The sequence below is a fragment of the Adhaeribacter aerolatus genome (assembly GCF_007991635.1).
GTDB lineage: Bacteria > Bacteroidota > Bacteroidia > Cytophagales > Hymenobacteraceae > Adhaeribacter > Adhaeribacter aerolatus.
Map to the genome: position 1 here is coordinate 1 of NZ_BJYS01000051.1, position 50770 is coordinate 50770.

Consider the following 50770-nt stretch of genomic DNA (forward strand, 5'->3'; position numbering starts at 1 on the left):
TCCTGATTAGGAAATATTATGTTTCTAGCTTTTTATAAGTTCTTAACTGAATAATTATATCTTTTTATTTAGGCTTATCCTAATCTGAATTAATTCTCATTTATTGAAAGCATTATATCATTTTAAATTTCATTAGGCTGAAAACAGCAGAAATGAATTTATGGGCATGTTTAAAGTTTAGCTGCTTCGGGTTTTTCGGGATATTGGCCCTGATCGTTGGTTTGCTTTATCCAATTTTCCAGAATGCCCCGCATTTTCTTCAAGGTTGCCTGATGTTTGGCTGATGCCGCCAGATTATTTAGTTCGTAAGGGTCGTTTACAATGTCGTAAAGCTCTTCGGCGGGCTTGGTGGGCGCTGCAAACAACGCCTGAGCCGGGGTAAGTTTACCCTGCGCGTGCAATTCTTTCAGCAAATTCCACATGGGGTACTGGGTTTCTTTGTATTTATTGGGTTGCATGTACGGCCGCTCGGGATAATAATTTTTAATGTACTTAAATTGCTTATCGCGCACTGCCCGCATTTTATCCACGGTTTCGTCCATGCGGTCGCGGGCGCCAATTACAAAAGCACGTTTTTTAGCTTCCGGACCCAGCATTACCTGGCCTTCCAAATATTTAGGTGGCGTTATGCCGGCCACCCGCAAAATAGTAGCCGAAACATCAATGGCACTAATTAAATCGGTATTGGTTTGTCCAGGTTTTAACTGGCCGGGCCATTTCATAATAAGCGGTATATGCAGGCCGCCATCGTATAAAAATTGCTTGTCGCGGATGTGGCAGCGGCCGTTATCGCCGGAAAATATCACCAGCGTATTCTCTGCAATGCCTTCGTCTTGCAGGCGCTGCAACACCTTGCCTACAAAAGAATCTACTAGCTGAATAGATTCCAGGTACGTAGCCCAATCTTCGCGGGCTACCGGGTGGTTCGGATAAAAAGGGGGCAAAACTACTTTTGCCGGATCAATCTGGGGTGGGTGCTGTTGTACGGTGGTAGCCCAGGCTTTGCCGCGGTGCGATTCGTCCATGTTCATCTGGGCATAAAAGGGCTGACCCGGCTGGCGCTCTTTCCAATCGTTGCCATCAAAAACCGGATTTACCGGATTGAAATTAAAATCGGTTTTTAAGGGGCTCTGTACGCCCGGCGCCGGATTTTTGGCCAGTACGGTATAATAACCGGCCTGCCGCAAATATTCAGTAATGGGCTTTACCGGTTCGGGCAGTCTATAACCATCTTTGCGGTGGCTCCGGTGGTTGTGTGCGCCAATAGTAGTTTGGTACATGCCGGTAATCAGAGCCGAGCGGCTGGGAGAACAAACCGGCGCTGTGGTAAAGGCATTCGTGTACCGTATACCGTCTTTGGCCATTTTATCGAGGTTGGGCGTTTTAATGACCGGGGTACCGTAACAGGCCAAATCGGTGGAAATATCTTCGGATAAGATCCAGATTATATTTGGCTTTTGCTGATAAATATTTTTTGCCTGCGACCAACCCTGCCTGCTACCGCCGATTAACAAAAACAGAAATAAAGATAAAACCTTTAAAGTAGGAAGAGGCTGGGGCATTAGTTTTGGAATAAAATTGTAAAATTCTGGATAAGTTTTGGCAGTGGTAAAGTGGTGCAGAAATTAAAAATTCCGTATCGGTAACGCTTCACCCGCTGTGTTTAATTAGGCTTCTTCTCAAAATCAGATTCCTGTACCCATCCGGCTTTTACCGCCTCCCCTTTGGTATAACGTTCGTAGAAATTACGCACTTTGGGTTCTGAATACAAATATTTATCAAACACAGAACCTTTGCCGGCCATCCTGGGGTCCTGTTGACTTTTCAGTTCCTGCTCCATTTGAGTATGTAGGCTTTCCTTTATCTGGCTATAATTTTTATCGGCTGCTAAATTGGTCAGGCAGTACGGGTCTTTGGTTATTCTGTAAAGTTCCTCGGCCGGCCTTTTGCCAAAAGCTAAATCCCAGGTCCGGGTGTCACCACCATTTCTTTTGGCTTTCAGAATTTCGGTTTTGGTAGGCCCGCCGTCGGTATCGAGGTAACCAGTTTCGGGGTTACCGGTGGGCCAGCGCTCCGGCTCGTAGTTACGAACGTAATAATAATCGCCTTTCACTATTCCTCTTACCGGGTAGCCTTCGTCGTGGGGACGGCCCACGTCATTCCGTTCCCGGCCCAGCAGCACATGATCCCGACTGGTATCTACCTGACCGGCTTTATTAGAAGCAAAGATGGGCTGCAACGATTTTCCCTGCATGGGCTGCATATTAGCGGCATTGGTTTTCAGGCCGGCTAGTTCTAAAAAAGTAGGGGCAAAATCAACAAAACTCACATAATCCTGAATTTTCCGGCCGGGGTTTTTAATGCCGTTCTTCCACATAATGGCCAAGGGCAAGTGGTTGGCAAATTCATAAATATGCCCTTTTACCCGCGGAAATGGCATGCCGTTATCCGAAGTAACCACCACAATGGTATTTTCCAGTTCACCGCGCTTTTCCAATAATTCCAGCATCTGGCCGATATGCTGGTCGTAATATTCAACCTCGTAAGCATAGTCCAGCACGTCGTTTCTAACGGTTTCATTATCAGGCCAGAAGGCCGGCAGGTTATTTACATCGGATAATTTCTTTTTGCCCAGCGTTATGCCGGTTCCGTAGGCATACGCCCGGTGCGGTTCGTGCCCGCCGTACCAGAAGCAAAAAGGTTGGTCTTTGGGCTTTTTATCCAGAAAGGCGGCAAGGTTAGCCGTATAATTCACCGGCGAAATGGCTTTGGTGGGGGCTGCTATTTTTATTTCGTTGTAAGCCGGACCGGTGAGTTGCCGGGGTTTGCCGTTCACCTGGCCGGGATCGCCGGGCGACCAGCCCTTACCGGTAAATCCCACCTGGTAACCATTTTTACCCAAGGCTTCAACAAAGGAGGTAAATTTGGCTGGCCAGAAGGGCGAATGGTTGCCGGCTTCTTCCAACTGCCACAAATTACGCCCGGTCAGGATCATGGCCCTTGACGGCGCGCATTTGGGGTTAGGCGTATAGGCGTTGGCGAACAACAAACCCTCCCGGGCAATGCGGTCGAAATTCGGGGTTTTTACATAATTGGTCATGCCGTAAGCACTCATGTGCTGCAGCGAAGCATCATCGGCAATACAGAATAAAATATTAGGTCGTTTAGCAACCTGTTTGGCAGGCGTTGTTTGCTGCTTATTTTTTAACTGCCAGGCGGCTAAAACCGGAATAAGTAAAACCAGCCAGAATAATCGCTTATAAAAATATTTGTACCGCATATAATGTTGATTATTAATTCTTTTATCTCCCCTTAAAGCCATTATGGGTGTCTTTCTTTCATAAACAGGCGCAACGTCTGATTCTCATCATGAAGCTAAAAATAATATCCTACTTTAACTGGGCAGTGGCTAAAGTCAGGTGTGCTAAAAAATCTCTTTACCTAAAGCTGGCTGTAGCCTTTTAAAATCGTGCTATAACTTAAGGTCTGCCGGCGTTTACCAGATTTTTTTAGCCAGATTTTATAACCCGACTGATTAGGTTTTTATTAGTGCTTTGTTTGTGTAATATAGCCAACCAAATCCGGTCAAGAACTTGTCCGGTTAGCGGCTTGCAGGAGCATGCTCTACCCAAAAATCCAATATATATTTCTATGACGCAACGACAAAGACGCAGCTTTTTTAAAAAATTAGGATTGGGCCTGGCTACTTTCGTTTTTCCTGGTCCGGGATTTTCAAAAGGTATTTCGGATAGCCTATTTAGAGGGTCGCTTGGCAAATATAACCAGAGCGATTTCCGGGATGATTTTGCCGGCACCAACGACCGGGTTTGGATTGGCGAGAAATATTGGGCTATTCCAATGGAAGACTGGCAGATAAAAGGCGGCCGTCTGGAATTTACCGGTCAGCAAAAAATGGCGCGGGTAAACCTGCTTACTTCGGTTATTCAGAGTGGCACCGGCGAATTTACCTTAACGGTAGAGGCCGGCTTGCTGGCAGAAAAGACCAATTCGGCTAAACCCGGTACGGCCGGCTTCTCGGTGGGCATTACCGACGAACTGGATCCGGATGTTAAAGCCGCCTGCTATTATGGTAAAGGCATCAATGCCGGCGTATCCACCCAAGGCAACCTGTTTATAGGCGAACAAACTACGATCCTACCTAAAAATTTCGATTACGCGGCCTTTACGTTAAACTTAAAAGGCAACCGCTCCGGTAATACAACTAAATTAATCTTATTCTGCCGGGATAAAAGCGGCAAGTCTGCGCAACTCACGGCTACGGAACAGGCGGATATTCCGGGCTTGGTAGCCCTGGTTAATAATTTTGAATCGGGTGGCGGCGCCGGCTTCTGGTTCCGGAACTTAGCGTTAAATGGCTCCAAAATAGGTTCTAAACCGGAAAATAGCTTTGGTCCCATTTTGTGGGCCATGCACACGCTGTCTAAAGGCACCCTGCAACTCACAGCCCAAATGCCGCCCCTGGGCAAGCAGGACAGCCGGGAGGTGGAACTGCATTTACAAAAAAACAGCCAGTGGGAAAAAGTACAGACCCAACCCATAGACGATATGGCTTGCGTAGCCCAGTTTCAAGTTACCGGCTGGGATGCCGCCCGGGAAGTTCCCTACCGGTTGGTTTACAAAAATAAAGGCACCGACTATACTTATGCCGGTATTATCCGGCCGGAACCGCAGAACCGACCTCTAAAATTTGGCGGCTTAACTTGTCAGGAATGGTCGGGCTTTCCCTACAGCCCGGTGGCTAAAAACCTGGAGAAACATAATCCTGATATTCTTTACTTCTCCGGCGACCAGTTGTATGAAGGAAATGGCGGTTACCCAATTAAAAGAAAACCCGAAACGATGGCTATTTTAAGCTATTTAGGAAAATGGTATATGTTTGGTTGGGCCTTCCGAGAGGCTATGCGTGACCGGCCTACCATCTGCACCCCCGATGACCATGATGTATTCCATGGTAATTTGTGGGGAGAGGGCGGAAAATCTATTCCTTTTGAGCGGTGGGAAAATGTAAAGGATGCTTATGGTGGTTATGTACAAACGCCCAATATGGTAAATGTGGTGGCCAGAACCCAATGCGGGCATTTGCCTGCTCCTTATCATCCCGAACCATTGCCTTCAGGTATTACCCCCTGGTACACCGACTTGGTTTACGGCAAGGTCAGCTTTGCTGTAATCAGCGACCGCATGTTTAAATCCGGACCGGACCAAGTTCGGAAAGGAACTGGTCGATTGGATCATTTAAAAGAGCCTTTAACCAACAAAGATCAGTTGGAAGCGCCGCACTTGCAAATGCTCGGCGACCGCCAGATGCATTTTCTGACGAATTGGGTGGAGGACTGGCAGGGCGCCGACATGAAAGTATTACTTTCCCAAACCCTTTTCTGTAATGTTGGCACCCATCATGGTCCGGACAAAATGTTTCTCTACGGCGATATGGATTCCGGGGGCTGGCCCAAGCAAAAGCGCGATGAAGTACTCCGTTTAGTTCGCAAAAGCTATGCATTTCATATTAACGGCGACCAACACCTGCCCTTTATGGTGCAATACAGCTTGGACCAACCGCGCGATGCCGGTTGGACTTTTTGTACCCCGGCCATTTCAACGGGCTATATTCGCTGGGGCGAACCCGACACTGTGAAGGTTCCTTTTACCCAACGGCCCGCGCACGGACTCCCTAACACCGGGCTGTACCCGGATGGCTTTGGCAACCTAAATTATATTTATGCGGTAGGCAATCCAGTAGATAATTTCGCGAATAAAAACCGGTATATCCGGGCGCAGAACAAAGCTTCGGGTTTTGGCCTGATAACTTTCGACACCAGTGCCAGGACCATAAAAATGGAGGCTTTCCGTTTCCTGGCTGATAAAGATAAACCTACCGCTAATGATACATTCCCAGGCTGGCCTTTAACCATCAATCAAACCGACAATGATGGCCGCCAGGCAAAAGCCTTTCTGCCTCGCCTGGAGTTAAACAAACCCAACCAGGTGATTAAGATTTATAAAGACCAGAGTAAAGAACTGGTGAATGTGCTGCGCGTTAAAGAAATCCAATACCAACCAGCGGTCTTCGAGCCCGGGGTGTACACGATAGTAGTAGGAGAAGGAACCGCAATAAAAGAATTTAAAGGAATAAAAGCTTCGGCCAAAACACCGAAAAAAAGTATAAAAGTAACTGTTTAGATATAGTTTAGCAGCTCATAGGAACGTGGCACCAGTAGCTCCTGGATGCCAGTTTCCTATAAGTTGGGCTTTTGCGCACTTCAATTAAACCACTGGCCAAAATATACGACAGCAGTACCAGTTTTTTTTGAGTGTAACCTAGCTGGTCTTAAGCAAACTTTATTAGCTAAAGCCTTAATTTTTGGCTTGCTCCGGCTTGGTAGGCACAAGTTGTTTTTCCCAGTAGTGCAGAAATTCTTCGTCGGAGATGGTTGGACTGAGTCCTTTTTTCTCCATTTCGGTTTTAAACTTGTCTTTCATTAAATCTATGGCATAGCTAACCTCCGTGGGGTATTCCGGGTAAGGACCTTTGTCGGCCGTAGCTATCCACTTATCCAACTGCCCCCGTAGCTCTTTTAATTTCGACTGGTAAGCAGCCTGATCGGCCAGGTTATGCAGCTCATAGGGGTCTTTTTTGAGATCATAGAGTTCTTCGGCCGGACGATTGGGCGCCATAAACCTAGCTTGATCGGGTGTAAGCTTTCCTTGCCGCTGCAGGACTTGCAGCAGGGTAAGTACCGGGTATTCCCACTTTTTATAGGCATTAAACTGGGTGTAGGGCCGCTCCGGGTAAAAATTGCGGATGTACTTAAAGTCTTTGGTTCTTACAGCCCTGATTCGGTCCAAGGTCTCGTCACAACGGTCGCGGGCGGCAAAGGCATACTGCCGGGCCGGCGCTGTTTTGCCTAGAAAGTCTTGTCCCTGCATATAAGCAGGAGTTTTAATATCTGCTAGTTGCAAAGCGGTTGCCGCTAAATCAATATTACTAATCAGCCGATCGCTGGTAGTGCCGGCTGACAGATGCCCAGGCCAGCGGACAATAAGAGGTGTATTAATGCCGCCTTCATAGAGAAATTGCTTTCCCCGCACGTGAGGCCGGCCATGGTCGCCGAAAAAGAAAACGACTGTATTGTCCGCTAGTCCATCCTGCCGAAGTCTTTCCAGAATAGTGCCCACCTGCTGATCTAACAATTGAACCGTTTCCAGGTACAATGCCCAATCCTGCCGGGCTACCGGATGGTTCGGATAATAAGGTGGCAACACTACTTTATTTGCATCTATGGGATGCGCCGGATCGCGTTTAAAAGGCCGGTGGGCGTAAGTCAGATGAACCTGGGCAAAGAAAGGTTGATCCTTACCTCGTTGCCGCCAATCGAAACCCGCATACAGCTTCTTGGGTTCATGTTCAAAATTATAACCAGTATAATGCGGCCCCGACATCTGCACGCCCCCGGTATTGGCCACGAAGTAGCCTGCATGACGGAAATATTCAGTTACCGGTACTACCGGAGCGGGTAAAGTAGTTTTATTTTTGGGAAACTGATTATGGGAATTAATGCTTACAGAATACATGCCCGTAATCAAAGCCGACCGGCTGGGCGAACACACGGCCCCCACCGTAATAAAATTCCGGTACATAACTCCTGCTTTAGCCAGCCGGTCCAGATTAGGGGTATATACCAATTTATTACCGTAGCAACCTAAGTCCGGACTAATATCGTTGGCCACAATCCATAATATATTCGGACGAGTTGCAGGTGCAGGACGAGACTGCCCGGTTACTTCCACAACAGGCAACCAACAGCAAACCCAGAATACCCAAAGCAAAACTATATTTTTCATACCTGGTTTATATAAAAACATATTATTTCAAAGGCGATTTCGGTTTTCGATTAGATGTAAGCTGCCTAATTACATGATTATTTACTTGGGCGGGCACACTTAACTTTGGGTATAGACTTTATTTCTAAAATGCACCAGCCCGGTAGCAGCTTTACTGAATGCTGCTACCGGATTGATGTTGTATGATTCTGATTAATATTTAGGGTTCTGCACGAGTTTGGTGTTGTTTAACTCGGGCAAAGGAATGGGTAATATTTCGTTTTTACCGGCTTCAAATCCCATTGGTGCCAGAACCGTAGCTGCTTTTCCCGTACGTACCAGGTCATACCAGCGGTGGCCTTCAGTTGCTAATTCTAAACGGCGCTCCTGATGAATATTATCCAGGGTGGCTGCTACCGGCTTCAACCCGACGCGTGCCCGCACGGCATTTAACAAGGCGGCGGCCCTGGCCATATCGCCCCCGCCTTCTACCAGCGCTTCTGCTTCCATTAAGTACGTATCGGCTAACCGCATCTCTATATAGTTTTGCGGGTAATTTAACGTAGCCGCACCGGCACCGGTACTCTTAAAGCTTTGCAACGGGGCATATTTCTGTACAAAATGGCCGGTGTTCATGTAACCGGGCACATACGTTGCTTTGCCAATTCTCACCAGGCTATCCACATCGGCAATAGTAGCTTTAAACCGCGGATCGTGGTACAGGGCATTGTATAATTCGGGCGTTATCGGGCACCCGCCCCAGGTCGAATAATACAAAGGGCCATTATAACTTCTGGGGCCAAACATGGTACTGGCAATTAAACCTTCTACTTTAGAAGTATTGCCCCAGTTAGAAGCAGCAATGGCGGTATGCCCGATTTCCAGGATAGACTCGCTGTGAAATTGGTTATCAGGCCGGAAGATGTCGGCAAAATTTGGCAGTAAACGATACCCGTATTTACTCGTTCCGCCCGGGGTCCCGTTTACTTCAGCTAATTGCTGGACGGCTTCTTTCCATTTCTTTTCATAAATATACACTTTACCCAGTAAAGCTTGCGCCGCTCCTTTGGTAATGCGGCCACCTTCGGTGGCCGCCGGAACCGTATTAGGCAGGTTAACTTCGGCAATAGCCTCCTGTAAATCTTTTTCTATCTGGGTGTAAACCGCTTCCGGGGCGGCCTGTTCTACCTGGTATATTTCATCGGTTGATAGGGGCGTGATAATTAAAGGTACGTTCCGGAATAACCGTACTAAATCGAAATAATAGTAAGCCCGTAAAGCCTTTGCTTCGGCGATATACCGCTTTTTGGTCCCTTCATCTAATCCGGAAATATTGCCTTCCAACTTCGAAATGATGGTATTGACCCGCGACACGCCGGTAAAATTCCTTTGCCAGAAGCCCAACTGCGGCCCGTTGGCCGGGTCGAGTAAGTTAAAATTATTCATGGTTTGTAAATACCACACATCCGAAGAACTCCCCCCGCCACCGTAAGCTTCATCGGAGGCGGCTACCAGGCAGGCAAAGTTAGCGTAGCCCGATGCGACATCGCCTTCCCATCCCAAAGGGTCATAGGCGGCCACCAGGCCGTTAAAGACTTCAGCCGCATTTTTAAAATAGTTAGATTCTATTTGGGTGGCGCGTGGATCCACTTCTAAAAAATCTTCCTGGCACGAACTAAGAGCTCCCATGCCCAATATCAGCGCTGCTATATAGCTTATCTGTATCTTTTTCATTTTAATTTGCTGTTGATTTTAGAAACCCACGTTTAATCCTAGTAAGAATGAGCGGGATTGCGGATAAATACCCCGATCGATGCTGTAGTTGTTCATATTATTGCCGCCTATTTCAGGATCGAAGCCGGTATATTTGGTGAATGTGAGCAGGTTGTTGCTGCTTACATATACCCGCAGCCGTTGTAACCCTACTTTACCAATGGTTTCTTTTGTTAAAGAATAGCCCAGCTGCAGGGTTTTAATCCGTAAATAATTTCCGCTTTGTAAGTAAAAAGCAGAAGGATTAGCAAAATTCTTGTTGTCATCTTTGGTTGTAAGCCGGGGGTAAGTATCAGACGTTCCCTCGCCGTTCCAGCGATTTAAAGCATTGGTTTGCCAATTAGCGGTGGGTATATCCAAACGCCGCAATCCCTGGAAAATTTGGTTACCGCCTACTCCCTGCCCAAATGCCAGCAAATCGAAATTTTTGTAGGTAGTATTAAACGTAAAGCCGTACGACCAATTAGGCGTCGGGTCGCCAATAAAAGTGCGATCATCGGCCGTAATCTGGCCGTCCTGGTTCAAATCGGCCCAACGGAAATCGCCCGGTTTTGCTTTGGGTTGAATTTTATTTCCATTTTCGGCGATATAGGCATCTATTTCGCCTTGGTTCTGGAAGATGCCTTGGGTCTGGAAGCCATAAAAAGAACCGATGGCGTGGCCCAAAGCCGTACGGGTAAGCAGGTAACTGCTGTTCTGTAATTTAGCGCCATCTTCCAAAAAAGTTTTGTCTTCTCCCAGGTAAGTTACTTCGTTTTCCAGGTAAGAAACATTTCCCCTAACATCCAGTTTAAGAGCGCCCACTTGTTTGCGATACCCCAGTTCTAACTCTACGCCCCGGTTTTCCATATCGGCCACGTTGCCGTACGGATAGCCGGTTGCGCCGACATAAGCCGGCAGCACCACAGTTTGTAAAATGCCGGTAGTTTTCTTTTTATACCAGTCGAGGGTTAAGGTCCAATCTTGTAAAAGCACGGCATCAACGCCAAAGTTTAGCTGGCTGGTTTCTTCCCAACGCAGATTCGGATTAGCCGGCGCATCGGGGCTGTAACCTATCAGGTAATTATCATTGCCAAAGGTGTAGTTACGGCCCCCTCCTACGGTAGATATATATCTGAAATCACCCAATACGTCGTTACCGGTAATGCCGTAGGAGCCGCGTAATTTTAAAAAGTTCACCTGGTTATTACCCGCCAGGAAATCTTCCTGGCTTAGTACCCAGCCCAAAGAAGCAGAAGGAAAATAGCCGTATTTATTATTTGCGCCAAACCGCGAAGAACCATCCCTGCGAATAATACCCGTAAACAAATATTTCTCTTTCAAATTATAGGTTAAGCGGCTAAACAATGAACTGACCGTATGATGAATGCCCTCAGAGCCGGTAGCATTAATATTATCGGCCGCGGTACTGTAATTCATAGAGGCATCATCAAAATTATCTACCGGTAAATTAAAATAGGTAACCGTAAGGCCGCTGCTGTTGTTATCGAGGTAAGCGCCCTGGCCTAATAAAATAGTAAAATTATGATTCCCTATCGACCGGCTGTAAGAGGCCGTATTTTCCAGGTTCCAGTTAAAAAGCTGGCGGCGGTTCCGGGCAAAAGAAGTTTGAATACTAAACTGGTTGGCGTTGAGGTAATAAAGCGGGGTAAAATTTTCGCTTCCCCAGTAATTAAGCCGGGCGCCTAAAGTAGACCTGATTTTTAAACCTGCCAGTGGTTCGGCTTCTACATACGCATTGCCCACTATATTATCGGCCCAGTCGTAGTTGCCTTTCTGAGTCTGGATATAAGCCAGCGGGTTGGTAACCTGCTGTTGCACCACTTTGGAAATGCCGTAAGGATTGCCTTGGGCATCTCTGACCACGGCTTGGGTAGCATAAGGAACCGCCTTTAATTCTGTCGGATCCGTAACAATAACGGGCGTAAGCGGGTCCAGCATAATGGCGCCGCTCAACGGCCCGCCAAAATCGGTATTACCGCCCACACCCCCATTACTTTTAACCCGCGAATAGCCCAGCGATTGGCCAAACGACAGCCATTTTGCCAGTTTATGGTTTGAATTTAAGCGGATGCTGTACCGGTTAAACTTTGAAATATCGGTGGCTACAATACCTTCCTGGCCAAAATAGCCGAAAGAAGTATAAAAAGTAGATTTTTCACTGCCGCCGCTAATATTTACCTGATGATCCTGAATTCGGGCATTATTATTAAAAATCAGGCTTTGCCAGTCGGTTCCTTTTCCTAAAGATTCGGGGTTTGTGTAAACTGGTTTACCACCGCCATTAACCGATTGTTCGTTAATTAAAGTGGCATATTGGGTAGCATCTAATAAATCCAGCTTTCTGGCCGGCGCCTGGGTACCGTAATAGGCATTATAGTTAACGTTAATGGTGCCGGTTTTTCCTCTTTTAGTTGTAACCAGAATTACCCCAGCCGATGAACGGGCGCCGTAAATAGCCGCTGAAGCCGCATCCTTTAGCACCTCTATCGATTCAATATCGTTAGGATTCAAATAATTAATGCCGCCATCACCTACCACCACACCGTCTACTACATAGAGCGGGTCATTGGCATCATTCAAAGAAGTTGCCCCCCTCACCCTTACCGAGGACGCTGCTCCGGGCGCACCCGAACTGGAAGCAATGGTTAAGCCGGAAGTCCGGCCTTGCAGGGCTTGCTCTACTCTCCCAATCTGTTGATTTTCGAGTTCGGTGGCTTTCACACTGGAAATGGCACCGGTAACTACGCTCTTTTTCTGAACGCCATAGCCCACCACCACTACTTCTTCCAAAGCCTTGGCATCGGGTACCAGGGTAACGTTAATAACCGTTTGCTTATTTACGGCTATTTCTTTCGACATAAATCCAATAAAAGAAAATATGAGCACGGCATCATCGGAAGGCACACTCAAAGTGAAGTTACCGGTCGCGTCGGTGGCAGTACCGGAGCTGGTACCTTTAACCAGAATACTCACCCCGGGCAAAGGGGCGCCGGCTTCATCCACCACTTTACCGCTGATATCAATCGCCGCGACTTGTGCCCTTTTTAAGCCGGTTCTTTCAATGGGCAGGTTTTGGCTGGTCGGTTTTTCCGCATAAATCAGGTAAAAATTATTTTGTAGTTTCTCGTATTTTAATCCAAATGGCCGTAACACCAACTTAAGGGTTTGCTCCAGACTGGTTTTATTAGGGAGCAAGTCGTTTTTTATAAATTTACCTTCGAGTTGGTCGCTGTTATAGTTAAAACTTACTTTGTAAATAGCTTCTAATTCGCCTAAAACTTTGATAATCGATTTAGAATTGGCCGGAGCAATTGTTTTTTCTTGCCTGGTAGCCGTTGCTGCCCCGTTGGAGAAAGCCAGGTGTTGCGCATAAACTCCCATAACTGGAGTACCTTGCAAACCAAGCACCAGCAGCATAAGCCTGCTTTTTTTAGAGTTAAATTTTAGCATAATATTTATTTTGAGTGATTACAAAAGAACTGCTTAAAGCTTTTTGTCTTTATGGGGAGCTATTAGGATGTGGTTCTGACTTTGCGTGATTTGCAGGTCGTAGAGTTTAGATAAAGCCGTAAACAAGAGGTTTAAATTATTGCCCGGAATAGTACCGGTAAAGCGTTGCTCTGCCAGCGTTTTATCTGCAAAAGTTATCTGGTAGCCGTAGTTATCCTCCAGCAATAAGGCTATTTCCTTTAATGTATTTTTATTAAAGGCTAATTCGTTTTTAAGCCAGGATGTATACTGCTGGGTATTCACCGGTTTTTTCATTACCTGGTTAGTAGTACTACTGTAACCCACCAACTCTCCGGGTTTCATAAAAACAGACGGTTGGGAAGTAAGTTCAGGTAAATCAACTTTTACTCTACCAGATTGCAACACTACCTGGGTATTATTTCGGCGGTTATTTACATTAAACTTAGTGCCTAATACCTCAACCGTTAAGTTTTTCGTGTACACTTTAAACTTAGCATAGTCAGTGGTAGCTTTCTTCTTTTTCAGGACACTAAAAAAAGCTTCTCCTTTCAGCCAAACCTGCCGGGGCTCATCCGAATCTTCCCAATCAGAAGCAAACAACAGCGATGAATTGGCATTTAAAATAACTTGGGAGCTATCGGGCAGGGTAATGTTTTTAATTTGGCCGAAGTTGGTAGTATAGGTGATATGATGACTCTTTTGTGGTTTAAAGTAAAATATTCCCACACTAATCATTATAAGGCCAATCAGAACAGCGGCAATCCGTTGATATTGTTTGGCCCAACTATTTGAATGAACGGGTATATCATAACCAGTTAAGGCAGGCTCTTCTTGCTTAATATTTGCCTGAATTTCATTCCAGACAGCTACAAAATCATTGTTCGTTTTAAAATCGGTGGTAAAACCTAATACCTGTATTATTTCTCTGGCCTCGTTTACATCCGATTTTTTAAACGGGTACTTCTCTAACCAATCTTCCCAAAAAGCATTTGTTTCTGCATCCGGTGCTATTACCCACTTCTGAAAAAAAGCATCTGTAACAAAATGCTTTGCGGTATAATTTTGATATTTCATTATATAGAGGTAACCAACTTCGCTTATTTGTTTAAACCCAGACAGCAAACTGCCTTATTTCTCATCTATATTTTTTAATGAATTTTCATTTTAGTTTCCTTTACCAGTTCAGGCCGTAAACCCCAAAGAGCTGTTAAAATATTTTCTTTAGACTTATTGCACCTATTCTGCCCTGCTCACCTGGCAGTTACAGTAATAAACCTTTAATAAATACCCATTAAAATTAACTCTGAAATGTTTAATTAAACCTGAACGATGCGTCTGCTAATGATCAAAAAGAAAATATTAAGACAGGAGTTTTTTTTGCGAAAGCGCCCTTTAGCAGAACGCACTGATAGCAATTATAAGTAGGTTATTTGTGGTGATACTATTTTACCTTTCAGTAATTCAAACAGATTGGATTTGATAGGCTAAAACCTGAAAGTTGATAAAGGCAAGGAAAGCCTGTTTACAACAATCTTAAATTTAGTTAATGCAGAAAATTAATATTTGTAAAACTCATTTATATATTACTGAACAAACAAGATTATTGCACTATTGTATTACATTCCAGCCCTACATTGCACCCAGAAGGCAAAAGTCCGATAAAACAGGAAAACAATATTATATTTTAGTGATAATTTTAGGTGTTTTGCAAAAGGTTAAGAAACTTTGGACATAGTAAAAATTCTATTCTGGTTCTACTTAAAAATGACAATTTAGGGTATCATAAGTATAAAGTGAGCAACAATAACAAATAAGCTTTAGATAAATTTTGCCGAAACTTATTTAGCGCTTTAGACACTAAATTATACACACCTTCTACCGATATTGACATTTTAGAAGCAATATCCTCATTGGGCAAATTTTCATAGAATTTAAGAATGACTGCTTCTTTTTGGCGGTTGGTAAGTTTTCCCAAAGCCTGAATAATGCGTACCTTTTGCTCCTCGACTAATTGGTCGTTTATCAGGATTTGTTCTTCCGAAATTACAGTACCAAAAAAAACGTCTTCTTTCGATTCACCGATAGGTGAAAATTTAGACTGGTAAGAAAAATTGTCAATTAGCTTCCTTTTTAGTGATTTAAACAAATAGTACTTAATGGAGTTAGTCGGACCTAAATTATCACGGTTTTTCCAGATATGTACAAACAAATCCTGAATACAATCCTTCACAATTTCCCGTTCGGGGCAAATTTTTAATCCATAAGTAAACAAAGAAAAAAAATATCGTTGATAAATGAGGGAATAAGAACTAGTGTTCCCGTTTCTAAAGTCATTCCACAACTGCTCTTCCGTTTGGGATACATCATCAGGAGTTGAATAATTATCATCTGAAGAATTACTAGACTTTAGCACCATAAAATAAAGCCGTTCGGCTGAATATTTGTTTGAGTGGTTCTTTAACTTTTATCAAAATATAGCGCTTTTTTTCAATATTAAACAATTATTAGCCCTATTTAAATTATTAAATTAAACATTTATTAAAGCAAGCACTTATTTATTTCATTAATACTAAAGCAATTATCACTTTTTTAAAATATTTTAAATTTAAAAGTTTCAAGAATATATCTCCTAATAGTACCTGCTTTTTAAAATAAATCTCGCGTTGATGAAAATTAGCCTTTTAATTAATAACCAGATTTTAAATAGGTTTAGCTATTTCGTTATTCAATTACAGTTCCGGAACAAAAATATGGCATAATAGAATATAAATATTAATAGCCAGATTATGATATTATTAAATTGATTAGGTACTCTGACTTAGACATTGGCAACAGGCCTTTCCAGAATGGCATACCTTTTCCTGATGCGCTTAATACAAATGGTTCCCGAGTGTTTCCGGGTAAATATTGGACATCCTCAACAATAGCATTTTCAGGGAAGCCTGCTGCATAGCGTATATACCTGGTTCTGCTAATAGGTTTTAATCACTTTTAGTACTGATTATTATCATTTTATTCAGGTATAGAAAATACTAGCTTTCACCTAACAACAATATTTATAAACCCTTTGAATGAGCAAAAAAATGAGTCGGCCAGCAGAACTTTATTTGCTTTATTTTCTCCTCCTGGTGCTGAGTTTAAATGCCCTGGTTGGCGGAGGTGCCTTAATCCTGAAACCCCAAGGCTCATTAATGGGGCTTAAGCCAGATTGGCTGCAAAACACTCCATTTAAAAGCTACCTGATACCGGGCTTGCTGCTGTTTGTCTTTAACGGTTTACTGCTGAAGCCAACTTGGCCCTGGGCTAATGTATTTAATATTTTTACGGATAAATACTGGGCCTGGACTTACTCTCTCTTAACCGGTATTATCCTGATTACCTGGATAACGGTGCAGGAAATACTTATCCAATATTTCTGGTTGCAAACCGTGTTTATTGTAATGGGACTTCTGATTATCATCTGCACGCTCCTGCCCCGGGTGCAAAAGTATTATTCACTGAATCATTAAATTTATTATGCACGCACTCCAGATTAGCCGCCAACTCACCTATATCAGCACGGGGCTGGCGGGTTTGGCCGCGGCCGGCGGACTGGGGTGGCCCGACTTGTACCAGGATAAAGCCCTTTTTAAATTGGCCTGGCTTGGCAACGATATAGTAACCTTAGCGGTAGTTGTTCCACTTTTGCTATTGACTCTATTCTTCGCCCGCCAGGGTTCCCAGCGGGCGCAACTGCTGTGGATGGGGCTGTTAGGTTATATGTTTTATAACTATGCCTTTTACTTGTTCGGGGCCGCTTTTAATGCCTTCTTCCTGCTTTATGTAGCCCTGTTTTCTTTATCGGGCTATGCCTTAATACTGGGACTTTCGGCGTTGGATGTGCGTGGCCTGGGTAAGCAGTTCCGGCCCGAAACACCCCGTAAATGGCTCAGCGGGTATTTACTTTTTATCTCGCTGCCCTTGGGTATTTTTGAGATAACGCAATGCCTTGGCTTTGTTTTTACCGGAAACTTACCCCAGGCCCCCAGCTTAATTTTTGCCCTGGATTTAGCCATTGTGGTGCCGAATACGGCGTTAGCAGCTATACTGCTTTGGAAACAACATCCCTGGGGCTACGTGCTGGGTGCCATCATGCTGGTTAAAGCCTTTACTTACGGATTGGTGTTAACGGTAACCACCACCTTCATTGCCTTTTCTGGCCTGAGTACCGGCTGGGATCCGCTGATGCCTTTTTATGTGTTTGTAATGGTTGGTGGCCTAGTCGGGAGCCTGGTACTACTTAAGAATTTAAAACCCGGCCTTTCAAAAGACTTAAGTCGAACCCAAAAGCAAGTAGTTATGAACATAAATACTTTTTAATTTAACTCCTTGTATTTCAGCTTATAACATATCACTGTTTCCCCAATAAATTCAAAATTTTGCCCATATATTACGTTTAGCAGCATTCCTGTCCGGAATCAATACCCCCTTTCAAAATCTAAACTTTCCTAAAATTATGTTAAGATTTTCCTTTCTACTAATAATGTTTTTACATGGCCTTATCCACTCGCTGGGTTTTATAAGTGCCTTCCGGTTGGCTTCTCTGCCGCAACTTACGGGCAAAACTATATTTCTGCTGCCCACTAACGCCATTAGGCCTCTGGGTTTACTGTGGCTGATAGCAGGTGGTTTGTTTTTGGCATCCGCTCTCCTGTTCTGGCTTAAAAAAGATTGGTGGTGGATGTTTGCTGCGGGCGGGCTGGTGCTTTCGCAAGCCTTAATTATTATGTACTGGCCCGAAGCAAAATTTGGGACAATAGCCAATCTGATTATAGCCGTGGGAATAATACTGGCATACGGTTCCTGGAACTTTAACACCACCGTTTCCCAGGAACTTAAAAAGTTTAGTGACCAGGTTAGTCCAAAGAGAGAAATAATTACCCAGGAAATGCTTTTAGACTTGCCCCCGGTGGTGCAGCAGTGGTTAAATCGCTGCCAAATTATTGGTAAAGAAAATATTCATTCGGTGCACCTGCAACAGCGCGGTGAAATGCGGACCACACCCGAAGGTAAATGGATGTCTGTACAAGCCGATGAATATTTTACCGTTGCGGCACCGGGCTTTATTTGGGTAGCCGATGTACAGGCCACCCCCTTGCTGCACCTGGCCGGAAGAGATAAATACGAAAATGGCCGCGGACATATGCTCATAAAACTACTTTCGCTTTACCCGGTAGCTGATGCCAAAGGAAAAGAAACCGACCAGGGCACGCTGCTGCGGTACCTGGGTGAGATGGTCTGGTTTCCAACGGCAGCCCTCAGTAACTATATTCGCAGGGAACAATTAAGCGAAAACGCCACCAGAGCTACCATGAGCTATGGTGGCGTTACAGCGGCAGGCATTTTCAGATTTAACTCCACCGGCGATGTTACCAGTTTTGAAGCCAAACGTTATTACGACCGGAAAGAAGGCGCTACCCTGGAGAACTGGCTGGTAACCGTTGACCCGAACAGCTACCGGGAATTCAATGGCATTCGGGTGCCCACCAAGTCAGACGTAACCTGGAAACTCAAAACCGGTGATTTTACCTGGTTTAAACTGGAAGTAACGGATGTAATTTTTAACCGGGCGATTAATCAATCCGGAACGCTAAAGCCCCTAATAGCCAAAACTAAACCCTATGAAATGGCCCGGTAAATACGCACGTAAATGGATTTTGGCCTGTGCTTTGGGCGAGTTGCTGGGCATTGGTGCTGCCGGCGCTATTGCTTTCGCCGTAAATCATACACTCGGTGAACCTGTTACGCTGCCGCAAAAGCTAACTGTTTTAGGTTGCATGCTGGCTGCCGGAGCCGTAGAAGGAAGTTTATTGGGTTATATGCAATGGCGGGTTCTGCAAGAGCGAATTCCCCGGCTACCTGCGCTGGAGTGGATGGGCTGGACAGTGGCTGTAGCGGTACTGGGTTGGTTTTTAGGCATGTTACCTTCCCTTTTCTTCCTGGAGGGTACTGCTGATAATTCTCCTCAGTCACCTGCTGTGGCGCTGGAAAATCCTCTGGTTTTATCTTCCATTGCGGTGGGGATGGGCTTGCTGGTGGGCGCTTTGTTTGGGTTGTTTCAATGGTTTTCCTTAAGAAAATATATACCGGCGGCGGGTAAATGGATTCTGGCTAATGCTTTGGGCTGGGGTTTGGGACTAGGCTGGATTTACCTGGCCGCCTCGTGGCCTGACGAAAACACTTCGCTACCGTTAATCATTATTTCAGGCATTTTGGGCGGAATATTGGCTGGTCTTTCCGTGGGTCTTATTACGGGCATTTACCTGCCAAAACTAACCCAACCAAAGAGCCAGGTAGTATATTTTTTAAAGGTAAACTGATTTTGTTCTTACTAATGTGCACCTATGATAAACACCCCAAAACCGTCCTCTCCTTTTGCCGGAAATTCAATTCGGAATATTAAGGCGAAACCGAATAAAGTAAGTACGCCCCTGCGTAACCGGAATAAAAATATTTACCTGAAAGATTTTGTGTATGGGGCCGTTGACGGAGCAGTTACAACTTTTGCCGTGGTGTCGGGAGTAGCCGGAGCAGATTTGCCGCCCAGGATTGTAATTATACTAGGCATGGCCAATTTACTGGCCGATGGGTTTAGCATGGCGGTGAGTAATTATTTGGGCGTTGAAACTCAAAACCAATTACTCCAGAAGACCCGCGATGAGGAATTAAACCAAATCCAGCATAATCCGGAAGTGGAAAAATCGGAGATCAGGCAAATTTACGCACAAAAAGGATTCTCCGGGGACAACCTGGACCAGGCCGTTGAAATAATTACGGCAGATAAAACCCAGTGGACCAACACCGTGCTGCAGGAAGAATTTGGTTTAACCCCAACAGAAACCGTTGCCTGGAAAGCAGCCCTGGCTACCTTTACTGCTTTTCTGGCAGTTGGTTTTATTCCGGTATTTCCATTTTTATGGAATTTCCTTTCCCAACAAAAATTAGATAATCCCTTCTTCTGGAGCAGCATCAGTACTGGTTTAGCATTTTTGGCAATAGGTGCCATTAAAAGCAAATTTGTGAATAAGCCCTGGTATAATTCGGGCCTGGAAACACTTTTACTCGGAGGGGCCGCCGCTGTCCTGGCTTACCTGGTGGGAGATTTACTAAAAGGACTTGGCCTCTAAATGATTACAGGTAAATAATATAAACTTAAATACCTATTTAAAATACTAAAACCAATGGTACCTCTCCTAAGAAAGTAATATTTATCCTTTATAATATTTAACAGTTAATCCTTTTCGGTGAAAGGTTTTATAATAAATTATTCGTATATTTTCTTTATATTATATAATCAAATACTTATCTGATTGAAATTGAACACTCCACTACCCCACCATACTGGCTTTAATTAGAACTACAAGTTTACTGGGTTTTAGTCCTGTATGCACGTTTACATGCCATTTTTTTATTAACCACTCATAAAATTAAGATCATGAAGATTGCTATACCGTACTGTTTCTCATTAATATTTTTAGTTTTAATCGCAAATGCAACAATAGCCCAAAGCTTCTGTACCCAAATTGCGAAAGACGACTTTGTAGGACCAGTTTATTGGAATACAGGTTTAAGTTTTTCATTGGCTAAGTTGCAGGCCAACGATACCGAAAAGCTAGAACTGGCAGACTTTCCCAGTAGATTCCTGTATTACGGCGACTATCGGATTGGGATAGTTGGTTATTCTGAGAAGACTAAAAGTTTCAATATATCCATTATTATTCCAGGTTATATTGGACCGGTATCTTTTACGTACACCTTAAAAAAAGAACCGGAAACCCGCCTGGGGGCTCCCTTCCTCATTAACGGCGAGGAGCACTACTATGAAGTTATTCCGGTAAATGCTCAGCTTTCCTGGCAGGATGCCATGGCGCAGGTAGGAGCCCGTTCTTATAATGGCCAAAAAGGCTACCTGGCAACTGTTACTTCTGCCGAAGAAAATGAATATATTCGCCAAAAACTGGAAAATTCTTCTTTGGGGTCTAGCGCCTGGCTAGGGGCGAGCGATGCAACAGCAGAAGGAACCTGGCGCTGGGTGGCTGGCCCGGAGGCCGGCACACCCTTAAGCTACAGTAATTGGGCGCCCGGCGCACCCAATAATGCCGGCGAGGAAGATTATTTAACTATAAATCTGGCCGGTCAGTGGCAGGATTTAAATAAGGAGGAAAATTCGGCTGCCGATAACCCGGTCAATCTTTATGTAGTAGAATACGGCAGTTCAGAAAATTGTTCTAATTATTTAACCGCCACCGTCAGCGCTGCTGCAATAAGGCCAGTTCCTATTCTCATTTGTCCTTTAGCTTTATCTACCAAGGTTACCCAGGCCGAGCCTTGGTACGGCATGTGGGGACCTTTTAACGGGGCCGGCGCCATTGATTTAACCGTAACCGGCGGCAACGGCTCTTATACCTACCAATGGAATAACGGCGCTACTACCCAGGATTTAGGCTTAGTTTCTCCGGGATATTACACGGTTACAGTAACAGATCACAGCAGTGGCTGCCAGGCCAGCACCACGGTTTATGTTGGCATGAAGAACGATTTCCTGCGCGTGCTTTCCTCCCACATAGAAGTTACTCGTAGCGGTTCGTGGGGTGGCAGCAATGGGTCCATTGACGTGACGGTGCTGGGCGGCGTTCCGCCTTACACCTATGCGTGGGAAAGGGGGCAAACGACCGAAGATTTAACCGGACTGGACCCTGGGGTTTACAGGGTTACCGTTAGGGATGCTTTCGGCCAGCAAGCAGCTACTTCTGTGTATGTTTCAGAACTTAATGATCCACTCCTTTTGCATATTAACCATCAGAATGTTTCGGCGGCTGGGAAAAAGGATGGCGCACTGGATTTAACCGTTAGTGGCGGAGTAGGTCCTTATACCTACCGCTGGAATACCGGAGCTACCACCGAGGATTTACATTATGCGGAACCGGGTTGGTATGAGGTAACGGTAACCGATGCTAAAGGTGCCACCGCCACAACCGGTGTACAGGTAGAAGTAGGCCGCAGCCCGGTCATCATGCTTACGCCCCAGAATGTATCGGCAGCCGGGAAAGAGGATGGTTCGGTGGCGATTTCCGTATATGGCGGGGTACGGCCATTCACCTACCGCTGGAGTAATGGGGCGGTAACGGAAGGCTTACATAATGTTGATGAGGGTTGGCACGAGGTAAGGGTAACCGATGCCAATGGCATCATGTCCGCGGCAATGGTACTGATAGGAGTAGGCCGCAGCCCGGGTATAATGGCCCGCCAACCAAATGCTGCTGATATACTCGCCCCACCTGTAGGTTTAACCGCTTACCCCAACCCGGCTTCTGAGAAAGCAACCGTAAACTTTAGTTTGGCGGCGGCTACCCAGTACACTTTGGAGATTTACGACATCCGGGGTGCAAAATTGAAAACGCTGGCGGCCGGACAGGCCCAGGCCAACAAAGCAGTAATATTAGAAGTAAACGTGGCAGATTACGCCAAAGGCATTTACCTGCTTAAACTCCAAACTGACCACGAAGTTATTTCCCAGCGATTGCTAATAGGACGCTAAACGCGCAAGGGCCGGCTTGTTTCTTTGAGCTAAGCCGGTCTTTTTTCCTTCCGCTTCTTTACTCTACCCCATCCGGCAGAGGGTTTACCTTCTTTTCAGAATCATTTGAAACGCCAAAAAAATAGTCATGAAACCTAAAACTTTACTCCAAGTCAATCTTTTTCTAAAAGGTATATTTTATGTATTTAAATGCCACCGTTTAATAATGGCTCTAATTTACTTATGTATTAGCCTTACTTCCATCTCACCATTGATAGCCCAATCCTTAGGAGTTGGCGGCGGTTCAGACAGCTTCCATTCCTTGGCGGTTTCGGCGAATGGCAAAGTATACGCCTGGGGAGGCAACTGGGCGGGGCAATTAGGGAATGGTACTATCATTCATAGCGCGCTTCCGGTAGATATTTCAAATCAGGGCGCTTTAACCGGCAAAACGATAGTGCAAGTGGCCAATGGATTTGCACACTCCCTGGCCTTAGCTACCGACGGGACAGTTTATGCCTGGGGTTACGGGAGGCAGGGGCAGCTAGGAAATGGGGAAATATATTCAGATAACGAACCGGGCATTTCCTCTCCCTTACAAGTACCTAATCTTTCCGGTGTTATGGCTATTGTGGCAGGAAGGTTGTTTTCCCTAGCTTTAAAATCGGATGGTACCGTCTATGCTTGGGGTGAGGGTTATAGTTCACTTCCAACCCGGGTAAACGGTCTTACCGGGATTATCTCGATAGCTGGTGGTGCAGGCCATTCCCTGGCCCTTAAATCAAACGGAAGAGTTTACGCCTGGGGAAACAATAATTTTGGACAATTAGGTAATGGCACTAAAAACGCTAGTCCTTGGCCGGTAGAGGTACGCAACCTTGCCGGTATTGTAGCCATAGCAGCAGGTGCCACGCATTCAGTAGCATTAAAAACAGACGGTACCGTGTATGCCTGGGGAAGCGGTGATTATTATGGGCCTCCCGCTTCTGTTGGGAGCACCCTACCGGTAAAAATTCCTAACCTTGCCGATATTAAAGCAATTGCTACCGGTGCTATTTTTTCGCTGGCTTTAAAAAACGATGGTACAGTTTACGCCTGGGGCGGCGGCGCCCAAGGTCAGTTAGGAACAGGCGTTTTATATGACGGGTATGTAACCGTACCAGTGCAGGTAACGGGTATTACCGGCGTAACGGCTATTGCGGGCGGTTCCGAACACGCCCTGGCCCTAAAAGCCGATGGCAGCATTTATGCCTGGGGCGGTGGTTTCTTTGGACAGCTAGGAAATGGTACTTTTAATAATAGTTATGAGCCGGTAAAAGTAAAAGGCTTAAACCTAAACCAGCCCCCACTCCCACCTAATCCATCCATTATTAATTGGGATAAAACCTTAGGTGGGGATTTTAATGAACAATTGAATACGCTACACCAAACAACCGATGGCGGTTATATTTTGGGTGGTTGGTCCGACTCCAATATAAGTGGAGACAAAAGCGAGAATAATAAAGGTAGCGAAGATTATTGGGTTATTAAGGTTAATGCATTTGGCAATAAAGAATGGGATAAAACCATAGGGGGAAGTTATGGGGATGTTTTATATTCTATCCAGCAAACCGCCGATGGTGGCTACATTTTAGGAGGCACCTCCTCTTCTAATGCAGATGGGGACAAAAGCGAAAATAATAGAGGTATAACAGATTATTGGGTGGTGAAACTGAATGCAGCAGGAAGTAAAGAGTGGGACAGAACTTATGGTGGAAGTAAAGAAGATAATTTATTTTCCATACAACAAACCACTGATGGCGGCTATATCTTAGGTGGGTCCTCTAATTCTGATGCTGGTGGCGATAAGAGCGAGAACAGTAAAGGGGTAACAGATTACTGGGTGGTGAAGGTGAATGCGAGTGGCAACAAAGAGTGGGATAAGACCATTGGAGGGGATTTGGATGATTTTTTTCGTTCCATCCACCAGACCAACGACGGCGGCTATATCCTGGGAGGAACCTCTAATTCTGGTGCCAGTGGTGACAAGAGCGAGAACTCTAAAGGTTTTCAGGATTATTGGGTAGTTAGGCTCGATGCCTCAGGAAATAAATTATGGGATAAAACCATTGGGGGGATTGGTGATGATTATCTATCGTCTTTACTACAAACCACGGATGGTGGCTATATTCTAGCGGGAAGTTCTAACTATGACGCAGGTGGCGATAGGAGTGAAAATAGCAAAGGAGACCTTGATTACTGGGTGGTCAAGTTGAATCCGACAGGTAATAAGGAATGGGACAGAACCTTGGGAGGAGATAGTTATGATTCTGCACCTTCTGTTCGGCAGACAACTGATGGCGGTTATATTTTAGGAGGAAATAGCATTTCAGGTAGAAGTGGGGATAAAACAGAACCTAATATAGGTGGTCATGATTATTGGATAATAAAGCTGGATAGGAACGGTAACAAAGAAGGAGACAGAACCATTGGAGGAAATAAGAGCGATGGTTTAACATCTGTTTTACAAACAACCGATGGCGGCTATATTTTAGGTGGGTCATCCGGTTCTGATGCCAGCGGAGATAAAAGTCAAAACTCTAAAGGGTATACCGACTTCTGGATTGTAAAGTTGGTTGGAGATATACTATCCCCTGTCATTTGTGATTTAGGCTTAACTACCAAAATTACCCAGGCCGAACCTTGGTACGGCTTATGGGGCTATAGCCATGGGGCAGGTTCCATTGATTTAAAGGTAACCGGGGGTACGGCTCCGTACACTTATCAATGGAATGCAGGGGTAAGCAGCCAGGATATACCGGTTGCCATGCCGGGCCAATACTCGGTTACAGTTACCGATGCTAACGGCTGCAGGGCTACCACGCACGTTTTTGTCGGTAAAAAAGATGATTTCCTGCGCGTACTTTCTTCTCACCAAAATGTTACGGCTCCGGGTCGTAGCGATGGCTCTATTGATTTAACCGTAGTTGGTGGGGTAGTACCGGCTACTTACCGGTGGAGCAATGGGGCTTGGGTGAATTTTTCTGAGGATTTAACGAATCTTTCGGCCGGTACTTATACGGTAGTAGTTACGGATGCTTTTGGCCGGAAAGCCACCACTACGGTAATCATTTCTGAGCCGGGTACGCCTTTGTCGCTGGCTATCTCGCACCAGAATGTCTCCGCTGCCGGCAAGCAAGATGGTGCCGTAGACCTGACAGTAATTGGTGGCTCTGGTCCTTATACGTACCAGTGGAACACGGGTGCCCGCACCGAAGATTTACACTATGCTGCCCCTGGTTTATACAGCGTTATTGTTACAGATGCGACGGGTGCCACCGCGACGTCTTCGGTACGGGTGGAAGTAGGCCGCACCCCTACCCTGCTGACCCACCAACCTGCTGCTGGGGAGGATTTACTCGCTCTTCCTGCTACTTTAACAGTTTACCCCAACCCGGCTACAGATAAAGCAACCGTAAACTTTAGCCTGACTACAGCTGGGAAATACACCTTAGACCTGTATGACATCCGCGGGGCTAAAGTAAAAACTCTCGCCAGCGGAAAAACACCGGCCAACAAAGCTTTAGAAGTTAAAGTGAATGTAGGGGAATTTGCTAAAGGCATTTACCTGCTTAAGCTCCAAACCGACCAGGGTGTTTCTTCGCAGCGGTTGCTGATCCAGCGCTAAAGGTTATAGGCAGGCTTTTTCTTTGGGCTAAAGCCTGCCTATTTTCCTTTTACTGCTTTACTCTACCAATTCAGGCAGAGGGTTTCCCTTCCTTTCAGAATCATTTAAACCTTCAAAACAGCAATTATGAATGCAGAAATTTTACTTTTATTGCTTGGGTATTTAAACCATGTTATTAAACCATTTTCTGTTGGCGGTTTATTGTGCTTGATTTTTTATTTTTCCACCTTACCTAATGTGTTTGCGCAAGGCCAATTAGCCGGTGGGGAATTTAACTCTTTTGCAATTTCCAAATATGGTAAACTATATGCCTGGGGATTCAACTGGTCAGGGCAGTTAGGAAATGGCACCAATGTGACCAGTACCGTACCCATAGATATCTCTAACTTTGGCGCTTTAGCCGGAAAAACTATCATCCAGGTTGTAAGTGAGGCAAGGTATACTTTAGCCCTGGCAACGGACGGTACGGTATATGCCTGGGGAAGTAATTTTTCCAGAAATTTGGGAAGCAACCAAGTTGGAGATAGCAATGTACCCGTTCAGGTGAACAATCTTTCGGGAATTATTAGTATTTCCGGAGGCGAGCGACATTCTTTAGCCCTCAAATCGGATGGAACCGTCTATGCCTGGGGAAGTAATAACAATGGTCAGTTAGGAAACGGCTCTTTAGACCCATTTCCTATTTCTACGCCGATGCAGGTGGTTAATCTTTCCGAGGTTATCGCTATTGCTGGCGGAGACAGTCATTCCCTGGCCCTCAAATCGGATGGTACCGTCTATGCCTGGGGAAGGGGGTACTCTGGACAGCTGGGAGACGGTAATTTCTATACTGATTCCCCTTATGGTAGTGCTGTACCAGTAGAGGTAACTGCACTTCACAATGTCACCGCTATCGCTGCGGGGCCTAATTACTCCTTGGCTCTGAAAGGCGACGGTACTGTTTTTGGCTGGGGTAATAATTATTCTAGTAGCGTTCCCGTACAGGTTGACGGCCTCTCCGGGATTACAGCTATCGCTGCCGCTTATTTTCATTCTTTAGCGCTTAAGAGCGATAGCACAGTATATGCCTGGGGCAGTGGCCAATATGGCCAGTTAGGAAATGGTGTATTTTATAATACTTATCCTTTTGGCAGCACGGAGCCAGTTCGGGTAAGTGGCCTTACCGGAATCACGGCTATTGCTGGGGGTAGAGACCATTCCCTGGCCCTCAAAGCGGATGGTTCTGTCTATGCCTGGGGTAGTTATAACTTTGGTAATTTAGGGAACGATAGTGGTGTTCCCAGTGCCGTCCCCGTTCAAGTTATCCGCTTAAACCTTTTAAATCAGGGTAGCGGCGAAAAAGAATCACCGGTCATTGAATGGGATAAAACCATCGGGGGAAATTATCTTGATTATTTGACAGCCATCCTGCCTACCCCTGATGGGGGTTATATCCTAGGCGGTTACTCTAGTTCGGGTACCAGTGGGGATAAAAGTGAGAATGTAATAGGTGGTTTTATCTTTGATCCAAATCAATCTTTTTTAACCTTTAACCATGACTATTGGCTGGTAAAACTAGATGCCTCGGGCACGAAAGAATGGGATAATACCATTGGAGGAAATGGGAATGACCATTTAGCTGCTTTACAGCTGACAGCTGATGGGGGCTATATATTAGGTGGCTTCTCTAATTCTAATGCTAGCGGCGACAAAAGTGAGAACAATAATGGTTTTACCGATTTCTGGGTGGTGAAGGTGAATGCGACCGGCGCTAAAGAGTGGGATAAAACTATTAATGATGAAGCAACTAATGGTTTTAGCATGAATGATTTGATTGCCATACAACAAACCCCCGATGGGGGATTTATTTTAGGTGGTGAATTTTTCTCTAATGCTGGTGGAAACGCTATAGGTTCTCTTGATTACCGGGTCATCAAGCTAGATGCGACTGGCAATAAAGAGTGGGATAAAACCTTTGGTGGAACTGATCATGACTTGTTGACTACCATACACCAAATCACCGATGGAGGCTATATACTGGGCGGAACCTCTTATTCTGATGCCGGTGGCGATAAGAGCGAGAATGCCAAAGGCAGAGGCGATTATTGGATAGTGAAGCTCCATGCAACAGGTACTAAAGAATGGGATAAAACCATCGGCGGGCATGGTGGTGATGAATTAACTACTCTCCAGCAAACAGCTGATGGCGGCTACATTTTAGGCGGAAATTCCATTTCTGATGCCAGTGGGGATAAGAGCGAACGTCAAAGAGGTTATGACTATTGGGTCGTGAAGCTGAATGCGGCCGGTTCTAAAGAGTGGGATAAGACCCTATCGGGTGACTGGAATGAAGATTTAACTGCTTTACAGCAGACAGCCGATGGCGGCTATTTACTCGGAGGGAATTCTGAATCGAGTGCTGGCCGTGATAAAATTGAAAACTCTAAAGGTGGTCCGGATTACTGGGTGGTGAAGCTGAATGCTACGGGCAGTAGAGAATGGGACAAGACCATTGGCGGAAGTTTAGGAGAGGCATTGCGTTCTTTACAACAAACAGCCGATGGCGGGTATATATTGGGTGGGTATTCTAATTCAAATGTGAGTGGGAATAAGAGCGAGAATTCGAAGGGCTACTTTGATTATTGGGTGGTCAAGTTAGGTCCAACCAGCTGTTCTTTAGCCTTAACCACCCAAGTTACCCAAGCCGAGCCCTGGTACGGCATGTGGGGCTATTCGGCGGGTGCGGGCAGGATAGATTTAAGTGTAAGCGGCGGTACGGCGCCTTACACCTATATATGGAATGCGGGAGTAAGTAGCCAGGATATACCCATTGCCACGCCTGGCCAGTATTCAGTTACCGTAACGGATGCCACCGGCTGTACGGCTATTACCCAGATTTTCGTAGGCCGGAACAACGACTTTTTGCGGGTTCTATCTACTCATAAGAATGTCTCTACCCCAGGTGATAATGATGGAGCGATTGACTTAACCGTCGTGGGTGGCGTAGTACCAGCAACTTACCGGTGGAGTAACGGCACTACCACCGAAGATCTAACTAATCTTTCGGCTGGTACTTATATGGTAGTCGTAACCGATGCTTTTGGCCGGAAAGCCAGTACCACTGTAATTATCTCCGAGCCGGGTACGCCTTTGTCGCTGGCTATCTCGCACCAGAATGTCTCCGCTGCCGGCAAGCAAGATGGTGCCGTAGACCTGACGGTAATAGGTGGCTCCGGTCCTTATACGTACCAGTGGAACACGGGTGCCCGCACCGAAGACTTACACTATGCTGCCCCTGGTTTATATACCGTATTGGTAACCGATGCCACCGGTGCTACGGCTACCGCATCGATACGAATAGAAGTCGGTCACAGCCTGATAATGATGGCCCGACAACCCAATGGTGCTAATGATATACTCGCTCTTCCTGCTGCTTTAACGGTTTACCCCAACCCGGCTACGGAAAAAGCAATCGTAAACTTTAGCCTGACTACTGCGGGTAAATACACCTTGGACCTGTATGACATCCACGGGGCTAAAGTAAAAACGCTCGCCAGCGGAAAAACACCAGCCAACAAAGCTTTAGAAGTTAAAGTGAATGTAGGGGAATTTACTAAAGGCGTTTACCTGCTTAAGCTTCAAACCGAACAGGGTATCTACTCCCAGCGATTGTTAATTCAACGATAAACCATAACCCTTCAGCTTATTAAAATAAAATAATAATTTTATTAGCCCTGACCTAAACGTCAGGGCTTTTTTATTAATGCTCTTAAAGGATGCATTTGGGTTTATTAATTATCATATAATTAAATTTAACAGGAATTCTAAGTAATAACATCAAACATCCTTTCTTATCAGCCTTTAATTACTTGCAATAATTATTTGCAGATTCATCTACATTGCGATTTGGTGTAATCAAATCAAGCATATCTTCCAGAAGTTAATGGCTAAAAATGTATCGATATTTTAGCGGCAGCTTTATGCTTTAAGTGATTTTTTCCTAAAAACTTGATGGTTAGATCTTTAGCAGCCCTCCACCAATGGTTAAATATTTATTACAGAATGAATCAAGGTCATGGAATGGCTTTTGATAATTAGACTCTAATAACCACCCAATCAATACTCCAAATCAATAACCAACCACTAACAAAACAACAATACTTAATTTAACATGATGTAAATCAGGTTTATAGCTGATATTATTCATTTAATTCCAGTTTAGGGATGTTTAAGTTTGTCAGGAAAATTAAGGCCAAATTTTAAACCAGATGGTTTAACCAGGGCCAATTATTTTAAAACTACGACTCCACAGGGTTTACGGCAATCTACGATATCACCAGAAAAGGAATGGTGGATCCGAAAGCACCCGTAAAGAAGAAGCCACAAAAATAAAGTATATAAATCGGGCTAATTAATTACCGGTTTTTGCTCACAAAACATATTAAAAAATTGCATTCAGCATTTTATAATCTATAAAATAAAAAGGAGGCAACAATGAAAATTATGATCTTAGGCTGGGAAAAGCCATTTTCAAATCAGGAAAGTACAAACATAACCAGCATAAATACAGCAGAAGCATTGGCTAAATGGGTAAAAGTATCTTTAATTTTACCTCAATCCGATAAATCTTTAACGCAAAGAAATATAAAGATAATCGGTTTAAATAATATTTCTCTGGAAGCTATACCGGTTAATAATCCCAAAAGTGAAATTTTCCCATTTGCCAATCAGCATAATGCCCCGGCAAAAATTCCGTTGTATGGCACCCCCGTTTATTCCGGGCAGGAGACAGCCCAACAAAGGACAAGATTTTCCGGAGAAGCTGTTTCCACTGGTTCGTTTATGCAGGCAAACAGTCCTTACAGCCACCATAAGGCCAAAAAACCAAATTTATTCCTGCCGGAGCAGTTTAATAAATTAAACCTGCCAACCCAGATTATTCAGTATGCCCGCTATACCAGCCGTTTTGCTTATCAAATTAACTTCGATTTAATTTATGCCCATGATTTACCCACTTTCCTGGCGGGTACGGAGCTTAAGTTGCGGACCGGTAAAAAATTAGTGGTACAGGTTTCTGACTTAACCTCTATGCGAACCAGCTACAAAAACGGTGGTTGGTTAAACCAAATTAATAAATATGGGCTGGAAAAATCAGATGTAATTATTGCTGAAAATAACATTATTGCTAATGAGTTATTGGAGATATATGGTTTAAACCAGGAAAAAATAATTACGCTTCAACCAGGAACAGCAAAAACAACTATAATAAAAAAGGATAGTCTGTCAGTTGCTGCACCGGCAAATAATAAGAACGAGTCCGAAAACCTTCAAAAACAAGAATTGCTAAACCAGGTAACTGGGGAGGTTCTGGAAATATTGTTATCGTTAAGTTTTTTTGACCTGAATGAAGATGTGAAAGAAGAAAAATTATTGGCAGAAACTTTTATTAGTTAAAGCCTTAAGTTCATATGTTCTAAATCCAAAGTGATACCTACCATTAGGACTAATATAGCGCTGGCTTCAACGGTACTAATGTGCCATTAAGACCTTCTAAACCTCCCTAAAACCGCGGTTCTTTTAAATAATTAGAATTGCTTTTAGTTAAAAATGCTCTCTCAAAGAAACCAGGTTTATCCTCTACCCTTCCCGCAGAAACACAATTCATTTTAACCTTTTAAATTTAAAATCACCATGAAAATGCGTAAAATTATTTGGTTTATGGTGGCTGCTATTCTTTGGTGCTGGGCAGCCTTGGTGGCAGGATTTATATTCCCCAAAATACCAATCCTTTTCGACTCCCCTACTATTAGTAATTTGATAGGCCTTTCTGTACCTTTTGAATTGTTCTTGTTAGGGACACTGGCATTATTTCTCTTGTTTTTTAATCCAGCCCGAAAAATCTGGATAACAACCTTTTTCTTGGGGATTTTACTGCTCCTAAAAGGAATCTGGCTGGCCCCTTTGCTTCTTAGTTCTTTGGAATGGGAATATCCGCCTTTATCTTATTTGCCGGCTATTTATGCATTTACCGAATTAATTAAATTTGCTTTATTGCTACTAACCAGTTTCTGGCTTTACACCGAAATTAATACCATTGCCCGGGTGGAAGAAAGGTATAAATTTTTTATTTCAGGCCGCAAAGCTGTAAAGAACCATTTATCTCCGGAACAAAGACTTAGTAATAAATAACTAAGCTAATATTTCGGAAAGTTTTTAGGAATAATAAAGCAATTGAAGCTTTTAGAAGAGAATTTCGCTTGCAATTAGTATTACTAGCCTATGCTGGGTATCAAGTACTAAATCAAACTACACAAACATGAAAACCTTGATTGTATATTATTCTTTTTCCGGCAATAACCGGTTACTAGCGCAGCACCTGCAGAAAAAATTAAGCACCGACCTGCAGGAAATAGCAGAACAAAAATCCAGGAATGGCTTTAGCATTCTGCTGGACGTACTTTTTAGAAGAACTCCTAAAATTTTAGAACCAGCTATAACCTGGCCGCAATACAGCCAGCTAATCTTTTTGGCCCCCATCTGGGCTGGCCGGATAGCCTCTCCTCTTAAGGCTTTTATCCGGCTGACAAAGCAGCACTTACCTCAATATTCTTTTATTACCTTGTGTGGAACGGGTCATAACAAAAACCTGAGAAAAGAACTTACACAATTAACAGGAAAAGAACCGGAATTTATACTAGAGTTAATGGTAAATGATTTATTGCCACCGGAAAAGAAAAATAAAATTAAATATACCTCTGGTTATAAAGTACAACCGGCCGATTTAGAATATTTCGACACCAGCCTGGACAAACATTTACCTGCTTCGCAGCAATTGTTGAGGCATGAAAGGTAAGCCGCGTTATACTGATTCGGAAAACTTGGCTTGAAAAAAATTAACCAGCCTTATAGTTTTTTCCATGCACCTTTTCTTTACTTTGTTTTACTTTTAGGCCCAAGCTTAAACCATAACTGCCATTCTGGTACATAGGTGTGAGCTGAATATTTTCTTTTTTGAATTGGGACAGGCTAATGTTTTCGCATAGCCAAGGGTAAATAACGTAAGCCAGCCGCGTCGAAAGAATACCCACGCCAGCCCCAGCCATAACATCAGATAGCCAATGCCGGTTATTCAGCATCCGGAGGGCCCCGGTAGCAACGGCAAAAGAATATCCGCCTACTCCATACCACCCACTTTGGTTTTTAAATTCCTGGCGCAATATTTCGGCATTGGCAAAAGCAGTGCTCGTATGCTGCGATGGGAAAGCATCCAGACTAGGAAAATCCGGCCGCCGCTCTCTACTAATTCGTTTCAGGTTTTTGGTAATGGTATTGTTCAAAAAACTGGAAATAGCAAATATTAGACTCAGGTTTACCAAATCATGCTGGCCTTTAACGCCGGCCAGGTTAAGGCCATAAACTGCACCCAGTGGTACATAGCGGGTATAGTTATCCAACCCGGAATGAAAACCGGTGTACTGCTCAGCTATTACCCGCTGAAAGCCTTCGTTAGTTTCTAAAAATTCAGGATTGCCCAAGCTTAAAAAACCATACCCAACCAATAAGGCGGGGGCCGCCAGCGGCTGCAGATAATTCTTCTTGAACGAGCCGGCAGCTTTTATTTCCGGCGGTATTGGTAAAGGCTCCTGACGCAGAAATATGGTGGCTTGGGGCAGCAAGCTATCCGGGGTGGCAGGGTTTTGTTTTAATGTATCAGTTAAGTTATTATAATTGATAGCGGTAGCTAAAGAATTAGCCTTTAACGGCACCAGGCACCCAGGAGCGTACAAGAGTAAGCCCAGGAAAATATACTTTATCATGGTTAATAAACCTTAAATGAAGTAGCGTTTGAAGGCAAAGGCAGCAGGTTAAAATTTATATTTCAAGCAGTTATTATTTTAACGCGTGTTCGGTTAATTATTATTGTTTTGTGAAGCAGATTTAATTTAGAGCAGTAATCCGCACCGGCTGCATCTTTGCTGGCCACCTTATTTTGATGTTTCTAAACTGGCCCTGGGACAGCTAATCCGGGCCTGGATTTCGGTTTGAAACAAGCTCCCAGACAGAGTTAGGATTAGCTACCAAATAATAAATCTTTTCATTGGTTAATCTTTTTAATAGTCATCAATTGCAGTGCCGTATTTTCGGATGAGAGCCAATTGCCCGGCATGATACGCGGTGTGAGAAGTTATCCGGCCCAAAGCTTCGGCTTTGGTTTTGGTGCCAAATTCTTTGGTGGTAATCAAGGTTTCCCAATCAGCATCACTTTGTTTTTCCAGAATTTTTAGAAGCAATTCGGCCGAGTAAGCAACATAATCTTTTAACTCTGGCAGGTTTACCCATTCGCCGGTATCGTGCTGCGCAATTACCGTTTTGGCGGAAATTTTGATATCACCGGCCCCGAATACATTTTTGGCAAAAAGCAATTCCACATCGCCTATGTGCCGAATCAGAAAACCTGCACTATTAGGCGCTGGCGGCAGTTTTTTGCGCAAATCAGCCGGGGTTATATCCAGCAATTGGTTATTAAAACGGGTTCGGGCTTCCTGCCAAAGAGCGAGCAAAATTTCTGATTTTGTTTTCATAAGTCCGATGCTTAGTTGTCTCTGGAAGCAATAGTAAGATTTTATCCAAATTAATTTTAATTCAACCAATCCTTAATATTTACCGGTTATAGGCTGTTTAATGTCTTAGAATATTCATCTCAGATAGGTAAATATATTTTCTTTTAAATACATTAATAATGATATTCATCACTGCCTTTCCTGATTTATAAAAGATAAGTCCGGATAAAATAAAAAAGAAATATAAGGTAATGCTGCTGACTATAAGTTTAACCTGCCTGCTTTATGGCCCAAAATATTGCCTGCATAGTTGAATTTAACCTAATTCATATCATTTCCTTAGCTGATAAGTATCATAAGAATTCAGATTCTTGTTATGTATTTTTGATTTATGCTTATCAGGCACAGAGATTATCAATGTTACTGGTTATCTTAAGTAACGGCCGGATAGTTGTAATAAACGCTCCTTTAATGGCCTTAAAAGCCTAACAAGAATTTTTGTTATTAATGAGCAGATACTAAAATTGGTAAAAGCATTAAGAAATTATTTTTATAAGTCTGAATATTTTCTTAAATTAAAATAGCGGTGGCTGAACAGCTTTTCCGGCTTTAAAAATCGTAATTCTGGTGAGACCCTTAATTGCCATATTGCTCCTTCTGGTATATACCTGCACTGGCACTACTTTCCGGCAGTTGCAGCAGGCACCGGTACTGGTGGAGCACTTCCGGGAGCACCAAATAATGGATAAAGAAATTAATTTTTTTGAATTTCTGGCCCGGCATTACCTGAACGGCAATGCCAAAGACGCTGATTATACCCGCGACCAGCAATTGCCTTTAAAAAGCAATGATTTTATAGTTTCGACTACAGCCGGTTTTTTTATGCCGGCTTTCTTTCCTATTTTAAACTTTAATTATCCTGCCCTTATTCCGGATTACGGCCAGGTGCCGAATGACAATTTCCGGCCATCACAATTCCTTTCGCAAATCTGGCAACCGCCTAAAAGCTGCTGATTATTCTTTCTTATTCTTTCCTGGGGCCTACTCAGGATTTAAGGTTGTGTGCAGGTATTTAGAAGAAATACTTAACTGCCCGCATTAATTATTTATTCTTTTTAAAGAAATCAGCCATGAACAAATCACCAATATCTGTGCTTTTCAATTATTTACCCGCCACCAGCAAGGGCATCATAATGCCTGGTAAGTTGCAAATGCAGTCAGTTTATCATTTAAAAAAAGATGGCCATGCTTAACCAGATTATTCATTTTTCTATCCGGAATAAGCTTATTATCGGGCTGTTCGTGATAGGCCTGGTGGTTCTGGGGATCTATAATGTAACCAAATTGCCCATCGATGCGGTGCCCGATATTACGAACAACCAGGTGCAGGTTATTACCGTGGCCCCGTCGCTGGGTGCGCCCGACATTGAACGACTCATTACTTTCCCGGTAGAGCAGGCCAACAGCAATATTCCGGGCATCAAGGAAATCCGGAGTTTCTCCCGTTTTGGCCTCTCGCTGGTAACCATAGTTTTTGATGATGGCATAGACGTGTACTGGGCTAGGCAACAAGTAGCCGAGCGCCTGCAGACCGTGCAATCCCAAATGCCGGCGGGTGTGGGCACCCCCGAACTGGGACCCGTAACTACCGGCCTGGGCGAGATTTACCAATATATGGTACGACCCAAGGCTGGCTACGAAGAAAAATACGATGCCATGGAGTTGCGTACCATTCAGGATTGGATAGTGCGGCGGCAACTGCTGGGAGTACCGGGCGTAGCCGATGTAAGCAGTTTTGGTGGTTTCCTGAAACAGTACCAGGTTGCCATTGACCCTGCCCGGCTAAAATCATATGGTTTAACCATTGCGGATGTATTCACGGCACTCGAAAATAATAACCAGAATACCGGCGGTTCCTACATTGATAAAGGCCCCACCGTATTATTTATCCGCAGCGAAGGCCTGCTGGGCAGCCTCGAAGATATCCGGGGCATCGCCCTGAAAAAAACAGCCAATAATACGCCGCTCTACCTGCGCGATGTAGCAGAAGTGGAATTTGGCCACGCCACCCGCTTTGGTGCCATGACTTACAACGACCAGGGAGAAGTAGCCGGCGCCGTGGTGATGATGCTGAAAGGAGCCAACAGCAACCAGGTAATAAAAGAAGTTAAAGCCCGCATCGAGCAAATCCAAAAAGCTTTGCCCGAAGGGGTAATCATTGAACCCTTTCTGGACCGGACCAAAATGGTAAATAATGCCATCAGTACCGTAGAACGAAACCTGCTGGAAGGCGCTTTGATTGTGGTATTTGTATTGGTGTTGTTTCTGGGCAACCTGCGGGCGGGGTTGCTGGTTGCTTCGGTTATTCCGCTTTCCATGCTCTTTGCCGTAACCATGATGAACACCTTTGGCGTCAGCGGTAACCTGATGAGCCTCGGCGCCCTGGATTTCGGGTTGATTGTGGACGGGGCGGTCATTATTGTGGAATCGGTGCTGCACGCGTTTGCGCATAACAAGCGTTTTGCCACTACTACCCGGCTCTCGCAGGTTAAAATGGACGATACGGTGCAGCAATCGGCCAGCCGGATGATGAACAGCGCCATTTTTGGCCAGGTAATTATTTTGATTGTGTATCTCCCCATCCTGACCTTACAGGGAATTGAAGGCAAAATGTTTAAACCCATGGCCCAGACGGTTTCTTTTGCCTTACTGGGTGCTGCTATCCTTTCCCTTACCTACGTGCCCATGATGAGCGCCTTGTTTCTGAGCAAGAAAATCAGCCACAAACCAACTTTTTCGGATCGGATGATGACCCGGCTAGAGAACTTTTACCAGAAATACCTGCGCCGCGTTATTGTATATCCCAAAACCGTAGTAGCCTCGGCGGTATTGCTGTTCGCGGGTGCTTTAATGGTACTGTTATCGCTGGGTGGTGAATTTATTCCGGCTCTGGAAGAAGGCGATTTTGCGGTTGATACCCGGGTGCTGACCGGCAGCAACCTGAATACGACTATCGAGTCAACGCAAAAGGCTTCCGCCATTCTGCTGGAGCGGTTTCCCGAAGTAGAAAAAGTAGTAACAAAAATAGGCTCCGGTGAAATACCAACCGACCCCATGCCACTGGAAGCCAGCGACATGATGGTAATCCTGAAAAATAAAACCGAATGGACCTCAGCCGCCACTTTTAATGAACTGGCCCAGAAAATGGGTACTGCTCTGGAGGAAGTGCCGGGCATCACTGCTGGTTTCCAGTACCCGGTACAGATGCGTTTTAATGAGCTGATGACCGGTGCGCGGCAGGATGTGGTATGCAAAATATTCGGCGAAAACCTGGATACGCTGGCGCATTATGCCCGGCGGGTCGGCGAAGAAGCCGGTACCGTTGCCGGCGCCCAGGATTTGTATGTGGAAACCATTACGGGCATGCCCCAGATTGTTATCCGCTATAATCACGCCGCCATTGCCCAATACGGCTCCAATATTGCCGAAATTAACCGCACCGTAAATGCCGCTTTTGCCGGCGTAAGCAGCGGGCTGGTGTTTGAGGGTGAGCGGCGGTTTGATTTGGTGGTGCGCCTGCAAGGCGAACTGCGGCAGAACCTGAACGACGTGCAGAACCTGCTCATTCCTACCCCGGCGGGTCAGCAGGTACCGCTTTATTTGCTGGCTGATGTTAAACTGGAAGAAGGCCCCTACCAAATCCAACGCGAGGACGCCAAACGCCGGATTATGGTTGGTTTTAACGTAAGGGGCCGGGATGTACAGAGTATTGTAAATGAGTTGCAGCAAAAAATACAACAGAATTTAAAATTACCGCCGGGATATTTTATCGTTTACGGCGGTGCCTTCGAAAACCTGGAAGCTGCAAAAAAGCGATTAACCGTGGCCGTCCCTATTTCCCTGGCGCTCATTTTCTTATTATTATTTTTTGCTTTCCATTCGGTGCGTTACGGCCTGTTAATTTATTCGGCCATACCGCTATCGGCCATTGGCGGTATTTTTGCCCTGGCGCTGCGGGGCATGCCCTTCAGTATTTCGGCGGGCGTTGGTTTTATTGCTTTATTCGGGGTAGCGGTGCTCAATGGCATTGTCATGGTGGCCGAGTTTAACCGGCTAAAGGAAACAGAAGATTTATCGCTGGCCGAAATTGTGCTGGAAGGAACCCGGGTGCGCCTCCGCCCCATCCTGATGACGGCCAGCGTAGCTTCGCTGGGTTTTCTGCCGATGGCTTTAAGCTCCGGGGCCGGTGCCGAAGTACAACGCCCGCTGGCCACCGTGGTAATCGGCGGCTTGCTGGTGGCTACCCTGCTCACTTTGTTTGTGCTGCCGTCCCTTTATATTCTGTTCGGTAAAAAAACCGAAACCAGGATAGATAAAAAGGAACCGGTGCTTACCCCGGCCGTTCTGATTGGCTTTTTGTTGCTGCTCCCTAACCTGGCACAAGCCCAGCAGCCTGTTACCCTGGAAAAAGCAATTGCCAAAGCCTTGGAGCAAAATCTGCCTTTACAAAACGCTCGGCTGCATGCGGCGGCACAGCAGAAGCTGCAAAAAACGGCCTGGGACCTGCCCCAAACCAATATAGTGGGCGAATACGGTCAGATTAACAGTGCCTTCCGGGATAACCGCTTTGGCATATCCCAGGATTTTAAATTCCCGACCTTCTATACCCAGCAGAAACAACTGCTCCAGCACGAGTGGCAGCAGGGAATGCGGCAAACCGAACTGACTGCCTTTAATCTGCAACAGCAGGTGACGCAGGTATTTTACGATATGCTGTATACCCGGGAGAAAAAGAAACTACTGCTGCGCACCGACAGCCTTTATGCTAATTTTCAGCGCAACGCCGAACTGCGCTTTGCCAAAGGGGCCAGCAATATCCTGGAAAAAAATACTGCCCAGACCCAACGCGGTCAGGTACGCCTGCAACTGCAGCAATTACAGCAGGAAATAGTATCCCAGCAACAGCAGTTTCAGGTACTGCTCAACACCGATACGGCTTATGTTCCGGCAGCGTATCCGCTTAAAATGAGTAAACAGAGCCTGCCCGATACCTCCGCGCTGGCCGCTCATCCTTACCTGCAACTGTTGCAGCAACAGCAGCAAGTCAGCCGTGCCCGGACCCAGGTAGAAAAGTCCCGGTTCTTACCAGATTTGCTGGTGGGCTACACCAACCAGAGTTTTGGCGGCTTTCAGAATGTGGCCGGGGTAGAAAAAAGCTATACCACTGCCGATCGCTTTTCTTCGGTGCACCTGGGCATAGGGGTGCCATTATTTTTTGGCGCGCAGCGGGCCCGTCTGGAAGCTGCCCGAATTCAGGAACAGGCTGCCCACAACAGCTACCAAGCCGGCAAACTGGCGCTGGGCACCCAATTGCAAAAGGCATTGGAAAGATTCCGGCTGATATCGGAAACCCTGACCTATTTTGAAACCACGACCTTACCCAGTGCCGCCATTATTATCAAAACGGCCGACCAGCAGTTCAGGGGTGGGGAAATAAATTATTTGGAGTGGGTGCTGCTCACCAACCAGGCCATTACCCTCCAAACGGAATATCTCGACGCCGTCAGAACTTATAACCAAAGTATTCTGGAATTAAATACCCTCACCGGAAGCAGATAATATCATGAAAAATTTATTATATATATTTTTACTGGCTGCTATCCTGCTGGGAGTAGGATGCAGCGCCGAACAACCAACCGAGTCTACCACAAAAAAAAGCCAGCCCGATAATCTGGTACAACTAACGCCGGCTCAGTTAAAAAATGCGGGTATCAGAACCGGAAAACCCGAACGCAAAACCATAGGGGCTGCCCTGCAGGTGAACGGGATTATGGAAGCACCGCCTCAGCGACTGGTATCGGTGAGCGTACCCTTGGGTGGATATCTGAAAAAAACAACTTTGCTGCCGGGTATGCACCTACGAAAAGGACAGCTACTGGCAGAACTGGAAGACCAAGCCTATATTCAGTTGCAACAGGATTACCTGACTGCCAAAGCCCGCCTGGCCTACCTCGAAGAGGAATATAGCCGCCAACGCGATTTGAACCAGAGCAAAGCCACCAGCGACAAAGTATACCAGCAAACCCGCTCGGAATATAGAAGTCAGCAGGTACAATTAAAGGCACTGGCCGAGAGATTGCGGCTGGTGGGCAGCAACCCCAATCAGCTTACCCTAAATAACCTTTCGCGTACCCTGCGCATTTATTCTCCCATTGACGGGTACGTAACGAAGGTAAACGTGAATGTGGGCAAATACGTGGTGCCGACCGACGTGCTATTTGAATTGGTAGACCCACGCGACCTGCACCTGATGCTGACCGTTTTTGAGAAAGACCTTGATAAACTAGCGATAGGGCAAAAAGTATTGGCTTACCGGGCTAACCAGCCCGAGAAAAAGTATCCGGCTGAAATTGTTTACATAGGCAAATCTGTTGCCGACGACCGGGCCGTGGAAGTACATTGCCATTTGGAAAAAGCAGATCCCGGGCTGGTGCCGGGCATGTTTATGAACGCCGAAATTGAAGTGCAGAGCCATGACGCTTATGCTTTACCCGAAGCGGCCATTGTACGGTTTGGCAGCAAGCAATATTTATTCGCCGCTAAAGACAGTGGCATATTCCAAATGGTAGAAGCCCAGACCGGCAACTCCGAACACGGCTATACTGCCTTGGAGCCGGGCCCGGGGCTGCCGCACCCGGAAAACCAGACATTTGTTGTTAACGGCGCTTATGCATTGCTGATGAAATTAAAAAATAAAGCCGAGGAAGAATAAAAGCCCGCACCTTAACACCAGTACGAATTCTGCCGGTTTAATTATAGTACCTTATTTTACAGTACTGTTAAAATATAATTATGCAATTCAAAGAAGATAAAAAATATACGAATAGCCTACAGACCGAGGTAGACGCGGCTTACCTGTATGGGCGGCTGGCAGCAGTAGAGGAAGTGCCCTCCATTGCAAACCTGTTCCGAACGCTATCCGGCATAGAACAGGAGCATGCCTTAAAAATGGCGGAAAAATTAAAGCAGGAAGGTATCCACATTACCTTGCCACCTCCCTCCTGGCGGGCACGGTCCCTTAACCAAATTGGCAGACTGTTCGGGTACGGGTATGTAATCGGGGTGCTGATGGATACAGAAAAGAGCATAACGGTTGCGCAACTGGCACAAAAAGAGAAAAACCAGGTACCCATTTCGGGCGATGAAGCCAATCATGTCAAAATTCTGCAGACCCTGCTAAATAACCAAAGTAAAGTTTCTGGCGAAAATATTGCCCGCATCGAAGGCAAACATAAATCTATCGGTGGCAATGCGTTACGGGCCGCCGTGCTGGGGGCCAACGATGGGCTGGTATCTAACATGAGCCTGGTGATGGGTGTAGCCGGCGCCACCGATGGCGGCAGCGGGGTACTGCTGGCCGGCATGGCCGGCTTACTGGCGGGTGCCCTTTCTATGGCTTTGGGAGAATGGATTTCGGTAAAGAGTTCTCAGGTATTATATGAGCGGCAGATGGAGTTGGAAATGCTGGAGATAGAAAGTAATCCGGCCGGCGAAATGCAGGAACTGGCCCTTATTTATATAGCCAAAGGCATACCCGAAGAACAGGCTTTCCGGATGGCCCAAGAAGCAATATCCGATACCAGCCACGCCCACGAAATATTAGTGAAAGAAGAACTAGGCATCAACGCTGCTGATTTGCAGGGCTCTGCCTGGGAAGCTGCCATCACTTCTTTTCTGCTGTTTGCCATAGGCGCCATTATTCCGGTTATTCCTTTTTTCTACACCACCGGTTTGCCGGCCATTTTACAGAGCGTACTATTCAGTACCGTAGGGCTTTTTATTATTGGTGCAGCAATAACTTTATTTACCGGCAAAAGCATCTGGTTCTCAGGGCTCCGGCAGGTACTTTTTGGGTTAGCGGCGGCAGCCATTACCTACATCATCGGTAAGGTTATTGGGGTAACGATGGCCGGATGAAAATTAGTAATCCTGATGATATTTACTTCATTGTTTGTAAGGAGGTAACTTATAAATCACTTGCAAGTATTTTAAAAAATTGCAAAAAATATGCAAATGACCTGGGTGAAAAAGGCTTTACAATAACACCTACTAATCAATAATTTAAGTTAAAATTATTAAATCGAAACCATTCATGTTAAAGAAATCAATTCTTGGATTATCAATCGTATTCTTAATTATTCAATTCTTCCGGCCGGAAAAAAATATATCTATTCAAGGTCAGTCCCTGGCTTTAAAAAAGCAGTATGTTATTCCGGAAAATGTGGAATTGACTTTCCAAAAAGCTTGTTATGATTGTCATAGCAATAACACCCGTTATCCCTGGTACGCCGAAGTACAACCTGTCGCATGGTTTTTGGCGGATCATGTAAATGATGGAAAAGAGGAATTAAATTTTGATGAATTTTTAACCTATCCTCTCAAGAAGCAAGACCATAAACTGGAAGAAGTAATAGAAACCCAGGAAGAGGATAGTATGCCGCTTTCGTCATATACACTCATTCATCGGGATGCAGTTCTGACCCGGGTTCAAAAAGAAGAAATCATATCTTGGGCAAACCTGACCAGAAGGCAAATTCAATTAAAAAGAAATCAATAATAACTATCTCGCTAAAGCGTTCATAAACATGAAACTTCTATTATATAAGCGAACGTTATTACGCTATACTGTCAGCAGTTAAGTTTAAACTTAGCTTCCCTTAAATACTTGAACGTTATAATATTAAATCATATTAATTATGCACTTAGTTATCCTTTTTATCAGCTTATTATTTTCGGGAGTACCAATTGGTTGGCGTACTGATTTACAGCAAGCAGAGGTGGAAGCAAAAAAATACCATAAACTAATTCTACTTAATTTTTCGGGTTCGGATTGGTGTGGACCTTGCATTAAACTGGAGAAAGATATTTTTGAAAACCAGGCCTTCCAGACCTATGCCGACCAGCACCTGGTGTTGGTGAACGCTGATTTTCCGCGCCTGAAAAAAAACCAGTTAGACCCGAAGCAAAAAGCCCTGAACGAAAAACTAGCCGAAGAATACAACAAAGCCGGTGCTTTTCCGCTTACCTTGCTCCTGGACGCTGATGGGAAGGTAATAATGAAGTGGGAAGGAATTCCGGCTAAAACCGCTTCGAATTTTATTTCTTTGTTGCAAACCAACAGCAAGTGAAAACCGGGGTAACCCTTTACCAGACCACCTCCGGCTTATACCGCCGGGTTCAGAAGCTGATGGGCAACCGTTTTGAACTTACTATTTTGGCTCAGGACGAAGAAAAGGCAAAAGTAAGCCTCGACGCTGCCGTAGCCGAAATCCAGCGGATAGAGAAATTACTCACCACTTTTGCCGATACCAGCGAGACAAATAAAATAAATGCCTTAGCGGGCATCTCTCCTTTTACGCCTTCGCCGGAAGTTTATGAGCTGATTGCCCGTTCGCGGCGAATTTCGGAGCTTACCCAGGGAGCTTTCGACATCACCTACGGGGGAGTAGACAAGAGCCTCTGGAACTTTGATACCAGCCTTAAAAGATTACCATCGGCCGAAGTAGCGCAAGCTTCGGTGCGGCTGGTGAACTACAAAAACGTGTTGCTGAATCCGAAAGAAAAAAGTGTTTTGCTGAAATACCCCGGCATGCGTATTGGGTTTGGCGGTATTGGTAAAGGTTATGCTGCCGAACGGGCTAAGTTGGTTTTGCAGCAATTGGGCATAAAAAGCGGTATTGTAAACGCCGCCGGTGATTTAACAGCCTGGGGCAACCAGCCCAATGGCCAGCCCTGGACCATTGGCATCGCCGACCCGGATGCGGCGCAAAAGCCTTTCTCTAAGTTCAACATTACCGGTATGGCCGTAGCTACCTCCGGCAACTACGAAAAATTTGTAATAATTAACGGTAAAAGGTACAGTCATACCATTAATCCCAAAACCGGTTTACCCGTAACCGGTATCAAAAGTGTAACCATCCTTTGCCCCAATGCCGAACTGGCCGATGCCATGGCTACGCCCGTGATGGTGATGGGGGTTAAAGTAGGCTTGGCGCTCATCAACCAGATGAAAAACATTGCCTGTATTTTAGTAGATGACCAAGACCGTATATTTTATTCTGACAACATAAGACTTACCGCATGATTTTTAGTAAACGCCCGCTCCTATTGCTCCTACCATTGGTGGCCGGATGCCTCTTTTCCTGCCAGTCGGTGAAGGAGTATAACAAAATGTATCTGAACGATGCCGAGATGGGTTTATCGGCCCGTAAAGTGGAGAAAACCGAGATGAACTATTTGTTGTACCGCGAGGGCGCTTCGGGGGCTAACGGCGGCAAGACCGGCGGTGGCTGCGGCTGCAATTAATTAAAGCCTGAAGACCATGCAAAAAATCTGCCTGAGCGCCTCCCTTTTCTTTCTCTCCATCCTTAGCTCATTCTCCCAAACGGCCCCACCCGATTCTGATTCTTTTAAAAGCCGAAAATTGAAGGCAGAAGAAGTAAACTTTGTTTCGAGTTATTACAACCAGGATGGAGACAACTCAGCCGTTACGGGTGGTATCGGTACCGAAAAGCTAACGGATATTTCTTCGGTTTTTGATATTTCCCTTACGCGAACCGATCTCCGGAACCGCTTACATACGCTGCGATTAGAGGCCGGCATCGACCATTACACTTCGGCTTCCTCGGACCGGATAGATCCCAATACCATTTCTTCCGCCTCGGCTTCGGATAACCGTTTTTACCCGGGTGTTACCTGGACCCGGCTGGATGCAGAAAAGCACTACACCTTGGGAGCTAGTTTATCCATGTCGCGGGAGTACGATTACTTCTCTAAAGGCGCCAGTTTTAATTTTAGCCAGTTTTCCAAGGATCATAATCGGGAATTTGGTTTAACCCTTGGCGCGTATTTAGACACCTGGAAGATTATTTACCCCATCGAACTGCGCACCTTGGCCACCAGTACCGGCCTGATTCCTAACCCGGAGGCTTCCGGCTCCAAACCCCGCAACTCCTACAATGCTTCTTTTGTGCTGACGCAGGTTATTAATAAACGGATGCAGCTATCTTTGCTATTGGACCTGGCTTTCCAATCGGGCCAATTGGCAACGCCTTACCAGCGGGTATATTTCCAGGATAAGTCGGTGCACGTAGAGCATCTGCCCGCGCAACGTTTAAAAATTCCGGCGGGTATACGGTTTAACTATTTCGCTACCGATCGGGTGGTTCTCCGGTCGTTTTACCGCTTTTATACCGATGATTGGGGCATTACGGCGCATACCGCTGAATTAGAAGTTCCTTATAAATTAACCCCATTTTTATCGCTGAGTCCTTTTTACCGGTTTTATACCCAAACCGCGGCTGATTATTTTGCCGGGTACCAGCAACATGGGATGCAGCAGGCGTTTTATACCAGCGATTACGACTTATCTGCCTTCAACAGCCATTTGGCCGGACTGAACCTGCGGCTAAATTCCGCCTCGGGCATACTGGGTATAAACAAGCTGAATACGGTAGAAATCCGGTACGGCCATTATAACCGCAGCAATGGCTTAATTTCTAATTCCATTACATTAGGAGTTACTTTGAAATAGAACTTCTGTTTTGCCGTAGTTTTTTCATCTATTAAGTATTTAAAGCTAAATATTTTAGCCTATGTGGCTTTATAGATTTCTGTGTTTCTTACCATAATTAAGGCTGCTTCATTTATGCATGTTAACTAGAGTATTACCAATATCCGGTACCCCAAAACACCTCCATTTTACTAATTCAAAACTATCACAAACCTTGGAATTTAATATTCAAATTGATATATATCATATAACACTCTAACGGTAGTCATAAAACAGAGCAGGGGTAATTCGTAGCTTTGATAAAGGGCAAGAAATTGTAATAACTGGTAAGTGAAGGTTGAATTTATTGCCGGAAGAATAAATTTTAAACCTAATACCTTTATGAAAACGATCCTGCTTCCCACCGATTTTTCTCCTAATTCAGCTAATGCAGCGAAATACGCCGCAGCATTAACTTCTCAAATAAAGGGCAAACTATTGTTAGTGCATGTGTTAGGCCCCGAAACAGCTGCCACTTCCGAAGGAGGAGTAATTTCCCTGCCGCCGGATATTCGCCTCGAACTTTTTTACCAGAATAAGCTCCTTAAATTATCAAAACAGTTAAGATTAGATTACGGCTTTCTTTTTGAGCTGGAAACGATGTGTGTACAGGGGGCTATACCGGAAGAACTAAACAAGATAATCCAGCGAAAGAAAGTTGATTTAGTTGTGATGGGAACCAAGGGCGCGAATGGTTTTTTAGAAAAACTCTCGGGAACTACTTCTGCCGGTTTTATGAAAGAAGCTGGTTCTCCTGTACTCATTATTCCGGGAAATGCCCGGTTCCAGAATATTAAAAATATTACTTATGCCTCGAATTTTGAAAAAGACGAAACTATTTTTCTGCAACAGCTTTTGCAGTTTACCCAACCATTTTCTCCCGCTATCTCTATCTTAAATATTAAGAGCGATGACCAAATCGATCTGGTTTGCGACAACCAAATTTTAGAGGAAATTCAAACTCAATTTCCAGAGCAGTTTTTTAATATTTTCCAGGTGGAGGCAGACGATGTGGTTAAGGGCATTCACCAATTCATAACACAAAGTCAGGCCGATATTCTGGCGGTATCCATCCCGGGTAAACCTTTTCTGGAGGAATTATTCCACCGGAGCATCAGTCGGCAACTGGCTTATACCAGCCAGATTCCACTATTGGCTTTACCGGCCCGGCCATTTAAATTATCTGCTCCGGCAAAATCAGCCAGGCTCGCTAGTCAGCCCGCGGTCTAGGATACCTTTCCGATAACCACTACTCTAACCAAAAGCCTGGGAAATAAATTTAAAAACCGGATTGCTGGTGAACCAGGAATATTACGAATATATGAATTAAGCTAAAAGGGTCCGGCGATTAAGATGATGCAACTGTTCAGAAGATATCAGTTTTTGTTTCTTTCGATATTTAGCCTGCTATGGCCATTATCCGCAAGCTGCAACCCATCTCCGGCCCAAAAGCTTTCCAAAGCTCTGCTGCAGTATCAGCAATTGGCTCTTCTAAATGAATGGGCTACTTTTCCTAAAGATTTGTGTTTACGGCCGAACGACACGTTGGATTTTATACTGAATTTGCGCAAAAATCTTTTATTAACGGGTGACTTAGAGAAAAAGGTAAATTCAGCGAATAACTTTTTTGATCCCGCCTTAACCATGGCGGTAAAAAAATTTCAGCGTCGGCACAATCTGGCCTCGGATGGCATTGCCGGCCAGCAAACCATAGAAGCGTTGAACATTACGCCGGCACAACGGGTGCAACAGATTCAGCTAAATATAAAAAGATGGCAGGCTGACTCTGCCTTGATGGTGCAGCCCCACGTGCTGGTGAATATTCCGGATTATACCTTGCAGTTAATAGGCAAAGCCCACCATACGATTTGGCAAACAAGGGTAATTGTTGGGCAAACGCTGAAGGGGTTTAGCACCACCATAATGGCTGGCAATATTACCTACCTGGTTATTAATCCAGGGTGGCATATTCCCCAAAGTATTATTCTGCGCGAAATTATACCTATTCTGAAAGCCGATCCGGCGTACCTCACCCGTAACCACATGACCTTATACCGGTTAAACGGCTCCCGGAGCATCAAAACATCTGCCGAAGCCATTAATTGGTTTACGTTTAATCCTATTAATGAACCTATCCGGATTGTGCAGGAACCCGGGCCGTGGAATGCTTTAGGCAATTTAAAATTTATTTTCCCGAACGAGAACAATATTTATTTACACGATACTCCTTTTAAGGCCTTATTTGAGCAACCGGTGCGCACCTATAGCCACGGTTGCATTCGGGTTGAGCACCCGCACACGCTGGCAACTTACTTACTAAGTACTAATTGGCAGAACCCGGTTGAACTTACCAGTATAAGGCAGGAAAAAGAATTAAATAAAATAATGCCCTTACCTAAGCCGGTACCTGTAAAGATAGGCTATTATACCTGTTGGGTAGATGCTGCCGGAGATTTACAGTTCCGGAAAGACATTTATAAACTGGATAACCTGAACCAGAATTTCCCTCTAAAAACCAGTTTACCTGGGCCGGAGGTAAAAGTACCAACCGAAACAAAAGTTTGATAAAGCTAGCTTCCCCTAATTACCTTAACCTAATAACAGGCAAAAGCGGTTTAAACTGATTTTATTTTAATCATAATATTTATGGCAACCCCTACTCTTGAAAGTGATCCTAAAAGCAGCCTGAAAGCTAATGCTCAGGCCAATGCAGAAACCTATTTTCTGGAGGGGCCTCATGCACGCGAAAATGAGCTTAAATTTTTATTCAGTGTAGTACTCGATTTTTTTCATGGCTTTAGAGTGCTGCACTTTGTGGGACCCTGTATTACCGTTTTTGGTTCGGCTCGTTTTACGGAAGAGCATTCGGCTTATGCTCAAGCGCGGGCCACCGGTGCCGGGTTAGCCCGGTTAGGTTTTACCGTAATGACGGGCGGAGGTCCCGGCATTATGGAAGCCGCTAACCGCGGTGCCAAAGAAGCAGGCGGCCGGTCGGTAGGCTGCAATATTATCTTACCGCATGAACAAAATCCAAACCCGTATTTAGACAGATGGATAAATATAAAGTACTTTTTTGTGCGAAAAGTACTGCTCTCCAAGTATTCTTATGGTTTTGTGGTTATGCCGGGTGGTTTTGGCACCCTCGATGAATTATTTGAAGCGCTTACACTTATCCAGACTAAAAAAATGCCCAGGTTCCCGGTAGTGGTTTTAGATACAGTTTACCATGCCAACCTTCAGCAACACCTGATACACATGCTCAAAGCGCGTACCATTCAGCCAAAAGACCTGGATTTAATACTATTTACTGATTCGGTGGAAGAAGCCTTAGCCCATCTGGAAAAATATGCTATTGGTCCTTTCGGATTGAAACGCCGGAAACCAAAGCCGATTAGCTGGCTTGGTGAATCCTGATCCGAGAAGAAGGAATCGAAAAACTAGCGCGCTACTTCTTTAAACTTGTAATACTAACAGGTAAGGTCTTTAGAATAAAATTAATTACCGGGCAATTGTACTAACTCAAACCAGTAATTATGGAGGGTTTTGGTTAATTCTACGAGCAAGGCAAAAGTTACTGGCTTTACAATATATGCGTTTGCGCCTAAATCAAGCGTTTTCAGAATGTCTTCTTCGGCCTTTGAAGTAGTTAGTACCACTACCGGAATTAAGCGTAAAACCGGATCAGCTTTCATCTCTTTTAACACTTCCCGCCCGTCTTTCTTCGGCATATTTAAATCTAAGAGCACCAAACCAGGCAGCGGATACTTTTCTTTATTCGAAAATTTTCCTTTGTTGTACAGATAATCTATTAATTCCTCGCCGTTTGGCACAAAGTACAAAGAATTTTGTATCTGGTTTTCTTCTACGGCCTCCTCTATTAACATGCAATCTTCTGCATCATCATCAGCTATCAGAATTATTCTGTTTGGCTTAATTTCATTCATTACCCTAATGCTAATTTATTCTTCCCTTTTAATTATCACAAATATAAAGAAGTCCTATTACTTCAGTTCCTAAAAAAACTATACGGCAATATCGAATTTTCTATTAAAAGGTTAACTCTGATACCCACCGCTTGCTTGTAGCCTTTTTTCTAGAACTACTTAATATTGTTGGTTTGCTTTTTAGGTAATCCTTTATAAAATAGCCCTCTTACTTTTCTGCTAAATATAATTTATCTTTCTAATAAACTAAATGCTATTTTTTTCATTTATCTGCTTTATAATAATTTTATAACACACTCAAAAATTTTATAACACACTCAAAAGATATGGTATCAGATATTCTGGAACAGAGTCAGGTAGCAG

At 44.8% G+C, this 50770-nt stretch carries 34 protein-coding genes; 24 read left to right on the top strand and 10 right to left on the bottom strand.

The features are described from left to right. Positions 1 to 170: 170 nt before the first annotated feature. Together AAE02nite_RS24010 and AAE02nite_RS24015 are read right to left on the bottom strand one after the other, a co-directional pair. On the bottom strand, positions 171 to 1562 hold the full coding sequence (locus AAE02nite_RS24010; protein WP_146904570.1) for a sulfatase family protein: 1392 nt from the start codon (positions 1560 to 1562) through the stop codon (positions 171 to 173). 101 nt (positions 1563 to 1663) lie between these two features. Beyond that, complete coding sequence (locus tag AAE02nite_RS24015; protein WP_146904573.1) at positions 1664 to 3280, bottom strand: sulfatase family protein; 1617 nt, start codon at positions 3278 to 3280, stop codon at positions 1664 to 1666. Positions 3281 to 3651: 371 nt separating this feature from the next. On the opposite strand from AAE02nite_RS24015, the gene AAE02nite_RS24020 reads away from it, so the two are divergent. Next, positions 3652 to 6201, top strand: a complete 2550-nt coding sequence (locus tag AAE02nite_RS24020) for an alkaline phosphatase D family protein (protein ID WP_146904576.1) — start codon at positions 3652 to 3654, stop codon at positions 6199 to 6201. 174 nt (positions 6202 to 6375) lie between these two features. Here the strand turns inward: AAE02nite_RS24020 and AAE02nite_RS24025 are convergent, their stop codons facing one another. The 5 genes from AAE02nite_RS24025 to AAE02nite_RS24045 all read right to left on the bottom strand — a co-directional run bounded on the left by AAE02nite_RS24025 (position 6376) and on the right by AAE02nite_RS24045 (position 15505). Next, positions 6376 to 7863: a sulfatase family protein gene (locus AAE02nite_RS24025; RefSeq protein ID WP_170252681.1), complete on the bottom strand. Its 1488-nt coding sequence runs from the start codon at positions 7861 to 7863 to the stop codon at positions 6376 to 6378. Between the two features lie 192 nt (positions 7864 to 8055). Further along, positions 8056 to 9576, bottom strand: a complete 1521-nt coding sequence (locus AAE02nite_RS24030; protein WP_146904582.1) for a RagB/SusD family nutrient uptake outer membrane protein — start codon at positions 9574 to 9576, stop codon at positions 8056 to 8058. Positions 9577 to 9594: 18 nt separating this feature from the next. Further along, complete coding sequence (locus AAE02nite_RS24035) at positions 9595 to 13035, bottom strand: SusC/RagA family TonB-linked outer membrane protein (RefSeq protein ID WP_246151238.1); 3441 nt, start codon at positions 13033 to 13035, stop codon at positions 9595 to 9597. Between the two features lie 66 nt (positions 13036 to 13101). Further along, entirely contained in the window at positions 13102 to 14163 is a 1062-nt protein-coding gene (locus tag AAE02nite_RS24040; RefSeq protein WP_146904585.1) for a FecR family protein, read from the bottom strand. Between the two features lie 706 nt (positions 14164 to 14869). Then, the gene (locus AAE02nite_RS24045; RefSeq protein ID WP_146904588.1) at positions 14870 to 15505 is read right to left on the bottom strand and encodes an RNA polymerase sigma factor; all 636 of its coding nucleotides are present in this window, start codon (positions 15503 to 15505) and stop codon (positions 14870 to 14872) included. A gap of 667 nt (positions 15506 to 16172) precedes the next feature. Here AAE02nite_RS24045 and AAE02nite_RS24050 point away from each other — a divergent pair. From AAE02nite_RS24050 to AAE02nite_RS24100, 11 genes are all read left to right on the top strand, one after another. Then, complete coding sequence (locus tag AAE02nite_RS24050; protein ID WP_146904591.1) at positions 16173 to 16598, top strand: hypothetical protein; 426 nt, start codon at positions 16173 to 16175, stop codon at positions 16596 to 16598. Between the two features lie 7 nt (positions 16599 to 16605). Continuing rightward, on the top strand, positions 16606 to 17448 hold the full coding sequence (locus AAE02nite_RS24055; protein WP_146904594.1) for a hypothetical protein: 843 nt from the start codon (positions 16606 to 16608) through the stop codon (positions 17446 to 17448). Positions 17449 to 17611: 163 nt separating this feature from the next. Beyond that, positions 17612 to 18766, top strand: coding sequence for a DUF6544 family protein (locus tag AAE02nite_RS24060; RefSeq protein ID WP_174761998.1), 1155 nt, complete (start codon positions 17612 to 17614; stop codon positions 18764 to 18766). After that, the gene (locus AAE02nite_RS24065) at positions 18750 to 19448 is read left to right on the top strand and encodes a hypothetical protein (protein WP_146904597.1); all 699 of its coding nucleotides are present in this window, start codon (positions 18750 to 18752) and stop codon (positions 19446 to 19448) included. The genes AAE02nite_RS24060 and AAE02nite_RS24065 overlap by 17 nt, the downstream gene beginning before the upstream one ends. Before the next feature lie 24 nt (positions 19449 to 19472). Continuing rightward, the gene (locus AAE02nite_RS24070) at positions 19473 to 20255 is read left to right on the top strand and encodes a VIT1/CCC1 transporter family protein (protein ID WP_146904600.1); all 783 of its coding nucleotides are present in this window, start codon (positions 19473 to 19475) and stop codon (positions 20253 to 20255) included. 308 nt (positions 20256 to 20563) lie between these two features. Next, a complete protein-coding gene (locus AAE02nite_RS24075) occupies positions 20564 to 22666 on the top strand; it encodes a T9SS type A sorting domain-containing protein (protein WP_146904603.1) in 2103 nt (700 codons plus the stop codon). 205 nt (positions 22667 to 22871) lie between these two features. After that, positions 22872 to 26312, top strand: coding sequence for an RCC1 domain-containing protein (locus tag AAE02nite_RS24080; protein WP_170252682.1), 3441 nt, complete (start codon positions 22872 to 22874; stop codon positions 26310 to 26312). A gap of 126 nt (positions 26313 to 26438) precedes the next feature. Next, positions 26439 to 29978 carry an RCC1 domain-containing protein gene (locus AAE02nite_RS24085; RefSeq protein ID WP_146904609.1) on the top strand — a complete coding sequence of 1180 codons (3540 nt, stop codon included), beginning with the start codon at positions 26439 to 26441 and terminating at the stop codon, positions 29976 to 29978. 807 nt (positions 29979 to 30785) lie between these two features. Then, positions 30786 to 31745 carry a glycosyltransferase family 4 protein gene (locus AAE02nite_RS24090; RefSeq protein WP_146904612.1) on the top strand — a complete coding sequence of 320 codons (960 nt, stop codon included), beginning with the start codon at positions 30786 to 30788 and terminating at the stop codon, positions 31743 to 31745. A gap of 237 nt (positions 31746 to 31982) precedes the next feature. Further along, positions 31983 to 32480: a hypothetical protein gene (locus tag AAE02nite_RS24095; protein WP_146904615.1), complete on the top strand. Its 498-nt coding sequence runs from the start codon at positions 31983 to 31985 to the stop codon at positions 32478 to 32480. 127 nt (positions 32481 to 32607) lie between these two features. Continuing rightward, positions 32608 to 33144, top strand: coding sequence for a flavodoxin family protein (locus tag AAE02nite_RS24100; RefSeq protein WP_146904618.1), 537 nt, complete (start codon positions 32608 to 32610; stop codon positions 33142 to 33144). A gap of 40 nt (positions 33145 to 33184) precedes the next feature. On the opposite strand, the gene AAE02nite_RS24105 is transcribed toward AAE02nite_RS24100, so the two are convergent. Next, entirely contained in the window at positions 33185 to 34108 is a 924-nt protein-coding gene (locus AAE02nite_RS24105) for a phosphatase PAP2 family protein (RefSeq protein WP_146904621.1), read from the bottom strand. A 294-nt stretch (positions 34109 to 34402) separates the two neighbouring features. Further along, positions 34403 to 34873 (bottom strand): DinB family protein, encoded by a 471-nt coding sequence (locus AAE02nite_RS24110; RefSeq protein WP_146904624.1) that lies wholly within the window; start codon positions 34871 to 34873, stop codon positions 34403 to 34405. A 606-nt stretch (positions 34874 to 35479) separates the two neighbouring features. Between AAE02nite_RS24110 and AAE02nite_RS24115 the strand changes: the two genes are divergently transcribed. The 12 genes from AAE02nite_RS24115 to AAE02nite_RS24170 all read left to right on the top strand — a co-directional run bounded on the left by AAE02nite_RS24115 (position 35480) and on the right by AAE02nite_RS24170 (position 49877). Further along, positions 35480 to 35866, top strand: coding sequence for a hypothetical protein (locus tag AAE02nite_RS24115; RefSeq protein WP_146904627.1), 387 nt, complete (start codon positions 35480 to 35482; stop codon positions 35864 to 35866). A 225-nt stretch (positions 35867 to 36091) separates the two neighbouring features. Then, on the top strand, positions 36092 to 40471 hold the full coding sequence (locus AAE02nite_RS24120) for a CusA/CzcA family heavy metal efflux RND transporter (protein ID WP_307725567.1): 4380 nt from the start codon (positions 36092 to 36094) through the stop codon (positions 40469 to 40471). Between the two features lie 4 nt (positions 40472 to 40475). After that, entirely contained in the window at positions 40476 to 41624 is a 1149-nt protein-coding gene (locus tag AAE02nite_RS24125; RefSeq protein WP_146904630.1) for an efflux RND transporter periplasmic adaptor subunit, read from the top strand. Between the two features lie 80 nt (positions 41625 to 41704). After that, a complete protein-coding gene (locus AAE02nite_RS24130) occupies positions 41705 to 42829 on the top strand; it encodes a VIT1/CCC1 transporter family protein (RefSeq protein ID WP_146904633.1) in 1125 nt (374 codons plus the stop codon). A gap of 175 nt (positions 42830 to 43004) precedes the next feature. Next, on the top strand, positions 43005 to 43469 hold the full coding sequence (locus tag AAE02nite_RS24135) for a heme-binding domain-containing protein (RefSeq protein WP_146904636.1): 465 nt from the start codon (positions 43005 to 43007) through the stop codon (positions 43467 to 43469). Positions 43470 to 43608: 139 nt separating this feature from the next. Continuing rightward, a complete protein-coding gene (locus tag AAE02nite_RS24140) occupies positions 43609 to 44040 on the top strand; it encodes a thioredoxin family protein (protein ID WP_146904639.1) in 432 nt (143 codons plus the stop codon). After that, positions 44037 to 44996, top strand: coding sequence for an FAD:protein FMN transferase (locus AAE02nite_RS24145; protein WP_307725568.1), 960 nt, complete (start codon positions 44037 to 44039; stop codon positions 44994 to 44996). The genes AAE02nite_RS24140 and AAE02nite_RS24145 overlap by 4 nt, the downstream gene beginning before the upstream one ends. Further along, complete coding sequence (locus AAE02nite_RS24150; RefSeq protein WP_146904642.1) at positions 44993 to 45217, top strand: DUF4266 domain-containing protein; 225 nt, start codon at positions 44993 to 44995, stop codon at positions 45215 to 45217. Before AAE02nite_RS24145 ends, AAE02nite_RS24150 begins: the two co-directional genes overlap by 4 nt. A 16-nt stretch (positions 45218 to 45233) precedes the next feature. Further along, entirely contained in the window at positions 45234 to 46445 is a 1212-nt protein-coding gene (locus AAE02nite_RS24155; RefSeq protein ID WP_146904645.1) for a DUF3570 domain-containing protein, read from the top strand. 360 nt (positions 46446 to 46805) lie between these two features. Then, positions 46806 to 47693, top strand: coding sequence for a universal stress protein (locus tag AAE02nite_RS24160; protein ID WP_146904648.1), 888 nt, complete (start codon positions 46806 to 46808; stop codon positions 47691 to 47693). A 126-nt stretch (positions 47694 to 47819) separates the two neighbouring features. Next, entirely contained in the window at positions 47820 to 49028 is a 1209-nt protein-coding gene (locus AAE02nite_RS26595) for a L,D-transpeptidase family protein (protein WP_262713478.1), read from the top strand. A gap of 81 nt (positions 49029 to 49109) precedes the next feature. Then, positions 49110 to 49877: an LOG family protein gene (locus AAE02nite_RS24170; RefSeq protein WP_146904654.1), complete on the top strand. Its 768-nt coding sequence runs from the start codon at positions 49110 to 49112 to the stop codon at positions 49875 to 49877. 80 nt (positions 49878 to 49957) lie between these two features. Here AAE02nite_RS24170 and AAE02nite_RS24175 read toward each other — a convergent pair whose 3' ends face one another. Then, the gene (locus tag AAE02nite_RS24175; RefSeq protein WP_174762000.1) at positions 49958 to 50407 is read right to left on the bottom strand and encodes a response regulator; all 450 of its coding nucleotides are present in this window, start codon (positions 50405 to 50407) and stop codon (positions 49958 to 49960) included. Positions 50408 to 50770: the final 363 nt, after the last annotated feature.

Excerpts from the sequence above, each read along its gene's own strand:
- AAE02nite_RS24080 (WP_170252682.1), top strand. The coding sequence starts at position 22,872 with ATGGCTCTAATTTACTTATGTATTAGCCTTACTTCCATCTCACCATTG.
- AAE02nite_RS24020 (WP_146904576.1), top strand. The coding sequence starts at position 3,652 with ATGACGCAACGACAAAGACGCAGCTTTTTTAAAAAATTAGGATTGGGC.
- AAE02nite_RS24060 (WP_174761998.1), top strand. The coding sequence starts at position 17,612 with ATGTTTTTACATGGCCTTATCCACTCGCTGGGTTTTATAAGTGCCTTC.
- AAE02nite_RS24010 (WP_146904570.1), bottom strand. The coding sequence starts at position 1,562 with ATGCCCCAGCCTCTTCCTACTTTAAAGGTTTTATCTTTATTTCTGTTT.
- AAE02nite_RS24150 (WP_146904642.1), top strand. The coding sequence starts at position 44,993 with ATGATTTTTAGTAAACGCCCGCTCCTATTGCTCCTACCATTGGTGGCC.
- AAE02nite_RS24100 (WP_146904618.1), top strand. The coding sequence starts at position 32,608 with ATGAAAACCTTGATTGTATATTATTCTTTTTCCGGCAATAACCGGTTA.
- AAE02nite_RS24140 (WP_146904639.1), top strand. The coding sequence starts at position 43,609 with ATGCACTTAGTTATCCTTTTTATCAGCTTATTATTTTCGGGAGTACCA.
- AAE02nite_RS24015 (WP_146904573.1), bottom strand. The coding sequence starts at position 3,280 with ATGCGGTACAAATATTTTTATAAGCGATTATTCTGGCTGGTTTTACTT.
- AAE02nite_RS24030 (WP_146904582.1), bottom strand. The coding sequence starts at position 9,576 with ATGAAAAAGATACAGATAAGCTATATAGCAGCGCTGATATTGGGCATG.
- AAE02nite_RS24075 (WP_146904603.1), top strand. The coding sequence starts at position 20,564 with ATGAAGATTGCTATACCGTACTGTTTCTCATTAATATTTTTAGTTTTA.
- AAE02nite_RS24125 (WP_146904630.1), top strand. The coding sequence starts at position 40,476 with ATGAAAAATTTATTATATATATTTTTACTGGCTGCTATCCTGCTGGGA.
- AAE02nite_RS24085 (WP_146904609.1), top strand. The coding sequence starts at position 26,439 with ATGAATGCAGAAATTTTACTTTTATTGCTTGGGTATTTAAACCATGTT.
- AAE02nite_RS24170 (WP_146904654.1), top strand. The coding sequence starts at position 49,110 with ATGGCAACCCCTACTCTTGAAAGTGATCCTAAAAGCAGCCTGAAAGCT.
- AAE02nite_RS24095 (WP_146904615.1), top strand. The coding sequence starts at position 31,983 with ATGAAAATGCGTAAAATTATTTGGTTTATGGTGGCTGCTATTCTTTGG.
- AAE02nite_RS24035 (WP_246151238.1), bottom strand. The coding sequence starts at position 13,035 with ATGCTGCTGGTGCTTGGTTTGCAAGGTACTCCAGTTATGGGAGTTTAT.
- AAE02nite_RS24175 (WP_174762000.1), bottom strand. The coding sequence starts at position 50,407 with ATGAATGAAATTAAGCCAAACAGAATAATTCTGATAGCTGATGATGAT.
- AAE02nite_RS24130 (WP_146904633.1), top strand. The coding sequence starts at position 41,705 with ATGCAATTCAAAGAAGATAAAAAATATACGAATAGCCTACAGACCGAG.
- AAE02nite_RS24025 (WP_170252681.1), bottom strand. The coding sequence starts at position 7,863 with ATGAAAAATATAGTTTTGCTTTGGGTATTCTGGGTTTGCTGTTGGTTG.
- AAE02nite_RS24040 (WP_146904585.1), bottom strand. The coding sequence starts at position 14,163 with ATGAAATATCAAAATTATACCGCAAAGCATTTTGTTACAGATGCTTTT.
- AAE02nite_RS24160 (WP_146904648.1), top strand. The coding sequence starts at position 46,806 with ATGAAAACGATCCTGCTTCCCACCGATTTTTCTCCTAATTCAGCTAAT.
- AAE02nite_RS24055 (WP_146904594.1), top strand. The coding sequence starts at position 16,606 with ATGCACGCACTCCAGATTAGCCGCCAACTCACCTATATCAGCACGGGG.
- AAE02nite_RS26595 (WP_262713478.1), top strand. The coding sequence starts at position 47,820 with ATGCAACTGTTCAGAAGATATCAGTTTTTGTTTCTTTCGATATTTAGC.
- AAE02nite_RS24135 (WP_146904636.1), top strand. The coding sequence starts at position 43,005 with ATGTTAAAGAAATCAATTCTTGGATTATCAATCGTATTCTTAATTATT.
- AAE02nite_RS24090 (WP_146904612.1), top strand. The coding sequence starts at position 30,786 with ATGAAAATTATGATCTTAGGCTGGGAAAAGCCATTTTCAAATCAGGAA.
- AAE02nite_RS24155 (WP_146904645.1), top strand. The coding sequence starts at position 45,234 with ATGCAAAAAATCTGCCTGAGCGCCTCCCTTTTCTTTCTCTCCATCCTT.
- AAE02nite_RS24050 (WP_146904591.1), top strand. The coding sequence starts at position 16,173 with ATGAGTCGGCCAGCAGAACTTTATTTGCTTTATTTTCTCCTCCTGGTG.
- AAE02nite_RS24070 (WP_146904600.1), top strand. The coding sequence starts at position 19,473 with ATGATAAACACCCCAAAACCGTCCTCTCCTTTTGCCGGAAATTCAATT.
- AAE02nite_RS24120 (WP_307725567.1), top strand. The coding sequence starts at position 36,092 with ATGGCCATGCTTAACCAGATTATTCATTTTTCTATCCGGAATAAGCTT.
- AAE02nite_RS24105 (WP_146904621.1), bottom strand. The coding sequence starts at position 34,108 with ATGATAAAGTATATTTTCCTGGGCTTACTCTTGTACGCTCCTGGGTGC.
- AAE02nite_RS24045 (WP_146904588.1), bottom strand. The coding sequence starts at position 15,505 with ATGGTGCTAAAGTCTAGTAATTCTTCAGATGATAATTATTCAACTCCT.
- AAE02nite_RS24110 (WP_146904624.1), bottom strand. The coding sequence starts at position 34,873 with ATGAAAACAAAATCAGAAATTTTGCTCGCTCTTTGGCAGGAAGCCCGA.
- AAE02nite_RS24065 (WP_146904597.1), top strand. The coding sequence starts at position 18,750 with ATGAAATGGCCCGGTAAATACGCACGTAAATGGATTTTGGCCTGTGCT.